Origin of the sequence: Streptomyces sp. NPDC059201 (assembly GCF_042754585.1) — a bacterium.
In the GTDB taxonomy this organism is placed as follows: domain Bacteria; phylum Actinomycetota; class Actinomycetes; order Streptomycetales; family Streptomycetaceae; genus Streptomyces.
The window spans coordinates 689478-745610 of sequence record NZ_JBHZBB010000002.1; the positions used below are offsets into that span (position 1 = coordinate 689478).

53 protein-coding genes and 2 riboswitches (1 of these 55 cut by a window edge) are annotated in these 56133 nt (G+C 73.4%); of the genes, 28 read left to right on the forward strand and 25 right to left on the reverse strand.

The window, feature by feature from the left end; genetic code table 11:
• Together trpD and ACFXMG_RS08950 are read left to right on the forward strand one after the other, a co-directional pair.
• Positions 1-664, forward strand: partial view of an anthranilate phosphoribosyltransferase gene (gene trpD / locus ACFXMG_RS08945; RefSeq protein ID WP_383823264.1) — the 3' portion only. The gene continues 401 nt to the left of window position 1, outside the view; only the last 664 of its 1065 coding nucleotides appear in the window; the start codon falls outside the window, past its left edge; it ends in the stop codon at positions 662-664.
• 85 nt (positions 665-749) lie between these two features.
• Positions 750-866: riboswitch (SAM riboswitch) on the forward strand.
• A 203-nt stretch (positions 867-1069) separates the two neighbouring features.
• A complete protein-coding gene (locus ACFXMG_RS08950; RefSeq protein WP_383823267.1) occupies positions 1070-2485 on the forward strand; it encodes an aminotransferase class V-fold PLP-dependent enzyme in 1416 nt (471 codons plus the stop codon).
• A 10-nt stretch (positions 2486-2495) separates the two neighbouring features.
• Here ACFXMG_RS08950 and ACFXMG_RS08955 read toward each other — a convergent pair whose 3' ends face one another.
• From ACFXMG_RS08955 to ACFXMG_RS08985, 7 genes are all read right to left on the reverse strand, one after another.
• A complete protein-coding gene (locus ACFXMG_RS08955; RefSeq protein ID WP_383823269.1) occupies positions 2496-3647 on the reverse strand; it encodes a glycerate kinase in 1152 nt (383 codons plus the stop codon).
• A complete protein-coding gene (locus ACFXMG_RS08960; protein ID WP_383823271.1) occupies positions 3644-5074 on the reverse strand; it encodes an SLC13 family permease in 1431 nt (476 codons plus the stop codon). The genes ACFXMG_RS08955 and ACFXMG_RS08960 overlap by 4 nt, the downstream gene beginning before the upstream one ends.
• A gap of 107 nt (positions 5075-5181) precedes the next feature.
• Positions 5182-5841, reverse strand: coding sequence for a response regulator transcription factor (locus ACFXMG_RS08965; protein ID WP_383823274.1), 660 nt, complete (start codon positions 5839-5841; stop codon positions 5182-5184).
• Positions 5842-5866: 25 nt separating this feature from the next.
• Positions 5867-7219 carry a sensor histidine kinase gene (locus tag ACFXMG_RS08970; protein ID WP_383823376.1) on the reverse strand — a complete coding sequence of 451 codons (1353 nt, stop codon included), beginning with the start codon at positions 7217-7219 and terminating at the stop codon, positions 5867-5869.
• A gap of 59 nt (positions 7220-7278) precedes the next feature.
• Entirely contained in the window at positions 7279-7557 is a 279-nt protein-coding gene (locus ACFXMG_RS08975; RefSeq protein WP_383823277.1) for a small hydrophilic protein, read from the reverse strand.
• 148 nt (positions 7558-7705) lie between these two features.
• Complete coding sequence (locus tag ACFXMG_RS08980; protein WP_383823279.1) at positions 7706-7987, reverse strand: Lrp/AsnC family transcriptional regulator; 282 nt, start codon at positions 7985-7987, stop codon at positions 7706-7708.
• Positions 7984-8718, reverse strand: coding sequence for a rhomboid family intramembrane serine protease (locus ACFXMG_RS08985; protein WP_383823282.1), 735 nt, complete (start codon positions 8716-8718; stop codon positions 7984-7986). Before ACFXMG_RS08985 ends, ACFXMG_RS08980 begins: the two co-directional genes overlap by 4 nt.
• A 161-nt stretch (positions 8719-8879) precedes the next feature.
• On the opposite strand from ACFXMG_RS08985, the gene ACFXMG_RS08990 reads away from it, so the two are divergent.
• The 5 genes from ACFXMG_RS08990 (at position 8880) to ACFXMG_RS09010 (ending at position 14352) form a co-directional block, all read left to right on the forward strand.
• A complete protein-coding gene (locus tag ACFXMG_RS08990) occupies positions 8880-9122 on the forward strand; it encodes a hypothetical protein (protein WP_031006997.1) in 243 nt (80 codons plus the stop codon).
• 34 nt (positions 9123-9156) lie between these two features.
• The gene (locus ACFXMG_RS08995; protein ID WP_383823286.1) at positions 9157-10521 is read left to right on the forward strand and encodes an NYN domain-containing protein; all 1365 of its coding nucleotides are present in this window, start codon (positions 9157-9159) and stop codon (positions 10519-10521) included.
• Positions 10522-10787: 266 nt separating this feature from the next.
• Positions 10788-11834 (forward strand): NlpC/P60 family protein, encoded by a 1047-nt coding sequence (locus tag ACFXMG_RS09000; RefSeq protein WP_383823288.1) that lies wholly within the window; start codon positions 10788-10790, stop codon positions 11832-11834.
• 185 nt (positions 11835-12019) lie between these two features.
• On the forward strand, positions 12020-13045 hold the full coding sequence (locus ACFXMG_RS09005; RefSeq protein ID WP_383823291.1) for an NlpC/P60 family protein: 1026 nt from the start codon (positions 12020-12022) through the stop codon (positions 13043-13045).
• 83 nt (positions 13046-13128) lie between these two features.
• Positions 13129-14352 carry a hypothetical protein gene (locus tag ACFXMG_RS09010; RefSeq protein ID WP_383823294.1) on the forward strand — a complete coding sequence of 408 codons (1224 nt, stop codon included), beginning with the start codon at positions 13129-13131 and terminating at the stop codon, positions 14350-14352.
• Between the two features lie 22 nt (positions 14353-14374).
• Here the strand turns inward: ACFXMG_RS09010 and ACFXMG_RS09015 are convergent, their stop codons facing one another.
• Positions 14375-15652: a glycosyltransferase 87 family protein gene (locus ACFXMG_RS09015; RefSeq protein ID WP_383823297.1), complete on the reverse strand. Its 1278-nt coding sequence runs from the start codon at positions 15650-15652 to the stop codon at positions 14375-14377.
• 96 nt (positions 15653-15748) lie between these two features.
• Here ACFXMG_RS09015 and ACFXMG_RS09020 point away from each other — a divergent pair, with 96 nt between their 5' ends.
• A complete protein-coding gene (locus tag ACFXMG_RS09020; protein WP_383823300.1) occupies positions 15749-16891 on the forward strand; it encodes a glycosyltransferase family 4 protein in 1143 nt (380 codons plus the stop codon).
• 53 nt (positions 16892-16944) lie between these two features.
• Here ACFXMG_RS09020 and ACFXMG_RS09025 read toward each other — a convergent pair whose 3' ends face one another.
• Positions 16945-18741, reverse strand: a complete 1797-nt coding sequence (locus ACFXMG_RS09025; RefSeq protein ID WP_383823302.1) for an AMP-dependent synthetase/ligase — start codon at positions 18739-18741, stop codon at positions 16945-16947.
• A 258-nt stretch (positions 18742-18999) separates the two neighbouring features.
• Between ACFXMG_RS09025 and ACFXMG_RS09030 the strand changes: the two genes are divergently transcribed.
• The 6 genes from ACFXMG_RS09030 to ACFXMG_RS09055 all read left to right on the forward strand — a co-directional run bounded on the left by ACFXMG_RS09030 (position 19000) and on the right by ACFXMG_RS09055 (position 24007).
• The gene (locus ACFXMG_RS09030; protein ID WP_383823304.1) at positions 19000-19806 is read left to right on the forward strand and encodes a metallophosphoesterase; all 807 of its coding nucleotides are present in this window, start codon (positions 19000-19002) and stop codon (positions 19804-19806) included.
• 91 nt (positions 19807-19897) lie between these two features.
• A complete protein-coding gene (locus ACFXMG_RS09035) occupies positions 19898-20338 on the forward strand; it encodes an SRPBCC family protein (RefSeq protein WP_383823305.1) in 441 nt (146 codons plus the stop codon).
• 60 nt (positions 20339-20398) lie between these two features.
• On the forward strand, positions 20399-21577 hold the full coding sequence (locus ACFXMG_RS09040) for an ArsA family ATPase (RefSeq protein WP_383823307.1): 1179 nt from the start codon (positions 20399-20401) through the stop codon (positions 21575-21577).
• Positions 21578-21631: 54 nt separating this feature from the next.
• Entirely contained in the window at positions 21632-22159 is a 528-nt protein-coding gene (locus ACFXMG_RS09045; RefSeq protein WP_383823309.1) for a DUF5304 domain-containing protein, read from the forward strand.
• 66 nt (positions 22160-22225) lie between these two features.
• On the forward strand, positions 22226-23167 hold the full coding sequence (locus ACFXMG_RS09050) for an ROK family glucokinase (protein ID WP_383823312.1): 942 nt from the start codon (positions 22226-22228) through the stop codon (positions 23165-23167).
• Between the two features lie 84 nt (positions 23168-23251).
• Positions 23252-24007, forward strand: coding sequence for an endonuclease/exonuclease/phosphatase family protein (locus tag ACFXMG_RS09055; protein WP_383823315.1), 756 nt, complete (start codon positions 23252-23254; stop codon positions 24005-24007).
• Between the two features lie 30 nt (positions 24008-24037).
• On the opposite strand, the gene ACFXMG_RS09060 is transcribed toward ACFXMG_RS09055, so the two are convergent.
• Positions 24038-24745, reverse strand: a complete 708-nt coding sequence (locus ACFXMG_RS09060) for a hypothetical protein (protein ID WP_383823317.1) — start codon at positions 24743-24745, stop codon at positions 24038-24040.
• The gene (locus tag ACFXMG_RS09065) at positions 24738-25520 is read right to left on the reverse strand and encodes an alpha/beta hydrolase (protein WP_383823320.1); all 783 of its coding nucleotides are present in this window, start codon (positions 25518-25520) and stop codon (positions 24738-24740) included. The genes ACFXMG_RS09060 and ACFXMG_RS09065 overlap by 8 nt, the downstream gene beginning before the upstream one ends.
• Positions 25521-25710: 190 nt before the next feature.
• Here ACFXMG_RS09065 and ACFXMG_RS09070 point away from each other — a divergent pair, with 190 nt between their 5' ends.
• From ACFXMG_RS09070 to ACFXMG_RS09085, 4 genes are all read left to right on the forward strand, one after another.
• Positions 25711-26442, forward strand: coding sequence for a 1-acyl-sn-glycerol-3-phosphate acyltransferase (locus ACFXMG_RS09070; protein WP_189945126.1), 732 nt, complete (start codon positions 25711-25713; stop codon positions 26440-26442).
• Between the two features lie 36 nt (positions 26443-26478).
• Positions 26479-27708 carry a MacS family sensor histidine kinase gene (gene macS / locus ACFXMG_RS09075; RefSeq protein ID WP_383823323.1) on the forward strand — a complete coding sequence of 410 codons (1230 nt, stop codon included), beginning with the start codon at positions 26479-26481 and terminating at the stop codon, positions 27706-27708.
• A gap of 44 nt (positions 27709-27752) precedes the next feature.
• The gene (locus ACFXMG_RS09080) at positions 27753-28400 is read left to right on the forward strand and encodes a response regulator (RefSeq protein WP_383823379.1); all 648 of its coding nucleotides are present in this window, start codon (positions 27753-27755) and stop codon (positions 28398-28400) included.
• Between the two features lie 93 nt (positions 28401-28493).
• A complete protein-coding gene (locus tag ACFXMG_RS09085; RefSeq protein WP_383823325.1) occupies positions 28494-29495 on the forward strand; it encodes a 2-hydroxyacid dehydrogenase in 1002 nt (333 codons plus the stop codon).
• 34 nt (positions 29496-29529) lie between these two features.
• On the opposite strand, the gene ACFXMG_RS09090 is transcribed toward ACFXMG_RS09085, so the two are convergent.
• Both ACFXMG_RS09090 and ACFXMG_RS09095 read right to left on the reverse strand, forming a co-directional pair.
• Positions 29530-31407, reverse strand: coding sequence for an anthranilate synthase family protein (locus tag ACFXMG_RS09090; protein ID WP_383823328.1), 1878 nt, complete (start codon positions 31405-31407; stop codon positions 29530-29532).
• 249 nt (positions 31408-31656) lie between these two features.
• Positions 31657-34500 (reverse strand): N-acetylmuramoyl-L-alanine amidase, encoded by a 2844-nt coding sequence (locus ACFXMG_RS09095; RefSeq protein ID WP_383823331.1) that lies wholly within the window; start codon positions 34498-34500, stop codon positions 31657-31659.
• 184 nt (positions 34501-34684) lie between these two features.
• On the opposite strand from ACFXMG_RS09095, the gene ACFXMG_RS09100 reads away from it, so the two are divergent.
• A complete protein-coding gene (locus ACFXMG_RS09100; RefSeq protein ID WP_383823334.1) occupies positions 34685-36037 on the forward strand; it encodes a class II 3-deoxy-7-phosphoheptulonate synthase in 1353 nt (450 codons plus the stop codon).
• 148 nt (positions 36038-36185) lie between these two features.
• Positions 36186-36446, forward strand: coding sequence for a bacterioferritin-associated ferredoxin (locus ACFXMG_RS09105; protein ID WP_383823336.1), 261 nt, complete (start codon positions 36186-36188; stop codon positions 36444-36446).
• Between the two features lie 19 nt (positions 36447-36465).
• Here ACFXMG_RS09105 and bfr read toward each other — a convergent pair whose 3' ends face one another.
• Positions 36466-36942, reverse strand: a complete 477-nt coding sequence (gene bfr, locus ACFXMG_RS09110) for a bacterioferritin (protein WP_030314454.1) — start codon at positions 36940-36942, stop codon at positions 36466-36468.
• 181 nt (positions 36943-37123) lie between these two features.
• On the opposite strand from bfr, the gene ACFXMG_RS09115 reads away from it, so the two are divergent.
• Entirely contained in the window at positions 37124-37768 is a 645-nt protein-coding gene (locus tag ACFXMG_RS09115) for a sulfite oxidase-like oxidoreductase (protein ID WP_383823338.1), read from the forward strand.
• A 33-nt stretch (positions 37769-37801) separates the two neighbouring features.
• Here ACFXMG_RS09115 and ACFXMG_RS09120 read toward each other — a convergent pair whose 3' ends face one another.
• From ACFXMG_RS09120 to thiO, 6 genes are all read right to left on the reverse strand, one after another.
• On the reverse strand, positions 37802-38362 hold the full coding sequence (locus tag ACFXMG_RS09120; RefSeq protein WP_383823341.1) for a DUF4396 domain-containing protein: 561 nt from the start codon (positions 38360-38362) through the stop codon (positions 37802-37804).
• 83 nt (positions 38363-38445) lie between these two features.
• Complete coding sequence (locus tag ACFXMG_RS09125; RefSeq protein ID WP_383823344.1) at positions 38446-39294, reverse strand: deoxyribonuclease IV; 849 nt, start codon at positions 39292-39294, stop codon at positions 38446-38448.
• Positions 39295-39299: 5 nt separating this feature from the next.
• Entirely contained in the window at positions 39300-41222 is a 1923-nt protein-coding gene (pknB, locus tag ACFXMG_RS09130; protein ID WP_383823347.1) for a Stk1 family PASTA domain-containing Ser/Thr kinase, read from the reverse strand.
• Between the two features lie 110 nt (positions 41223-41332).
• Positions 41333-42127: a thiazole synthase gene (locus ACFXMG_RS09135; RefSeq protein ID WP_383823350.1), complete on the reverse strand. Its 795-nt coding sequence runs from the start codon at positions 42125-42127 to the stop codon at positions 41333-41335.
• A 5-nt stretch (positions 42128-42132) separates the two neighbouring features.
• The gene (gene thiS, locus ACFXMG_RS09140) at positions 42133-42333 is read right to left on the reverse strand and encodes a sulfur carrier protein ThiS (RefSeq protein WP_383823353.1); all 201 of its coding nucleotides are present in this window, start codon (positions 42331-42333) and stop codon (positions 42133-42135) included.
• A complete protein-coding gene (thiO, locus tag ACFXMG_RS09145) occupies positions 42330-43514 on the reverse strand; it encodes a glycine oxidase ThiO (protein ID WP_383823355.1) in 1185 nt (394 codons plus the stop codon). Before thiO ends, thiS begins: the two co-directional genes overlap by 4 nt.
• Positions 43512-43624: riboswitch (TPP riboswitch) on the reverse strand. Its footprint overlaps the gene before it by 3 nt.
• 83 nt (positions 43625-43707) lie before the next feature.
• On the opposite strand from thiO, the gene ACFXMG_RS09150 reads away from it, so the two are divergent.
• The 5 genes from ACFXMG_RS09150 (at position 43708) to ACFXMG_RS09170 (ending at position 48243) form a co-directional block, all read left to right on the forward strand.
• Positions 43708-44931 carry an NAD(P)/FAD-dependent oxidoreductase gene (locus ACFXMG_RS09150; RefSeq protein ID WP_383823358.1) on the forward strand — a complete coding sequence of 408 codons (1224 nt, stop codon included), beginning with the start codon at positions 43708-43710 and terminating at the stop codon, positions 44929-44931.
• A gap of 114 nt (positions 44932-45045) precedes the next feature.
• Entirely contained in the window at positions 45046-45411 is a 366-nt protein-coding gene (locus ACFXMG_RS09155; RefSeq protein ID WP_383823360.1) for an Rv2175c family DNA-binding protein, read from the forward strand.
• A 73-nt stretch (positions 45412-45484) separates the two neighbouring features.
• Complete coding sequence (thiE, locus tag ACFXMG_RS09160; RefSeq protein WP_383823363.1) at positions 45485-46138, forward strand: thiamine phosphate synthase; 654 nt, start codon at positions 45485-45487, stop codon at positions 46136-46138.
• 215 nt (positions 46139-46353) lie between these two features.
• Entirely contained in the window at positions 46354-47268 is a 915-nt protein-coding gene (gene metF / locus ACFXMG_RS09165) for a methylenetetrahydrofolate reductase [NAD(P)H] (RefSeq protein ID WP_383823366.1), read from the forward strand.
• Between the two features lie 54 nt (positions 47269-47322).
• On the forward strand, positions 47323-48243 hold the full coding sequence (locus ACFXMG_RS09170; protein ID WP_383823369.1) for a hypothetical protein: 921 nt from the start codon (positions 47323-47325) through the stop codon (positions 48241-48243).
• 100 nt (positions 48244-48343) lie between these two features.
• On the opposite strand, the gene ACFXMG_RS09175 is transcribed toward ACFXMG_RS09170, so the two are convergent.
• The 5 genes from ACFXMG_RS09175 to ACFXMG_RS09195 all read right to left on the reverse strand — a co-directional run bounded on the left by ACFXMG_RS09175 (position 48344) and on the right by ACFXMG_RS09195 (position 54472).
• Entirely contained in the window at positions 48344-49777 is a 1434-nt protein-coding gene (locus ACFXMG_RS09175; protein WP_383823371.1) for a phytoene desaturase family protein, read from the reverse strand.
• A 10-nt stretch (positions 49778-49787) separates the two neighbouring features.
• A complete protein-coding gene (locus ACFXMG_RS09180) occupies positions 49788-50426 on the reverse strand; it encodes a DUF4126 domain-containing protein (protein ID WP_383823373.1) in 639 nt (212 codons plus the stop codon).
• A 443-nt stretch (positions 50427-50869) separates the two neighbouring features.
• Entirely contained in the window at positions 50870-51481 is a 612-nt protein-coding gene (locus ACFXMG_RS09185) for a TetR/AcrR family transcriptional regulator (protein WP_384119971.1), read from the reverse strand.
• Positions 51482-51510: 29 nt separating this feature from the next.
• A complete protein-coding gene (locus ACFXMG_RS09190) occupies positions 51511-53682 on the reverse strand; it encodes a YhgE/Pip family protein (RefSeq protein WP_383830331.1) in 2172 nt (723 codons plus the stop codon).
• A complete protein-coding gene (locus ACFXMG_RS09195; protein ID WP_383830328.1) occupies positions 53654-54472 on the reverse strand; it encodes an ATP-binding cassette domain-containing protein in 819 nt (272 codons plus the stop codon). The genes ACFXMG_RS09190 and ACFXMG_RS09195 overlap by 29 nt, the downstream gene beginning before the upstream one ends.
• A gap of 164 nt (positions 54473-54636) precedes the next feature.
• Between ACFXMG_RS09195 and ACFXMG_RS09200 the strand changes: the two genes are divergently transcribed.
• Complete coding sequence (locus tag ACFXMG_RS09200; protein ID WP_383830325.1) at positions 54637-55110, forward strand: SAV_6107 family HEPN domain-containing protein; 474 nt, start codon at positions 54637-54639, stop codon at positions 55108-55110.
• A gap of 66 nt (positions 55111-55176) precedes the next feature.
• Positions 55177-55965 carry a class I SAM-dependent methyltransferase gene (locus ACFXMG_RS09205; protein WP_383830322.1) on the forward strand — a complete coding sequence of 263 codons (789 nt, stop codon included), beginning with the start codon at positions 55177-55179 and terminating at the stop codon, positions 55963-55965.
• Positions 55966-56133: the final 168 nt, after the last annotated feature.

The following is a 56133-nucleotide window of genomic DNA, read 5'->3' on the forward strand; positions in this document are numbered from 1 at the left end:
CTCCGACGTCCTGGAGAAGCTCGGCATCAACCTCGGCCTCACCCCCCAGCGGGTGGCCGAGGTCGCCGAGGAGGCCGGCATCACCATCTGCTTCGCGGTGAAGTTCCACCCCTCGCTGCGGCACGTGGCCGCGGCCCGCGGCCAGCTCGGCATCCGCACCACCTTCAACGTGCTGGGCCCGCTCACCAACCCCGCCCGGGTGAAGGCCCAGGCGGTCGGTGTCGCCGACCCGCGGATGGCGCCGATCGTCGCCGGCGTCTTCGCCGAGCGCGGCAACTCGGCGCTGGTCTTCCGCGGCGACGACGGCCTGGACGAGCTGACCATCACCGGCACCTCCCGGGTGTGGGTGGTCCGCGACGGCTCCGTCCGCGAGGAGGTCTTCGACCCGAAGGACGTGGGCCTCGCCTACGCGCCCCTGGAGGCGCTGCGCGGCGCCGACGCCTCGTACAACGCCGACGTCGCCCGCCGGCTCCTCGCCGGGGAGACGGGGCCGGTACGGGACGCGGTGCTGCTCAACGCGGCGGCGGCGCTCACCGCGCTGGAGCCCGGCGAGGGGACCCTCGCGGAGCAGCTGCGGGCCGGGATGGCGCGGGCCGCCGAGTCGATCGACTCCGGCTCCGCCCGCGCGGCCCTGGACCGCTGGATCTCCGCCAGCAACGCCTGATTCCCGCCGCGCGGACCGCGCGGCCCCGTTCCGGAATGCGGACGGGGTTGCGCGGACCGCGAGCGGTGGCATACGTTCGGCGACAGGTCATGAGTGACAGCCCTCAAGCCCCGGCTGGCTGTCCGGCAACCCTCCGTCCGTGGCGGGGTGCCCCGGGTGAAGACCAGGCCGTGGACAGCAAGGTCCTCGGCAAGCGCGGACCCCTGCGCCATCCCTGGGGTCCTGGTCCTCTTGGGAGCGGTCTCGTGAGCAAGCGAATGCGATAGGGCCTCCGGCCCCTTCTCCACCCCTCCGTGCGGCCCCGTTCTTGCCGCGCGTCGAGGCAACACCCGTACGTGGCACGCCTGTTCGCGCTGCCCTGCGGGCCCTTCACGCCACTCGCCTGTCCCGCCGGGAGATACCGCCATGTCCGCACGCCCGAACGCCGCCGCCCTCAACTCCTCCGCCGCCTCCGCCGTCGCCTCCGAAGAGTCCGCCGACGCCTGCTGCACCGGCCCGCTGCCCGTCCTCGGGCGTGACGTCACCGTCCCGCTCGTCACCGGCGGCGAGGTGAGCTACGCGGCCCTCGACTACGCGGCCAGCGCCCCCGCCCTCCAGCGCGTCTGGGACGACGTCGCCGCCTACGCCCCGTACTACGGCAGCGTCCACCGCGGCGCCGGCTACCTCTCCCAGCTCTCCACCGACCTCTTCGAGCAGAGCCGCGTCACCGTCGCCGAGTTCCTCGACTGCCGCGAGGGCGACCAGGTCGTCTTCACCCGCTCCACCACCGACTCGCTCAACCTGCTCGCCCAGGTGGTCCCCGCCGACTGCCAGGTCTTCGTCTTCGAGACCGAGCACCACGCCTCGCTGCTGCCGTGGCGCGACGCCCAGGTCACCTACCTCAACGCGCCGCGCACCCCCGCCCAGGCCGTCGAGACCCTGGAGCGCGCCCTCGCCGACCGCGACCCCTACGGCCCGGCCCTGGTCTGCGTCACCGGCGCCTCCAACGTGACCGGCGAGCTGTGGCCGGTGCGCGAACTCGCCGCCGCCGCCCACGCGCACGGCGCCCGGATCGTCCTCGACGCCGCGCAGCTCGCCCCCCACCACCCGGTCTCCGTGCGCGACCTGGACGTGGACTGGGTCGCCTTCTCCGGGCACAAGCTGTACGCGCCCTTCGGCTCCGGCGTCCTCGCGGGCCGCGCCGACTGGCTCCAGGCGGCCGAGCCCTACCTGGCCGGCGGCGGCGCCTCCCGTACCGTCGCCCGCCGCGCCGACGGTGGCGTGGACGTCGAGTGGCACACCACCGCGGCCCGCCACGAGGCCGGTTCCCCGAACGTCATCGGCGTCTACTCCATCGCCTCCGCCTGCAAGGCGCTGACCGAGGCCGGCTTCGACACCCTCGTCGCCCGCGAGCAGCGGCTCATCGACACCGTCCGCGCCGGGCTCGCCGAGGTCCCCGAGGTCCGCGTCCTCTCCCTCTTCGGCGACGACGCCCCGCGCGTCGGCGTCATCTCCTTCGTCGTCGACGGCTGGAACAGCTCGCACTTCGCCGCCGCCCTCTCCGCCGAGTACGGCATCGGCGTCCGCGACGGCCTCTTCTGCGCCCACCCGCTCGTCCGCACCCTCCTCGGCTCCGACGCCCAGGACCCGGGCGAGTGCGGCGCGCCCGAGCCTGCGGCCCCCGGCGAGCGGTCCCTCAACGCCATCCGAGTGAGCTTCGGCGCCGGTACGCCGGACGAGCACGTCGAGCGGTTCGTCGGCGCCGTGAAGGAGCTCGTCCGCGACGGCGCCCAGTGGAAGTACCGCACCGAGGACGGCCGCTGCGTGCCCGACCGCGGCTGAGAGCCCGGCCTCAGGCCGCGAGCCGGGTGCCCAACAGGACCATCCGCAGGGCCCGTTCGGCCGCGTCCGCGAGGAACTCGGCGCCCCGGTCGAGGGCTTCGGGCAGCGCCACCGGTGCGGGCAGGATCGAGCCGTAGGCGTCGACCCCGACCGCCCGCACCTCGTGGGCGCCCTGCCCGAGCGTCCCGGCCAGGGCGAGCACCGGCACCCCGTGGGCCTTGGCCCGGCGCGCCACCTCCGCCGGGACCTTGCCCCGCACGGTCTGCCCGTCCAGGGCGCCCTCCGCGGTGATCACCAGATCGGCGCGGGCCAGCCGGGCGTCCAGGTCCACATGGTCGAGCAGCACCTCGAAGCGGGGGAGCAGCCGGGCCTCGAGCGCCGCCAGCCCGGCGCCGAGCCCGCCCGAGGCGCCCGACCCCGGAGCCGTACCGATCGCGGGCGGCGCGCCCAGGTCCCGTACGAGCAGAGCGGCCCAGCGGTCCAGGGCCGCCGCCAGCTCCTCGACCCGCTCCGGGCGCGCGCCCTTCTGCGGGCCGAAGACCCGGGCGACGCCCCGCTCGCCGCAGAGCACGTTGTACGGATTGCAGGCCACGAGCAGCTCGGCCGCCGCCAGGCGGGGGTCGAGACCGGCCGGGTCGATCCGGTCCAGCCGCGTCAACGCGGCACCCCCCAGGGGGAGTTCGACTCCCTCGGCGTCCAGGAGCCGGGCGCCGAGGGCCTGGAGCGCACCCGCTCCGCCGTCCGAGGTGCCGGAGTCGCCGCAGCCGACGAGGATGCGGCGGGCTCCGGCGTCGAGCGCGGCCCGGATCAGTTCGCCCACGCCGTACGTGGTGGTGGCGCCCGGGTCGCGCCGGCCGGCCGGCACCAGGGAGAGGCCCGCCACGGCCGCCATCTCGACCACCGCGGAGGAGCGGTCGAGCAGCGCGAAGTGGGTCCTCACCGGGAGGCCGAGGGGGCCGGCCGCGACCCGGGGCAGCAGCCTGCCCCCGGTCGCGGCGGCCAGCGCCTGCGCGGTGCCCTCCCCGCCGTCGACCAGCGGGATCAGGTCGACGACGGCGTCCGGGCGGACCCGGCGCAGCCCCTCGGCGATGGCCTCTGCGGCCTCGGGCGCGGACAGGGACTCCTTGAAACCGCTGGGGGCGACGGCGATGTGAAGGCTCACGGCTGGGACTCCAGGAGGACGGGCACGCCGAGCAGCGGCCAGACGGCGAGGGCGAAGAGCAGCACCAGGGCGGCGCTGAGAGGTGCGAGCACGGCGGAGAGCCGCAGCAGGTCGCGCGGGGTGAAGGTGGGCACGCCGTCCGGTGGTTCGGCGAAGAGCGCGACCGGTTTCGCGGAGGCGGGCAGCGTCTGGCAGAACCCGGCGGCGGCCGTGGAGGCGAGCGCGGCGGCCACCGGGTTGATCCCGGCGCCGGCCGCCGCGGCCACCACCAGCGGCACGAGGACCGAGGAGCGGGCGGAGCGGGACTGGAGCACCAGATGGGCGGCGGTGCTCACGGCGACGACGACGGCGAGGAAGGCCCACGGGGGCACCCCGCCCGGCAGCCCGCCGACCAGCCATCCGGCCGCGCCGGACTCGACCAGGGCCACGCCCATCGCGGTCGTCGCCGCCATGAAGAGCAGCATCGGCCAGGGCACCGACGTCAGCCCGTCCTTCATCCGGACGGTGCCGAGGGCGGGGGAGGAGGCCACCACCGCGCCGATCAGCGCGACCACCGCGGGCGAGACCCCGTGCAGCGGCTCGGCGCACCAGAGCGCCACCACCGTGCAGAGCAGCAGCAGGCAGCGCTGCTCGGGCGGGGAGAGGGGGCCCGACACCGGGGTGGGGGAGTGCTCCTGGATCGCGGCCGGGGTGATCCGGACGGGTCCCGTCCGGTCCTCGCGGCGGGTGGTGGTGAGCAGGACCGCCTCCGCCGCCAGATGGGAGGAGACCACCGCGAGCGGCAGGCCGAGGACCAGCCAGCGCGCGAAGCCGATGCCCTCGCCCGTCTGCTCCAGGAGCACCCCGACCGTGATGAGGTGGGCGCCCGCGCCGATCAGGGTGGCGACCGCCGACAGCAGGATCACGGTGGGGAAGAGCAGGGCCAGCATCACCACGAGCCGGCGCCGTCCGGCGAGCGCGTGGGCGAGGGCGAGGAAGACCGGCAGGGCCAGCGCGGCCCGCCCGGAGGTGGCCGGGACGGCGAAGGCGGTGACGACAAGCGCGGCGGTGGTGACGTGGACCAACTGGCGTACGGACCGGGCCCCGGTGACCAGGAAGGCGGCCGCGCGGCCGGCGAGCCCGGTCCTGGTCACGGCCGCCGCGAGGACGAAGGCGCAGATCAGCAGCCAGACGGTGGCGTCGCCGAGGGTGGCGAAGAGGGTGTCGGCGCTGATCACTCCGGTGACGGTGAGGGCGAGCCCGGCGCCGAGCGCGATGTAGGTGTCGTCGACCGGGGCGGCGATCCAGGCGCAGGTCGCGAGGGCGAAGACGGCCAGGGTCAGCCGGGCCTCGCCGCCGAGACCGGGGGCGGTGCCGGGGACGGCGAGCACCGCGCAGGCGCTGAGCGCGAGGCAGAGCCAGACCGTCTGGCGGAGGGAGAGGTTCACGGGATCCACCCTCCGGGCGGCCGGTGAGTCGCCGATGAGCCCTCCATGAAGGAAGGTTCACGCAGCCCCCTTCACGCACCCCCGGTCGCGCGCCCCGCCTGTGCATGTCACGGCATCCGGTACCCCATGCCCCGTACCGTCTCCAGCCGCTCCGCGCCCAGCTTCTTCCGCAGCGCCCGGACGTAGACGTCCACGATGTTGGAGCCGGGATCGAAGTCGTACCCCCACACGTGGGAGAGGATCTGCTCCCGCGAGAGCACCTGCCCCGGGTGGCGCAGGAACAGCTCCAGGAGGACGAACTCACGGGCGGTCAGGTCCACCGTCCGGTCCCCGGAGCGGGCCCGCCGGGTGCGCAGGTCCAGGCCGAGGTCGCCGCTGCGCAGCACCGTGACCTCGGGGGCGCGGGCGGCGGTGCGCAGCCGCAGCCGGATCCGGGCGAGCAGCTCCTCGAAGCGGAAGGGCTTGGTCATCCAGTCGTCGGCGCCGCCCTCCAGGCCGGCCACCGTGTCGCGTACGGAGTCACGGGCCGTCAGGACCAGGACGGGGAGGGTCACCCGGGCCTCGCGCAGCTCGCGCAGGACGGTGAAGCCGTCCCGGCCGGGCAGGCCGATGTCGAGGACCATCAGGTCGAAGGCCCCGGTGAGCGCCAGGGCGAGCGCGGTGTCGCCGTCGGCGGCCACGGTGGTGGTGAAGCCGTTGGCGCGGAGCCCCTTCTCGACGAAGGAGGCGATGCGCTCCTCGTCCTCGGCGATCAGGACGCGGTTCATGGTCTCTCCTCTGCGCACCGAGGATTCACTCCTCGAAGACAAGTACGAAAGTGGCGCCGCCGCCCTCGGTCGGACGCAGCTCGACGGAGCCGCCCCGGTGCCCCTCGGCGATGGCCCGGACGATGGCGAGTCCGAGCCCGGCCCCGCTGGTGCGGGCGCCGCGCCGGGCGGTGCCGCGGCGGAAGCGCTCGAAGATCACCTCGGCGTCCGCCTCCTGCACGCCGGGGCCCCGGTCCGCCACGTACAGCTCGATCCGTCCGGCGGCGGCCCGGGAACCGATCGCGATCCGGGCGCCCGGCACGGTGTGCTGGACCGCGTTCTGCGCCAGTTGCACCATCGCCTGGGTGATCCGCTGGGCGTCGAGCGACGCCTCCCGGTCGGCCACCCCGTCGAGCACCCAGTCGCGGTCGCCCAGCGCCCTGGCCTTCACGAAGACGTCGGCGGTCAGCTCGCCCAGCTGCACCGGGCCGGTCCGCACGAAGTCCGGCCGCTCGGCCTTGGCGAGCAGCAGCAGGTCCTCCACGATCCGGCTCATCCGGTCCAGTTCGTCGGTGACGAGGCGGACGGTCTCCGCCCGCTCGGCCGGGTCGTCGCCCATCAGCTCCAGATGCCCGCGGACGATGGTGATCGGGGTCCGCAGCTCGTGCCCCGCGTCGTCCACGAACTGCCGCTGGCCCGCGAAGGCCCGCTCCAGCCGGTCCAGCATCGCGTTGAAGGTCTCGGCGAGCGCCGCGATGTCGTCCTTGCCCTGGACGGGGATCCGCTGGGTGAGGTCCCGCTCGGTCAGCTCGGCGGCGGTCGTCCGCACCACGCGTACGGGGGCGAGGATGCGGCCCGCGACCACCCAGCCGATGCCGGTGGTCAGTAGCAGAGCCACCCCGGATATGGCGAGCAGGATGCGGAACGCCTCGTCGGCGATGGCCTGCTGCCGGTCGGCGTGGAAGGCGACGACGAAGGCGGGACCAGGGCCGCCGGTCTCGATCGGCACCTTCGCCCACCGCACCTCGCCCTGCTTCCGGTCGATCCGCCCCGAGGACTCCGGCGCGGCGGCGATGGCGTCGAGCGCGGGCCGGTCGAGGTGGAGCGGCAGCGCGCTCGGTATGTCGCGGGACTGCCGGACGACCCGCGGCCCCGGCCCGCCGGTGCCGACCAGGCCGAGCAGCTCCTCGTCCGGGTCGGAGTACTGCCGGTGGAGGAAGACCCGCAGCAGCGCCTCGGGTTCGGTGAAGCCGCGGCCGGTCTCCGGGTCGACGCCCTGGGTCACGAAGGTGGCGAACTCCCCGGTCTCCTGGGTGAGCAGTTGGTTGATGCGGTGGTCGGCGTCCCGCAGCAGCAGGGTGCGGGTCACCACGGCGACCGCGGCGAGCGCGACGGCCATGACGAGCAGCAGCCAGAGCAGGATGCGGACGCGGGCGGAGAGACGGTGTTCGGTGCGCTTCACTCGTGATCGTCATCGTCGTCGTCGCCCGTGGTGGAGGGCCCGGGCACGACGGAGTCGGAGGGCGGGGGCGCCGAGGACGGGGAGCCGGTCGGCGACGGCGTGGCGGACCCGGTGGGCTTCGTGGGGGTCGGCGGGGTCGGCACGGTGGAGAGGTGCACGGCGGGCGGGACCCGGGGCGCCTCCGGCCGGTCGGTCAGCGCGTAGCTGGTCGCGGCGATGCCGAGCGGGACGGCCACGACGGCGACGAGGCCGGCCATGCGGTGGGTGAAGGACATGGCGCCAGGGTGGGGCGCGGAGGCGCGCCCCAGGATGAAGCCCGGATGAGGATTCCTTCATCCGGGCGCCACGACGACACGGGGCCGGGGCCAGGGTCGGTGCCGGGGTCGGTGCCGGAGCCGGGGCCAGGGCCGGCGGGGTCCCGGCTCAGGACTCCAGGCCGATGGCGAAGGCCGCCTCCAGGTCGTGCTGCGAGTACGTGCGGAAGGCGACGTGCGTGTCGGTGCCCTCGACGCCCGGGATCTTGCTGATCCGGCCGGGGATGATCTCGGCCAGGTCGTCGTGGCGGGGCACCCGGACCATCGCGATGAGGTCGTACGTACCCGTCACCGAGAAGACCTCGCTGACGTTGTCGAGCGCGGCGATGGACTCCGCGATCTCGGGGATGCGGTCCACGCTGGTCTTGATGAGGACGATCGCGGTGATCACGGCTGGCTGTCTCCCTCGGTCGCCGCTGCTGGGGTTTTCACTCTATCCCCACCTCGGAACCGCACCCAGGCGTAGAGGAAGCCGAGCGAGAACCCCACGACGTGCGCCAGATAGGCGACCCCGGGCCCCGCGCCCGCCGCCCGCGCCGCCAGCCACTGGAGCGTGAACCAGAACACGAGCACCGCCCAGGCCGGGAAGCGCAGCGGCAGGAAGAAGAGGAAGGGGAAGAGGCTGGTGACCCGGGAGCGCGGGAAGAGGAAGAGGAAGGCGCCGAGCACCGCCGAGATCGCCCCCGACGCCCCGACCAGCGTCTGCTCGCTGTCGGCGTGCGCGACCGCGTAGCCCAGCAGGGCGAGATAGCCGGTGCCCAGATAGAAGAGGGCGAACTCCGCGTGCCCCATCCGCTCCTCCGCCATCGCCCCGAAGACCCAGAGGAAGAGCATGTTGCCGAGCAGGTGGAGCCATCCGCCGTGCACGAAGAGGGCGGTGAAGGGGGTGAGCAGCGCGCCCGGATCGCCGCGCGTCAGCTCGGCCGGCACCACGCCCCACTTCCGGAAGTACGCGCTCTGCGCCGCGAGCACCTCGTCCCCGGTCCCGTACGACGGGTTCAGCCCGGAGACCGGGCTGACAATGAAGAGGAGACAGCAGGCGGCGATCAGTCCGTAGGTCACCGCGGGTCCGGTACGGACGCCCCGATAGGCGCCCAGGGCCGTGCCTCGCCAGTCGATCATGGACAGATCATGACCCAAGAGGGACGAAGTGGACAGAGTGCCTCGCCGGGCCGGGCGCCGTCCGGTGAGGCCGTAGGGTTACGGGATCGAGCACCGCAGTCCGACGGCGCACCGCGGCTCCGCACCTGGTACCACCACGAACAGGAAGAAGGACGGCGACCATGACGACGGTTCCCCTGCCGACCGACGAGACCCGCTGGCGCTGCACCCTGTGCGGCAATCTGACCCGCTTCGACGTGACGCGTTCGTCCAAGGTCGTCGAGTACGTCCATCTGGACCTGGCCGGGGAGCCGAAGGTCGAGGAGCGCGAGGTGCTCAGTGAGACCATCGAGTCGGTCCGCTGCCGCTGGTGCAACGCGGTGGACCAGATCGAACTGGTGGACAAGCCGGGCGTCGAGTCCTGACGGACGGCGCCGACGACAGTAGGGGTGACGGATCGTGGAGCAGCCCGCGCACGGTGACGAACCGGCCGGCGCGGCAGGTGACGCTGCCGAGACGCTCGACCATCCTCTGCCGGAGGGGGTACGGCGGCGGGTGATCGCGCTGGTCGCCGACGCCTTCGGCGGCCTGACCGTCGCCGAGCTGCCCGCCCCGCTGCGCCAGTACGCCCGCTTCACCGCGAGCCGCCGCGCCAAGTTCGCCGGCAACGCGATGGCCGCCGCCCTGGAGGGCGACACGCTCTTCCGGCAGCGGATCGGCGAACGGTTCAAGCAGTCCCAGCCGGAGCTGGCCGGAGCCGTGGAGACCGGCACCCCGCCCGCCGCCGCCGACCCCGTCGACGTGGCCGCGGCGGCGTACGTGCTCCGCCCGCCGGGCTGGGCCAAGCTGGTGGCCGCCGCCGGCGAGGAGGTCCAGCGCGCCGACGCCGAGCGCGCCGACGAGGCGGGCCGGCGCGAACTGGAGCGGCTCCGCGAGGAGCTGGCCGGCGCCCGCGACCGCACCAGGGGCGAGACCGAGCAGCTCCGGCACGACCTGGAGGCCGCCCGAAAGGAAGCGGAATCGCTTCACCGCAAGCTGCGCAGCGCGCAGAGCGACGTGAAGCGCGGCGAGGCGGCGCTGCGCCGGGCCCAGGCCGAGATGGAGGCCGCCCGCGCCGAGTCCGCCGCCCAGGTCTCCGCCGCCGAGAGCGAGTCGCGGCGGCTCAAGGCCCGGCTCGGCGAGGCCGAGGCGGCCCTGGAGGCGAGCCGCCGGGCCGCCCGCGAGGGGCGTTCGGTGGAGGACATGCGGCTGCGGCTGCTGCTCGACACCGTCCTCGACGCGGCCCAGGGGCTGCGGCGCGAACTCGCCCTGCCGCCCGTGTCGGTGCACCCGGCGGACACCGTGGACGCCGTGGAGCCGGGGCGGATGTCCCCGAAGGACATCGCGGCCCGCGCCCTGTCGGAGACCGATCCGGCCCTGCTCGACCAGTTGTTGGAGCTGCCGCAGACCCATCTGGTCGTCGACGGCTACAACGTCACCAAGACCGGCTACCCGACGATGCCGCTGGAGAAGCAGCGGCTGCGGCTGCTCGGCGGGCTCTCCGCCCTCGCGGCCCGCTCGGGCGCCGAGGTCACCTGCGTCTTCGACGGGGCGGAGCTGGCCGCGCCGGTGCTCCTCGCGCCGCCGCGCGGGGTGCGGGTGCTCTTCTCCAAGCCCGGTGTCACGGCCGACGAGTTGATCCGCCAGCTGGTGCGGGCGGAGCCGCCGGGCCGGCCGGTCGTCGTGGTCTCCACCGACCGCGAGGTGGCGGACGGCGTCGCGAAGGCCGGAGCGCGCCCGGTGGCGTCGGCTCTGCTCCTCAAGCGCCTTTCGCGGCTCTCGTAACGACTCACCCGGCTTGCAACTCTTGGGGTTTATGCCCGAATTCTGGAGGGCAGACGGTCAAGTGGCCGTCACGCGCCGTGTGATGCGTGTAAATAAAGTGGTGTGTGAGCGAGTTTTTTGCCATCGGGATTTGAACTGATCACAACTTGGTCACTAGGGTCGGGGCTCGAACCTTCGCGCGGTTGATCACCCATCAGGGCGGTCCGTGGAGGAACCGCCTGCCCCTGACCGGCCGGGCGGCTCTGAGGAAGAAGGAGCTCGCCTTCGTGGCGTCCCACCGTCGACCCAAGCAGCCGAGCCGCACCCGTGTGACCGTGCTCACCGCGACCGCGGCCGCCGCCGTCGCGTTCTCCGCCCAGACCGGTGCCCAGGCGGCCCCCAAGCCGAAGATCGACGAGGTCAAGTCGAAGGTCGACAAGCTGTACCACGAGGCCGAGGAGGCCACGGAGCAGCACAGCCTGGCCGAGGAGCGCCGCGGCAAGCTCCAGAAGGAGATCGGCCAGATCCAGGACCGGGTGGCGCGTGGTCAGCAGGAGCTGAACACCCTCCGGGACCAGATCGGTTCGGTCGCCAGCGCCCAGTACCGCTCCGGCGGCATCGACCCGGCGCTCCAGCTCTTCCTCTCGGCGAACCCGGACGACTACCTGGACAAGGCGTCCGCCATCGGCCGGGTCACCGACCAGCAGGCCGACGTCCTCGCCACCATCCAGGACAAGCAGCGCACCCTCGCCCAGCAGCGCGCCGAGGCCACTTCCAAGCTCGCCGACCTCGAAGAGGTCCGCAAGACGCTGGCCGAGAAGAAGCGCAAGGTCCAGGGCAAGCTCGCCGACGCCCGCGAGGTCCTCAACACCCTCACCGCCGAGGAGCGCGCCCGCATCCAGCAGGAGGAGCAGGAGAAGGCCGAGCGCGCCAGCCGCGCCGCCTCCGACCGCGTCGAGCTCGGCAACGAGGTCCCGGCCAGCGGCCTGGGCGCCGCCGCCCTCGCCAACGCCGCCACCCAGGTCGGCAAGCCGTACCAGTCCGGCGCCGAGGGCCCGTACGCCTACGACTGCTCCGGCCTGACGATGTGGGCCTACGGCAAGGCCGGCGCCCGCCTCACCCGCACCACGTACACCCAGCAGAACGACGGCACCAAGATCGGCCGCAGCCAGCTCCGCCCCGGCGACCTGGTCTTCTTCAACGGCCTGTCGCACGTCGGCCTGTACGCGGGCAACAACACGATCCTGCACGCCCCCAAGCCGGGCGCCAGCGTCCGCTACGAGTCGATGAACTACATGGGCACGTTCCAGTTCGGTGTCCGCATCGGCGGCTGACCCGCCCGGCATGCCGCCCGAACGGGTGGTTCGCCGCACGCTGAGCTGACCTGACGCCCCGCCGGTGACCTTGTGATCTCCGGCGGGGCGTCATTTTGTGTGCCCGGCGGCTTCGTTGGACGAGGGACGGGGAACGGCTACTGTCTGCCGCGCCAAGTCCGCACGAGCCGAACGGAGCGCGAGCCGTGGCCTCCCACCGCCGACCCGCCCGGGTCACCGTCCTGACCGCAGCCGCCGCGGCCACCGCGGCGGCCTCCCTCGGCGCCGTCCCCGCGACCGCCGACCCGGGCGCCGGCACCGAGGCCACCCGCGCCAAGGTCGACCGCCTCTACGAGGAGGCCGAGCGGGCCGCCGAGGGCTACAACCAGGCGGACGAGAAGGCGGACGCGCTGCGGCGCAAGGTCGCCCAGGCCCAGGACAGCCTCGCCCGCGGCCAGGAGCGCATCAACCGGATGCGGGGCGCGCTCGGCGCGCTCGCCGGCGCCCAGTACCGCTCCGGCGGCCTCGACCCGGCCCTGGTCCTGCTGCTCTCCTCCGACCCGGACAGCTACCTCGACCGCGCCTCCGCCCTCGACCGGGTCACCGCCCGGCAGACCGCCGCCCTCACCGAGCTCCAGCGCGAGCGCCGCCGGCTCGACCAGGAGCGCGCCGAGGCCCGGACCGCCCTCGGCGAGTTGGAGCGGAGCCGCGCGGAGGTGGCCCGCCACAAGCGGTCGGTCGAGGGGAAGCTCGCCGAGGCCCGCCGGGTCCTCGCCTCCCTCACCGCCGCCGAGCGCGCCGACTACGAGCGGGCCTCCCGCTCCGGCGGACGCTCCGGCGGCCCGGCCGAGGAGCTGCCGCCGCAGGCCGACCTCGGCCCCGCCGACTCGCGGGCCGCCGCCGCGGTGCTCGCCGCCCGCAGCGCCGTCGGCAAGCCGTACGTCTGGGGCTCGACCGGCCCCACGGGCTTCGACTGCTCGGGGCTGATGGTCTGGTCGTACCGGCAGGCCGGGATGAGCCTGCCGCGCACCTCGGCCGCCCAGCGGCACGCGGGCCGGCAGGTGCCGCTCTCCCAGGCGCAGCCCGGGGACCTCGTCACGTACCGCGGCGATGCCAGCCACGTCGCCATCTACGCCGGGAACGGCCAGGTCATCCACGCCCCCTACCCCGGCGCCCGGGTCCGCTACGACCCGGTGAACATGATGTCCCACGTGACCGTCACCCGCCCCTGAGACCCCGCTCCGGGGCGGGGTCCAGGAGCTCCGCCGCGGCTCCGGGAGGCGCGACCCCGTCACCCTTCCGTACGATCTGAGGCGTGGTGGAACAGGGGTGCGGCGCGCGACGGCCGGGGGGAGCGCTGCTCGCCCTGCTCCTCGCGCTCGCCGCGCTCGTCGGCTGCGGCACCGCCGCCCGGCCCGCCGACCCGGCCCTTCGCGAGGTGCAGGCCCTCCTGGACCGGCACGCCGAGGCCCTCCTCGACCGGGACGAGACCGCCTGGCTCGCCGCCGCCGATCCCTCCCACCGGGCCGCCGCGCGGAGCGAGTACCGCAGGCTCGCCCAGGTCCCGCTCGCCGGGTGGAGCTACCGCGTCACCTCCGTCGACCGGACCGGCGAGGGCCGCCTCACCGCCCGCGTCGAACGCGGCCACCGGGTCGAGGGGTACGACCCCGGCCCCCTCGCGAGCGAGCGGGTCATGGACCTCGCCGAGCGGGACGGACGCTGGTACGTGACCGGCGAGCGGCCAGCCGAGGGCGCCCCGGTACGGCTCTGGGAGCAGGGCGAGGTCACCGCGGTGCGCGGCGCCCGCTCGCTCGTCCTCGGCGTCGGCCAGGACCGGGAGCGGCTGGCCGAGATCGCCCGGCTCGCCGACCGGGCCGTGCCCGCCGTCGACGCGGTCTGGAGCGAGGACTGGGCCCGCCGGGTGCTGGTCCTCGTCCCCGCCTCCCTCGACGGCATGGGCGGTCTGCTCGCGGTGGACGGCTCGCAGTACCGGGGGATCGCGGCGGTCACCACCGGGGAGACCACGCGGCGCGCCGACGCGCCCGCGGACCGGGTGATCGTCAACCCGGAGGCGTACGGGGTGCTCGGCGCCTTCGGCCGGGAGGTGATCCTCACCCACGAGACCGTCCACGTCGCGACCCGCGCCCACACCTCGGCGTCCACCCCGGTCTGGCTCTCCGAGGGCTTCGCCGACTGGGCCGCCTACCGGGGCGGCGACCGCACCCCCGCCCAGGCCGCCCCCGAGCTGCGGCGGGCCGTCCGGGCCGGCGACCTGCCCGCCGCCCTCCCCGAGGACGCCGACTTCGGCTTCGAGGGCGACGGCGAGGCCCTGGCCCGCGCCTACGAGAGCGGCTGGCTGGCCTGCGCGATGATCGCCGACCGCTGGGGCGAGGACCGCCTGACCGCCTTCTACCGCGAGATCGGCGCCCACCCCGGCCGCGACGGCGCCCTGGAGAACGCCCTCCGGAAGGTGCTGGACACGACCCCGGAGCAGTTCACGGCGGACTGGCGGACGTACCTCAAGGAGAAGCTGGCCTAGGGCCTGGCCCCGCCCGCGCGGCTCAGGCCGAGCGGGTGAGGACCTTCTCGGGTTCCGGCTGGTCCGAGGGGACCGGGATGACCGTGCCGGCCTCGGTGACCGTGTGCTTCCAGAGGATCCGGCAGGCCATCAGGGTCGCCGCGATCAGCAGGCCGTTGCGCAGGAACAGCACGCCGATGCCCAGCCAGTCGCTCTGCGTCACGTGGGAGAACCAGACCGGGAACTCGAACTGCGTCACCGCGGTCGCCCACAGGATCAGGTACGCGGGCGTCCGCATCCGGCTCGACCGGTACACGAGGCAGACGGCCGCGACCCCGACCAGCCAGATCATGTACTGGGGGGAGATCACCCGGCTCGTCGCGGTGAAGAGCAGGACCGCCACGAAGGCCGCGTCCGCCACCGTCGAGGAGGTGAAGCGGCGCGCCTTGAAGCGCCACAGCAGCAGCCAGCCGAAGGCGGCCACGGTCAGCGCCATCGCGCCCTTCGACACCCAGGAGACGTACGGGCCGAGGAACTCGATCGAGCCGTAGTTCATCCGCGCCTCGCCGTCCCAGCCGAAGTGCCGGGCGATGTGGAAGACCATCGCGCCCAGCGACTCGACCTCGGTGCCCCGCTCGCTCTGGAAGGAGAGGAAGGCAAGGCCGCCCGGCATCCAGGCCATGCACAGCGCCAGCACGCCCGCCGCCGTCCCGGCCGCCACCGGCCAGGAGCGCCAGGTCGCCCGGCCCTTCGGGGTGCCCGCCAGGATCAGCGCCGGCCACACCTTCAGCACCGCGCCGAAACCGGCCATCGCGCCCAGCACCCGCGGGCTGCGGATCGCGGCGAGCAGACCCGCCACGGCGACCGCGGTGACCATGATGTCGTAGCGGGCGTACGCGGTCGGGCCCATCAGCGGCACCGCCGCCAGCCACAGCCACGCGCCCCGCATCGTCCGGCCCGGCCGGCCGCCCGTGTGCACCAGGAGCCCGAAGACGAAGGCGTCGCAGAGCAGGGCCAGCAGGAAGAACGCGGCAGAGTAGCCGAGGAAGGGCACCAGGGCGGGGGAGAGGATCGCGAGGGCGGCCGCCGGCGGGTACTGCCAGGTGACGTCGTCCTGCGGGTACGTGCCGGTCTTCAGGACCTCGTACCAGCTCTGGTAGATCTGCTCCACGTCGCTGGTCACGTCCGGGCCGGGTACGACCACGATCTTGAAGACGCACACCAGCAGGATGATTCTGGTCAGCGCCCACAGCCCGAGCGGCAGACGCAACTCCCGCAGCCGTGCAGCCGTGCGTGAGCCGATCTCCACTGCGCCCGTCATACCTGTCCTGTTCCTGTCCTGTCGGTCCGCTCGCGCGGAAGGGGGTGGTGCCGGGCGAAGGGTGCGATCGCGTGCCATCACGTACTGTCTGTCACGATGCACAAGACCCTGATCGTAACGAACGACTTCCCGCCGCGTCCCGGCGGAATCCAGGCGTTCCTGCACAACATGGCGTTGCGACTGGACCCTGACCGGCTCGTGGTCTACGCCTCCACGTGGAAGCGAGGCCGCGAAGGGGCGGAGGCCACCGCACTGTTCGACGCTGAACAGCCTTTCACGGTTGTCCGGGACCGCACCACCATGCTGTTGCCTACGCCACGTGTGACCGCCAGGGCGACCGCGCTGCTGCGCGAACACGGCTGTGAATCGGTCTGGTTCGGCGCCGCCGCGCCGCTCGGCCTGATGGCGCCCGCGCTGCGCCGGGCCGGCGCGAAGCGGCTGGTGGCCACCACCCACGGGCACGAGGCCGGCTGGGCGCAGCTGCCCGCCGCCCGGCAGCTGCTGCGGCGGATCGGCGAGGGCACCGACACGATCACGTACCTCGGGGAGTACACCCGCTCCCGGATCGCCTCGGCCCTCACCCCGGCCGCCGCGGGCCGCATGGTGCAGCTGCCGCCCGGCGTCGACGAGAAGACCTTCCACCCCGGCTCCGGCGGCGACGAGGTCCGGGCCCGGCTCGGCCTCACCGACCGCCCGGTCGTGGTCTGCGTCTCCCGTCTCGTCCCGCGCAAGGGCCAGGACACCCTGATCCGCGCCCTGCCGCGGATCCTGCGGCGGGTGCCGGACGCGGTCCTGCTGATCGTCGGCGGCGGCCCGTACGAGAAGGACCTGCGGAGGCTCGCCGCCGAGACGGGCGTCGCCGCCTCCGTCCGCTTCACCGGCGCCGTCCCCTGGTCGGAGCTCCCCGCCCACTACGGCGCGGGCGACGTCTTCGCCATGCCCTGCCGCACCCGGCGCGGCGGTCTCGACGTCGAGGGCCTCGGCATCGTCTACCTGGAGGCGTCGGCGACCGGTCTCCCGGTCGTCGCCGGCGACTCCGGCGGCGCCCCCGACGCCGTCCTCGACGGCGAGACCGGCTGGGTCGTCCGGGGCGAGTCCGCGGAGGAGACCGCCGACCGCGTCACCGCCCTCCTCCTCGACCCGGAGCTCCGCGCCCGCATGGGCGAGCGGGGCCGCGCCTGGGTGGAGGAGAAGTGGCGTTGGGACCTGCTGGCGGAGCGGCTCAGAGAGCTGCTGTGAGACAGGCATGAGGGAGGCGCCCGGCGCACGCGCCGGGCCCCTCCCTCATGGCCTCACTTGCTGTAGAGCGCCTCGATCTCGTCGGCGAAGTCCTTCGCCACCACGTTCCGCTTCAGCTTCAGCGACGGGGTGATGTGGCCCGCCTCCTCGGTGAACTGGGACGCCAGGACGCGGAACTTGCGGACCGACTCCGCCTTGGAGACCGCCGCGTTGCCGTCGTCGATCGCCCGCTGGACCTCGGCGATGAGCTCCGGGTCGTCCCGCAGGGTGGCGGCGGTGACGCCGGCCGGCTTGCCGTGCTCGCTCGCCCAGCGGCCCAGGAACTCCTCGTCGAGGGTGACCAGCGCGCCGACGAACGGGCGCCCGTCGCCGACCACCATGCACTCCGCGACCAGCGCGTGCGCGCGGATCCGGTCCTCGATGACCGCCGGGGCGACGTTCTTGCCGCCCGCCGTCACCAGGATCTCCTTCTTGCGGCCGGTGATCGCGAGGTAGCCGTCCTCGTCGAGGGTGCCGATGTCCCCGGTGTGGAACCAGCCGTCGGCCAGCGCCTCGGCCGTCGCCGCCTCGTTGTTCCAGTACCCCGTGAAGATGTGCTCGCCGTGCAGCAGCACCTCGCCGTCGTCCGCGATCCGCACCACGGAGCCCGGCAGCGGCTGGCCCACCGTGCCGATCTTCGGGCGGTCCCACGGGTTGAAGGCGGTCGCCGCGCAGGACTCCGTCAGGCCGTAGCCCTCCAGGACGGTGAAGCCGATGCCGCGGAAGAAGTGGCCGAGCCGCTCGCCCAGCGGTGCGCCGCCGGAGATCGCGTACTCGCCCCGCCCGCCGAGGACCGCGCGCAGCTTCGCGTACACGAGCTTGTCGAAGACCTTGTGCTTGAGCCGCAGGCCGAGGGACGGGCCGCGCGGGGTGGCGAGGGCGCGGCTGTAGGCGATGGCCGTGTGCGCGGCCTTGTCGAAGATCCTGCCCTTGCCGTCGGCCTGCGCCTTGGCCCGCGCCGAGTTGTAGACCTTCTCGAAGACGCGCGGGACGCCCAGGATCAGCGTCGGGCGGAAGGAGGCCAGCTCGTCCGTGAGGGTCTTGATGTCCGGGAGGCAGCCCAGGCGGATCGGGGCCATCACCGAGGCCACCTCGATCAGCCGGCCGAAGACGTGCGCGGCGGGGAGGAAGAGGAGCACCGAGGACTCGCCGGTACGGAAGAGCGGCTTCAGGCGCTCCACCACGTTGCCGCACTCGGCGAAGAACGCCCGGTGCGTCAGCACACAGCCCTTGGGGCGGCCCGTCGTGCCCGAGGTGTAGACGATCGTCGCCGGGTCGTCCGCGTTCGCCGCCGACATCCGCGCGTCCAGCGTCGCGTCCGCGACCTCCGCGCCGGCGGCGGTCAGCGCGGCGATCGCGCCGTCCTCGATCTGCCACAGCCCCTTGAGGGCCGGCAGCCCGTCCCGTACGGACTCCACCGACGCCTGGTGCGCCGCGGACTCCACGACGGCCACCGAGGCGCCCGAGTCGCCGAGGATCCACTGGATCTGCTCCGGCGAGCTGGTCTCGTACACCGGCACGGTCACCGCGCCCGCGCTCCAGATCGCGAAGTCGAGCAGCACCCACTCGTAGCGGGTGCGGGAGAGCAGCGCGACGCGGTCGCCGACCCCGACCCCGGCGGCGATCAGGCCCTTGGCGGCCCCGCGGACCTCGGCGAGGAACTCCTTGGCGGTGACGTCCGTCCACCCGCCGTCGACCTTGCGGCCCATCACGGCGACGTCTGGGTGCTGGGAGGCGTTGCGGCGGATGAGATCCGTCAGGTTGCCGTCCGAAGGGACCTCGTACAGGGCCGGAAGGCTGAACTCGCGCAAGACTGCTGCTCCTCATCGGGCTCCGGTGCCACGGCTCTGTGTGACGCACCGGTGCGGTCCATGATCGGGCAGGTGCTCGGTGGGGGTGAGCACGACTGTGGACTGCCCGGACGTTACCCACCAGTACGTGGTTCCCGATAGGGGGTCCCGGCCAGATGTTCCGTGCGTCACACCAGCGTGACGCCACTCTCCGCACAGTAATCCACAGCTTTCCCGACTCCCAAGTAACCGCAGGTCCGACGGCCTAAGGTGGGGCACATGCGAGTCCACGTGGTCAGCGACGTGCACGGCAACACCGACGCCCTCGCCCGGGCGGGGGACGGTGCCGACGCCCTCATATGCCTCGGCGACCTGGTCCTCTTCCTCGACTACGCCGACCACAGCCGGGGCATCTTCCCCGACCTCTTCGGCGTGGCGAACGCCGACCGGCTCGTCGAGCTGCGCACCGCCCGCCGCTTCGACGAGGCCCGTGACCTGGGCCGCAGCCTCTGGGCCGGACTCGCCGTCGACCGCGAGACCGCCATCGAGTCCGCCGTCCGCCGCCAGTACGCCGAACTCTTCGCCGCCCTCCCCACCCCCACGTACGCCACCTACGGCAACGTCGACATCCCCACCCTCTGGTCCGAGTACGCCGGTCCCGGCACCACCGTCCTCGACGGACAGCGGATCGAGCTCGGCGGCCTCGTCTTCGGCTTCGTCGGCGGCGGCCTGCGTACCCCCATGCTCCCCCGAGCTCTCAACTCCGTTCGAGCAGGGGGGACCCCCATCCCGTACGAGATCCCGGACGAGGAGTACGCCGCCAAGGTCGAGGCCCTCGGCGAGGTCGACGTCCTCTGCTCCCACATCCCGCCGGACGTCCCCGAGCTCACCTACGACACCGTCGCCCGCCGCTTCGAGCGCGGCAGCCGCGCCCTCCTCGACGCCCTCCACCGCACCCGCCCCCGCTACTCCCTCTTCGGCCACGTCCACCAGCCGCTGGCCCGCCGGATGCGGATCGGCGCCACCGAGTGCGTGAACGTCGGGCACTTCGCCGCGACCGGCCGCCCCTTCGCCCTGGAGTGGTGACGGGGCCGGCACGGGGGCGCGATAGCCTTCCCCCGGCACGTGTCCGTGCCGCTTGACTTCCGCCGGACCGCACAGTGGAGGAGCCACCGCGATGGCCGAACACACCAGCTCGAGCATCACCATCGAGGCGGCGCCGGCCGACGTCATGGGTGTGATCGCCGACTTCGCCCGCTACCCCGACTGGACCGGCGAGGTCACCCAGGCCGAGGTCCTCGCGACCGACGACACCGGCCGCGCCGAGAAGGTCCGGCTCGTTCTCGACGCCGGCGCCATCAAGGACGACCACACCCTCGCGTACACCTGGACCGGCTCCGACGAGGTCAGCTGGACCCTGGTGAAGTCCCAGATGCTCCGCTCCCTCGACGGCTCCTACCGGCTCACCCCGCTCGCCGGCGACCGCACCCAGGTCACCTACCAGCTCACCGTCGACGTCAAGATCCCCATGCTCGGCATGATCAAGCGCAAGGCCGAGAAGGTCATCATCGACCGCGCCCTCGCCGGCCTGAAGAAGCGCGTGGAGTCCCAGGTCTGAGCCCCGGGCACCGGGAGACCGGCCCCCGGCCCCCGGCGGGCCCGCGATAGCGTCACCCGCATGCGGATCATCCTCGTCACCGGAGCCGGCGGCGCCGGGCGCACCACGGTCGCCACCGCGACCGCCCTCGCCGAGGCCCACGCGGGCCACCGCGTCCTCCTCGTCCCCGGCGACACGGACCCGGCGGGGGGATCAGAGGAAGCCGGGCCCGCCGAGGACGCCGCCCGCGCCGCCGGACCCGGCACGCTCACCGTCCTGCGGCCCGACCCCGCCGGGGACTTCCGGCGCGAGTTCCTCGCCCTCCAGGCCCGCTCCGGGACCGTCCTCGACCTCCTCGGGGCCGCGCCGTTCGAGGACGCCGAACTCACCGAACTCCCCGGCAGCCGCCAGTTCGCCCTGCTCCGGGCGGTGCGCGAGGCCGCCGCCGGCGACCACGACCTCGCCGTCGTCGACCTCCCGCCGCTCCGCGAGGCGCTGACCGTCCTCGCCCTCCCCGAGCAGCTCCGCCGCTACCTCCGCCGCCTCCTGCCGCCCGAGCGGCAGGCCGCCCGCGCGCTGCGCCCGATGCTCGCCCAGCTCGCCGGCGTCCCCATGCCCGCCCAGTGGCTGTACGAGACCACCGCCCGCTGGGAGCGCGAGCTCGCCGCCGTCCAGGCGGTCGTCGAGGCCCCGGACACCACCGTCCGCCTCGTCCTCGAACCCGGCCCGGCCGCCGCCGCCACCCTCCGCGACGCCCGCCTCGGCCTCGCCGTCCAGGGCCTCGCCCTCGACGCCGTCGTCGTCAACCGGCTCCTGCCCGCAGCCTCCGAGGACCCCTGGCTCGCCGCCCTCACCGCCCAGCAGCACCGGCACCTGGAGACCCTCCGCGCCGACGCCGGGGACCTCCTGCACGAGCTGCCGCACCTCGGCCGCGACCCGCGCGGCCCCGAGGACCTCGCCCTGCTCGCCGCCGCCCGGCCCGGCCCGCCGCCCGCCGCCGCACCCGCGCCGACCGTCGAGGACCGGCGCGCGGAGGACGGCGTCCTCGTCTGGCACCTGCCGCTGCCCGGCGCCGTCAAGCAGGACCTCTCGCTCGTCCGCAGGGGCGACGAGCTGCTCCTCGGCGCCGGCCCCTTCCGCCGCACCCTGCCCCTCCCGCCCGCCCTGCGCCGCTGCACCGTCACCGGCGCCGGGCTCGTCGACGGCGACCTCGCGATCCGCTTCGCCCCCGACCCGGGACTGTGGCCCAAGCCCTCCTGACCACCGCCCCGGGCGTGTACCGTCGAAGGCAGGGAAGCGACGGAGGAGTACGCCATGAGCAGCGATCCGGACCCCTGGGCCGACGCGTGTGCCGAGGACCTGGAGGCGGAGAAGGCCCGCCGCCGTGCGCGGCACGGGGCGGAACCCGGCTCGCCCGCCGAGGAGTTCCGCAAGCTCTTCGAGGCCGTCACCGAGAAGCTCGGCGGCGGACTCGGCGCCGCGGCCCCGCTGTTCGGCGGGCACGGTGCCGCCGGAGCGGCCGCCCAGGCCGCCGAGACGGTCATGGGACTCGTCAACCAGGCGAAGGCCGCCGTCGAGCCGGTCATCGAGCGCAACCCGCAGGTCTTCGACCACCTCGCCGCCGCCGGGAGCGAACTCCTCGCCGCCTACCGCTCGGCCGTCGAGGGCCACGAGACCCGCTGGACCCGCGGCCCCGGCCTCTCCGAGGACGACCCCCGCCGCACCGCCGACACCGGTCGCGCGCCGGACGGCGACGCCGGGGACGTCGGCGAGGACCGTCCGGACGACCGCCGGGACGGCGAGGACGGGCCCACCACGGGCCGTCCCATCGACCTGGACTGATCAGTACGGCGCCTCCCCTCGGGTACGGTGGGCCCTAGCGGGGCTCGACCGAAAACTGAGGGACTCATGGGACTCACCATCGGCGTCGACATCGGCGGCACCAAGATCGCGGCCGGCGTGGTCGACGAGGAGGGCAGCATCCTCGGGACGCACACGGTGCCCACCCCGCCGACCCCCGAAGGCATCGTCGACGCCATCTGCGCCGCCGTCTCCGAGGCGGGCAAGGGCCACCAGATCGAGGCCGTCGGCATCGGCGCCGCCGGCTACGTCGACGACAAGCGGGCCACCGTCCTCTTCGCGCCGAACATCGACTGGCGGCACGAGCCGCTGAAGGACAAGGTCGAACAGCGCGTCGGCCTGCCCGTCGTCGTGGAGAACGACGCCAACGCCGCGGCCTGGGGCGAGTACCGCTTCGGCGCCGGCCAGGGCCACGAGGACGTCATCTGCATCACCCTCGGCACCGGCCTCGGCGGCGGCATCATCATCGGCAACAAGCTGCGCCGCGGACGCTTCGGCGTCGCCGCCGAGTTCGGCCACATCCGGGTCGTCCCGGACGGCCTGCTCTGCGGCTGCGGCAGCCAGGGCTGCTGGGAGCAGTACGCCTCCGGCCGCGCCCTCGTCCGGTACGCCCGGCAGCGCGCCGCCGCCACCCCCGAGCACGCCGGGGTCCTCCTGGGGCTCGGCGACGGCACCCCCGAGGGCATCCAGGGCAAGCACGTCAGCGAGGCCGCCCGCGCGGGCGACGCGGTCGCCATCGACTCCTTCCGCGAGCTGGCCCGCTGGGCCGGCGCCGGACTCGCCGACCTCGCCTCGCTCTTCGACCCCTCCGCCTTCATCGTCGGCGGCGGCGTCTCGGACGAGGGCGAGCTCGTCCTCGACCCGATCCGGAAGTCCTTCCGGCGCTGGCTGATCGGCGGCAGCCACCGCCCGCACGCCCAGGTGCTCGCCGCCCAGCTCGGCAACAAGGCCGGCCTCGTCGGCGCCGCGGACCTGGCCCGCCAGGGCTGACCCCGGCCCCCGGGCCCGTCGTATCCGGTCGATGCCCGTCGCGCCCCCCGGGGGCGGGGCGGGCATCCGCCCTATCGTGGGCCCATGGCCCTCGACGCGACCGGCGCGCTGCCCGCCTCCCGTACCGAGCCCGACGGCTCGGCCGTGGTACGGATCCTCAGCTACAACATCCGCTCGATGCGCGACGACGAGGACGCCCTCGCCCGGGTGATCCGGGCCTGCGCCCCCGACGTCGTCCTCGTCCAGGAGGCCCCGCGCTTCTTCCGCTGGCGCAAGCACGCGGCCCGGCTGGCCGCCAAGAGCGAACTGGTCGTCCTCTCCGGCGGGGCCACCGCCGCGGGACCGCTGCTGCTCTGCTCGCTGCGCGCCACCGTCGAGCGGACCGAGGACGTCCTGCTGCCGCTCACCCCCGGACTGCACCGGCGCGGCCTCGCCACCGCCGTCGTCCGCTTCGGGGCCGCCCGGCTGGGCCTGATCAGCTGCCACCTGAGCCTGCGGAAGGACGAGCGGTACGCCCAGGCAGGGCTGGTCCTCGACCGGGTCGCCGCGCTGGGGACCCCGTACACGATCGTCGCCGGCGACCTCAACGAGCCGGCCGGCGGCCCGGCGCACACCCGGCTCACGGGGACGCTCCGGGACGGCTGGGAGGCCAGGCCCCGGGGAGCCGAGCACACCTACCCCCCGGCCGAGCCGCGCCGGCGCATCGACGCGATCCTCGCGACGGACGGCGTCGAGTTCCTCGGCTGCGGCGTCCCCACCCACCTGGACCACGCCGACCTGACCGCCGCCACCGATCACCTGCCGGTGCTGGCGGCGGTCAGGCTCCGGGCGCCCGCCTGAGCGCGCGCCCGAGGTCCGGCCGAGGGGCTGTCAGACCACCGCGCCGCGGCCCGGGTCGTCGTAGCCGTCGTCGTCCTCGTCGTCGCCCTTCATCCGGGCCACCAGGGTCACGAAACCGCCCAGGAAGCCGCCCACGCACAGGGTCGTGAGCCACCAGGTCATGTCCCACTGGAGCATGACCGCGAGCAGCATCAGGACCGGCCCGCCGACCACCCCGAGCCACGCGAACTTGGTGGTGGTGTCCGCCTCCGGCAGCGGCGGCGGCTCCGGCGGCACGAAGTGCCCCTCCTCCGAGACGCCCCCGGCGCCCTCCTCCGGCTCCGCCAGGCTGTAGTCGCGCGGGCCGCCGCTCGGGCGCACCCCGGGCGCGAAGGTGATCGAGCTGCCGAGGGCCGGCTTCCCGTCCTCCTCGTCGCCCGAGTCGGGACCCGGCTCCGGCTCCGGCACCAGCGGCGACGGCGCCGCCGGCGTCGGCTGCTCCCGCTTCGGCTGCTCCGGCTTCCGCTGCTCCGGCTTCGGCTTGTCCGGCTTCGGCACGTCACTGCCCGAGGCGGCCCGGGCCTCGCGGGCCTCCAGCTCCTCCGGCTCCGGCAGCCTCAGGTTCTCGATCGGCCGGTAGGGCCGCGCCCCCGGAGGGTCCGCGGGCTCCTCGCCGTACCCCGCGACGATCGCGGCCCACGCCGCCTCCTCGTCGATGGGCTGCGGCTCCCGCTCGCCGCCGTCCTGCTGGTCAGTCACCGCTCCTGCTCCCCTTCCCGCCCACGAGTCCCGGGGCGAGACGCTCGACGAACGCCAGACTCTCCTCGAAGATCCTCTCCGCGTCATGGTCCAACGTCGCCACGTGGTAGCTCTGTTCCAGGAGGATCTCCCGGACGTCCGTGGAGGACACCCGGCTCAGCACGCGGGCCGAGTCGACGGGCGGCACCACGTGGTCCTGGGGGCTGTGCAGCAGCAGGAGCGGCTGCGTGACCTGCGGCAGCTCGCCGTCGAGCAGCCGGAAGAACCGGCGCAGCGAGTGCGCCGCGTGCAGCGGGACCCGGTCGTACCCGACCTCGGTCACGCCCTCCTTCGCGATGTCGTTGGAGACGCCCTTCGTCGTCGGGACGAGGTGCCGCACGACCGGCAGGGCGTGCGCGGCGAGGCCGTGCACCTTGTTGCCCGGGTTGACGAGCACGACGCCCCTGACCGCGTCGCCGTGCTTCGCGGCGAGCCGCAGGGTCAGCGCCCCGCCCATGGAGAGGCCGAAGACGAAGACGGTGGAGCAGCGGGCGGTCAGCTCGCGCAGCGCCCGGTCCACCTCCGCGTACCAGTCGTGCCAGGTGGTGAGCTGCATGTCCTGCCAGCGCGTGCCGTGCCCGGGCAGCAGCGGCACCGACACCGTCAGACCGCGGCCCGCGAGGTACTCGGCCCACGGGCGCATCGACTGCGGGGAACCGGTGAATCCGTGACAGAGAAGGACGCCGACCTCTCCGCCCTCATGGCGGTACGGCTCGGCTCCGGGAAGGACCGGCACCGGGGTCTCCTGTTCGGTTTGCGGCTCAGGCGCGTCGGGGGCGCCGGAGTCGTACGTCGATGGGGGAAGGACCTTCACGGTACGCGACCGGACCGACACCGACCAGGGCCGCAGCGGGGGCGGCGCGCGGGTACGGGATAAAGTCGGGGCGACGGCACACGGAAGGCTTGGCGAGTTGATCTACGGCGCAATGAAGTTCTCCATCGGCGGGTCCCTGAAGCTCGCCTTCCGGCCCTGGGTGGAGGGCCTGGAGAACGTGCCCGCCGAGGGGCCCGCGATCCTTGCCAGCAACCACCTGTCCTTCTCGGACTCCTTCTTCCTGCCCGCGGTCCTGGACCGCAAGGTCACCTTCATCGCCAAGGCGGAGTACTTCACCACGCCCGGTCTGAAGGGCCGGCTGACCGCCGCCTTCTTCAAGGGCGTCGGCCAGCTCCCGGTCGACCGCTCGGGCGCCCGCGGCGCCGGCGAGGCGGCGATCAAGGCCGGCATCGAGGTCATCGAGGGCGGCGGCCTCTTCGGCATCTACCCCGAGGGCACCCGCTCGCCCGACGGGCGTCTCTACCGCGGCAAGCCCGGCGGGCTCGCCCGGGTGGCGCTGGCCACCGGCGCCCCGGTGATCCCCGTCGCCATGATCGACACCGAGAAGATCCAGCCGCCCGGCAAGGTCGTCCCGAAGCTGATGCGCCCGGGGATCCGGATCGGCAAGCCGCTGGACTTCTCCCGCTACCACGGCATGGACGGCGACCGCTTCATCCTGCGCTCGGTGACCGACGAGGTCATGTACGAGATCATGAAGCTCTCCGGGCAGGAGTACGTCGACATCTACGCGACCGCCGCCAAGCGGCAGATCGCGGAGGCCGAGAAGGCCGCCAAGGAGGCCGTGAAGGCCGAGATCGCCGCACGGGAAGAGTCCGGCGCCTGACGCTCCCGACAGGGGCGCGCCGGTGGGGGTGGGGAGATGGCCAAGCGCGAGCGTGTCGTGCGCATGTCGGTCGAGCAGCCGTTGTGGCGGGCGCTGACCGGATACCGCGTCCTGACGATGGTCTACGCGGTGCTGATCTTCGCCACCGGCCGGGACCGCTACGAGCGGCCCTGGATCGGCGTCGCCTACCTGGCGGTGCTGTGCGTCTGGACCCTCGCCACCCTCCCCAGGGTGGCGAACGCGGCCAGCTGCACCAAGCGCTTCCTCGCCGCCGACCTCACCCTCGCCCTCACCGGCATCCTCCTCACCCCGCTCGCCGACGCCCACGCCCAGTCCGTGGACGGCCCCACGCTGCCGTCCATATGGACGGCCGGCTCGGTCCTCGCCTTCGCCATCAAGGGCGGCTGGCGCTGGGCGGGCCTCGCCTCCTCCCTCGTCGCCGTCGCCAACATCATCGAGCGCGCCCACCCCAGCCGGGACACCGTCCACAACGTGGTCCTGGTCTGGGTGGCCTCCATCGCCATCGGATACGTCGTCGAGGTCGCCCGCGCCTCCGAGCGCACCCTCGCGCGTGCCCTGGAGATCGAGGCCGCCACCCGCGAGCGCGAGCGGCTCGCCCGCGACATCCACGACAGCGTCCTCCAGGTCCTCGCCATGGTGCAGCGGCGCGGCACCGCCCTCGGCGGGGAGGCCGCCGAGCTGGGCCGGATGGCGGGCGAGCAGGAGGTCGCCCTGCGGACCCTGGTGGCCGGCGGTCTCACCCGTACCAGTCATGTCTCCGAGGACGAGTCCGAGGGGGCGGTCGTCCGGGTCGTCGAGGTCGACGACGAGCCCGCCGACGACACCCCGGTCGACCTGCGCACCCTGCTCGCCCCGCGGGCCGGCGCCAAGGTCACCCTCTCCGACCCCGGCGTGCCCGTGCCGCTGCCCTCCGCCGCCGCGCGCGAGCTGGCGTCCGCCGTCGGCGCCGCCCTGGACAATGTGCGGGTGCACGCGGGCGCGGACGCGCGCGCGTGGATCCTGGTCGAGGACTGGGACGACGAGGTCATCGTCACCGTCAGGGACGACGGGCCCGGCATCCCGGAGGGCCGCCTCGCCGAGGCGGAGGGCGAGGGCCGGATGGGCGTCGCGCTCTCCATCCGGGGGCGCCTGCGCGACCTGGGCGGCACGGCCGAGCTGATCTCGGTCCCCGGCCAGGGCACCGAAGTCGAACTGAAGGTCCCGCGACCGGCGCGGGGCGCACGGGGGAAGGCAGGAGAGAAGTGAACGAGGCACACAGCGGGGCGGAGCAGGGGCGGCCCATCAAGGTGATGGTCGTCGACGACCACCCGATGTGGCGGGACGCCGTCGCCCGCGACCTGGCCGAATCGGGCTTCGACGTGGTCGCCACCGCGGGCGACGGCGAGCAGGCCGTCCGCCGGGCCCCGGCCGCCGCCCCCGACGTCCTCGTCCTGGACCTGAACCTGCCGGCCAAGCCGGGCGTCCAGGTCTGCAAGGAGCTGGTCGGGACGCTGCCCGGGCTGCGGGTCCTGGTCCTCTCGGCGAGCGGCGAGCACGCCGACGTCCTGGAGGCCGTGAAGTCCGGCGCCACCGGCTACCTGCTGAAGTCGGCCAGCACCGAGGAGCTGACCGACGCGGTCCGCCGCACCGCCGCGGGCGACCCCGTCTTCACCCCGGGCCTGGCCGGCCTGGTCCTCGGCGAGTACCGCCGCCTCGCCTCCGAGCCCGCCCCCTCCGGCGGCGCCGGGGAGCCCGAGGCGCCGCGCCTGACCGACCGTGAGACCGAGGTCCTGCGGCTCGTCGCCAAGGGCCTGAGCTACAAGCAGATCGCCGAGCGGCTGGTCATCTCGCACCGCACCGTGCAGAACCACGTCCAGAACACCCTGGGCAAGCTCCAGCTGCACAACCGCGTCGAGCTCGTCCGGTACGCGATCGAGCGCGGCCTCGACGAGGGCTGACCGGCCGGGGCACCGGGCGCGGGGCCGGACAGGGCCGTATATTCGCGGTGGTACGGGCGAAAACGCCCCAATCGCACCGAGGGGACGGTCGTCGTGGAGATCCTGGCATTCGGCGTGCAGGCGGACGAGAAGCCGATGATCGAGAAGGCGTTCGCGGGCCACCACGACGTCCGCTGCCTCGACGTCTTCCTCACCGAGGACACCGCGCCCATCGCGGCCGGCTACGAGGTCATCTCCACCAGCGTCAACGCCAGCCTCGACCACCGGGTCCTCCAGACCCTGGCGGCCGGCGGGACCCAGATGATCGCCCAGCGCTCCACCGGCTTCAACAACATCGACCTGGAGGTCGCCGAGCGCCTCGGCCTCACCGTCGCCCGGGTCTCGTACTACTCGCCCTACTCCGTCGCCGAGTTCGCCTGGACCCTCGCGATGGCGGTCAACCGGCGGATCGTCCGCGCCTCCAACCGCACCCGCGACTTCGACTTCCGCCTCGACGGGCTGATGGGCCGCGACATGCGGGGCCGTACCGCGGGCGTCCTCGGCACCGGCAAGATCGGCGAGGCGTTCGCCCGGATCGCCCACGGCTTCGGCATGCGGCTCCTCGGCTGGGACGTCGCCGAGAACCCCGCCTGCGCCGCACTCGGCATGGAGTACGTCGACAAGGACCGGCTCCTCGCCGAGTCCGACCTCGTCAGCCTCCACGTGCCGCTGCTGCCCGCCACCCACCACATCATCGACGCCGCAGCGCTCGCGTCCATGAAGGACGACGCGATCCTGGTCAACTCCAGCCGCGGCGGGCTCGTCGACACCGAGGCCCTCGTCACCGAACTGCGCGCCGGCCGCTTCGCCGGCGTCGGCCTCGACGTCTACGAGGCGGAGGCCGGCCTCTTCTTCCTCGACAAGTCCCTCGCCGGCGTCGAGGACGACACCCTGGCCCGCCTGGTGACCTTCCCGAACGTGGTCGTGACGAGCCACCAGGCGTACTACACCGTCGACGCGGTCGGCCAGATCATCGACACCACGGTCCAGAACGTCCTCGACTACACCGCCGGCAAGCGCGGCGAGAACGTCCTGGTCCCGCGTCTGTCCTCCTGAGGCCCTTTCTTCCGGGGCCGCCTCCTCCTGACCGCTAGACCAGGACCCCGGCCAGCAGCGAGGCCGTCACCGCCGCGCCCTCCAGCGTCAGCACCGACTCCGGGTGGAACTGGACGCCCGCGAAGCCCGGCCCGCGCAGCGCGTGCACCTCGCCCGTCTCCGCGTCCCGGCTCACCTCGATCCGGTGCAGCGCCAGCTCCGTCGCCTCCCGCTCGTCGCAGCGCGCCGTGAAGCTGTTGTAGAAGCCGACGACGCGCTCCTGGCCGAACAGGTCGATGCGGACCTGGGCGCCCTGGAAGGGGGTGCGCTTGCGGACGATGTCCAGGCCCAGCTCGGCGGCGATCAGCTCATGGCCCAGGCACACCCCCAGCAGGCCGTACCGGTGCCCGCGCAGCAGCTCGGCGGCGAGCCCGCGCAGGAACCGCATCTTCGGGTCCGCCGCGTCCGACGGGTCGCCGGGCCCGGGGCCCAGCACCACCGGGCCCTCGTGGGCGAGCGCCAGCTCCCGCAGCCCCGGCTCGTCGTAGCGCAGCACCGACACCTCCAGGCCCGAGGAGCGCAGCAGGTGCGCCAGCATCGCCGTGAAGGTGTCCTCCCCGTCGACGACCAGCGCGTGGCCCGTCAGCTCCGCCGACCCCATCTGCATCCGCAGCCAGAACGGCGCCAGGTCCGCCCGCCGGGCGTCCAGCGCGGCCCGCACCCGCGGATCGTCCGCCAGCCGCGGCCGCGCCGGCGCGTCCTCCGCCGCCGGGCGCCCCTCCCGCACCCCGAGCGCCGCCAGCACGCCCGCCGCCTTCGCGTGGGTCTCCGCGACCTCGCCCGCCGGGTCCGAGTGGCGCACCAGGGTCGCCCCCACCCCCACCCGGAGGCGTCCGTCGGCCGCGATGTCGGCGGTACGGATGAGGATGGGGGAGTCCAGCGTCTGCGCCCCGACCTCGTCCGTGCCGAGCAGCGCGAGCGCGCCCGCGTAGTAGCCGCGCCCGCCCGCCTCGTGACGTTCGATCACCCGGCAGGCGTTCTGGACCGGCGAGCCCGTCACGGTCGCGGCGAACATGGTCTCCCGCAGCACCTCCCGCACGTCCAGCGAGGACCGCCCGCGCAACTCGTACTCGGTGTGGGCGAGATGGGCCATCTCCTTCAGCCGGGGTCCGATCACCACGCCGCCCATGTCCCCGACCGTGCACATCATCTTCAGCTCCTCGTCGACCACCATGGAGAGCTCCTCGGTCTCCTTGCGGTCGGCGAGGAAGGTGAGCAGCCCCTCGGGGGTCGGCGCCTCCCCGTCCGGGTAGCGGTACGTGCCGCTGATCGGGTTCATGACGACGGTGCCGCCCGCCATCCGCACGTGCACCTCGGGGCTGGCGCCGACCAGGACCCGCTCCCCGGTGTGCACGACGAAGGTCCAGTACGCGCCCCGCTCGGCCCTGAGCAGCCGCCGGAAGAGGGCCAGCGCGTCGGCCCGCCCGAAGCCGGGGATCTCGCCGGTGTACGTCCTCCGGATGACGAAGTTGGCGCCCTCGCCGGCGCCGATCTCCTCCTCGATCACGCGCCGCACGGTGGCGGCGTACTCCTCGTCGGAGACGTCGAAGCCTCCGCCGGTCACGGCGACGGGGTGCGCGGGCAGCGCGTCCAGCGCCTCGCCGAGCGGGAGTTCGTACGTCTCCTCGGCGACGAGCACCGACAGCGGCGTCCCGTCGTCGCGCACGTCGAAGCCGCGCTCCCGGATCTGACGGAACGGCACCAGCGCGAGCGACGGCCGCTCGCCGACCGGCAGTTCGGCGAGCCGCTCGGCCTCGTGGACGGCGCCGATCAGGACCTCGACGGTGTCGTGGTCACGGCCGGGGGTGCGGCGGCGGAGCAGGGCGAAGGGCGGTGCGGAGTCGTCGAGGAGACGGGAGAGGTCGAAGTCCATGGGAGTGGGTTCCTTCCGGTCGAGTACGGAGAGGAACGGCCTCGCGGGTACGAGAAAGGCCGCCCCTCGGGCGGCCTTCGCGTGGTCTTCGGTACGCGTGATCAGCAGGCCGCCGGAGGGACGGTCCACCACCAGTTCTGGTCGGGAGTCGCGTACATGCGAGCACTGTAACCCAGCCGGCGACGCGGGCGGGGCCCGTTCCGCACCGTGGACGGCGCGGAACAGGCCCCGGACGGGACGCTCACCCGATCAGACGATCAGGTTGTAGACCCCCCAGCCGCCGCCGACGCGGACGCGCGCGGCGTACGGGTTCGGGTAGCCGCTGCTGTTCTTGTACGACCACAGGACGCCGGTCCTGTCGCGGGCGATCAGGTCCGGCTTGCCGTCCCGGTCCAGGTCACCGGGGCCGACCATGAGGTCGTAGGTGCCCCAGCCGCCGCCGACCTTGGCGCGCGCGGCGTACGGGTTCGGGGAGGCGCCGGTGTTCCGGTACATCCACAGGTAGCCGGTCTTGTCGCGGGCGATCAGGTCGGGCTTGCCGTCGGCGTTCATGTCGCCGGTGCTGATCAGCTCGTTGTAGACGTGCCAGCCGCCGCCGACGCGGACCCGGGTCGCGAAGGGGTTCGGGGTGGCGCCGGTGTTCCTGTACAGCCAGAGCACGCCGGTCCTGTCGCGGGCGATCAGGTCCGCCCGGCCGTCGCCGTTCATGTCGCCGACGCCGAGGATCTTGTCGTAGACGTTCCAGCCGGCGCCGACCCTCAGCCGCGTCTTGAACGGGACGGAGGGGTTGCCGGTGCCCTTGTAGTACCAGAGCACCCCCTCCTTGTCCCGCGCGACGAGGTCACCCGCGCCGTCGGCACGGAGCGTCGTCATCGGCGAGACCGTGTTGTACACCTGCCACCCCGGCCCGACCCGGTACTTCGTCAGGAACGGCGCGGCCCCCCCACTGCCGGTCCCCTGGTACTGCCAGAGCACACCGGCGGCGTCACGGGCGATGATGTTGTTGCGGTTGCTGGTGGTGACGGGCGCGGTGGCGTTGACCACCTTGACGTCCTTGGACTGCACCCACGCGATGCGGTGGTTGTAGTGGATCGGGATGAACCGCGTCGTCCCGTGGACGCGGATCCCGTCCTTGTTGTAGGCGCTGTAGTAGTAGTCGCCCGCGACCTCGGCGCCCGCGGCGATGTACGCCTGGCCCGCCGGGATCGTGTACTTGGTCAGCGGGTCCTCGTTCTTGAAGCGGCCCGCGCTGTCGTCCTGGATCGGGACGCCCGTGCCCGCGTAGTCCGCGCGGGCGGGGTAGGCGCGGCCGTAGACCTTGACCGCCGCCGTGCCGGCCGGCTTCACCACGGTCTTCGCGGTGTTCACCAGGGACGTGTACTGCCCGCCGGGGTTGTGGAACCACGCCTTCTGGCCGCCGTACCAGATGGCGGTCCAGTTGGTCGCGGTGCCCGCGACGACGTACTGGCCGCCGGCGACGACCTTGTTGCCCCAGTTGTCGCCGCTGTTCCACACGGCCCCGGAGATGTAGGGGTCCTTGACGGTGGCGGACGAGGTGCTCGGCTGCGTGTAGAGGTACCCGAAGTTCGTCGGCTGCGCGGGGGCGGTCTTCCGCCTCACGACGCCGTCGCTGCCCTTCTCCGTGTACGTCAGCGGGGGCTGGTTCGCCGAGGTGAACGGCGGGACCACGCGGACCGTCTGACCGGTCTGGAGCAGACCGCCGGCGCCGTCGGAGCCGATCGGGGAGCCGATCTTGGTCATGAAGCGGTTCCAGTCCCAGAACGGACCCGGATCCCAGTGGACGCCCGAGGCGAGGGGATCGGCCACGCCCGGGATCTCGTCGTGGCCGATGATGTGCTCACGGGTCAGCGGGACCTTGTACTTGGTCGCCAGGTACTTCACCAGCTCCGCGGTGGTGTCGTACTGCGACTCCTTGTACCAGTTGCTGCCGCCCTTGATGGCGTAGCCCTCGTGCTCGATGCCGATCGAGTGCATGTTGAGGGTCTTGTTGCCGGCGTGGAACGCCTCGTTCTTGGTCTCGACCATCTGCGTGACCTTGCCGGTGGCGTCCACGATGTAGTGGGCGCTGGCCCACCGCTCCGGGTCCTTGAAGGTGGCCACGGCTCCGGCGAGGGTTCCCTCGACGTCGTGGATCACGATCTGCCGGATGTCGAAGCCGCCCTGGCCGTACGGCACGCGGCTCGCGATGTTGAAGTTGCCCTTGTTCTGGACGTACGCGGCCGAGTTGTACGAGCAGGCCAGACCGGACGGGCACTCGGGCGTCGTGGCCGTGGTGGCTGCGGACGTCGCGGCGAGCGGCACGTTCGACGGCTTGACCGGTTCGACCGCCGGGTCGGCCGGCAGGACGACCTGCTCGCCGTCCGCGGTGATCTCCGCCTCGCCCGTCTTGATCGACTCGAAGACGCGCTTGGCGAACTGGTCGGCACCCTTGCGGTCCGAGGACTGGCTGTAGCGCGCCACGGCGGGGTACCAGTCGCCCGGCTCCCGCGACAGCTCGGCGCCCGCCTGCTTCTGGTACTCGGCGAGCAGTGCCGCGCCGGCCCGGATGGAGGCGTTGGGGTCGTTCTGGACGGTGTCCGTCGGGCTGTCGATCAGCTCGGCGGCCTTGTCCAGGGTGTGCAGCTTCGGGTCGTCGGTGTCGACGTCCTGCTTCGGCAGCGGCGCCAGCATCTTCTTCTTGTCGATCTTCTTGTCGATCGACGGGTCGCCGGTACCGTTGACGAGGTGCTCGATGTGCTCTTCCGAGTCCTCGAGGTCCTCCGGGTCGACCTTCGTCAGACCCATGACGTTGTAGTCACCGGTGACGCTCGGCTGCCCGTCGTGCGACTCCCAGCGCGTCTGGCGGTACGAGACCGCCATCAGGACGCTCTGCGGTACGTCGAACTCCTGCGCCGCCGCCGCGAACTGCTCCTGGAGGGTGGACGCGTCGGCGGGCTTCGCGTCGTCGGCCGTGCCGAGGAGGCCCGGCGAGGCGACCGCGAGGGTCCCGATCGTGGCGGTCGCGACGACCGCGGCGGCCGCTCCGTACAAGAGTCGTTTCTTCTTGCGATCCCTGCGGTGCCTCTGGGTCACGCCCACCCCTGTGTCGTCAGCTATGTATGTGTATGCCTGTGCAGGCAGGTTTGCTCGTTTGCTAAACGCGGGTGAGGGTAACATCACTCGATGGCGTGAAGATCGCCCACGGACATAACGGGCGCGCGTCTCAGTCACTGGGCACGGGACAGGACAGGACGAAGAACCCCGTAGTGTTGTCCGCGTGACCGTGAACGCTGAATCCCACGCCGTCGCCAAGGCGACCTGGCGAGACCTGCCCGCGGCGCAGCAGCCCGAGTACCCCGATGCCGAGGCTCTGCGCGATGTGATCGCGGACCTCGAGTCGTATCCTCCGCTCGTCTTCGCCGGCGAGTGCGACCAGCTGCGCGCCCGGATGGGAGCCGTCGCCCGTGGCGAGGCGTTCCTGCTCCAGGGCGGCGACTGTGCCGAGGCTTTCGACGCGGTGTCGGCGGACCACATCCGGGCCAAGCTGAAGACCCTGCTCCAGATGAGCGCCGTCCTGACGTACGCCGCCTCCGTGCCCGTCGTCAAGGTCGGCCGCATCGCCGGGCAGTACTCCAAGCCCCGCTCCAAGGGCACCGAGACCCGTGACGGGGTGACGCTCCCCACCTACCGGGGCGACTCCGTCAACGGCTTCGACTTCAACGAGAAGGCCCGCGTCCCGGACCCCGAGCGCCTCAAGCGGATGTACAACGCCTCCGCCTCCACGCTCAACCTGGTCCGCGCCTTCACCACCGGTGGCTACGCCGACCTGCGCCAGGTGCACGCCTGGAACCAGGACTTCGTGAAGTCGTCCCCGTCGGGCCAGCGCTACGAGCAGCTCGCCCGCGAGATCGACAACGCGCTGAACTTCATGAAGGCGTGCGGCACCGACCCGGCCGAGTTCAAGGCCGTCGAGTTCTACGCCTCCCACGAGGCGCTGCTGCTCGACTACGAGGGCGCCCTGACCCGTACCGACTCGCGCACCGGCAAGCTGTACGACACCTCCGGCCACATGGTCTGGATCGGTGAGCGCACCCGCCAGCTGGACCACGCCCACATCGAGTTCGCCGCGCAGATCGCGAACCCGATCGGCATCAAGCTGGGCCCGACGACCACGCCGGAGGAGGCGCTGACGTACATCGAGCGCCTCGACCCGGAGCGCGAGCCGGGCCGGCTGACCTTCATCGTCCGCATGGGCGCCGACAAGGTCCGGGACAAGCTCCCGGAGCTGGTCGAGAAGGTCACAGCCTCGGGCGCCACCGTCGCCTGGGTGACCGACCCGATGCACGGCAACACCTTCGAGGCGGCCTCGGGCCACAAGACCCGCCGCTTCGACGACGTGCTCGACGAGGTCAAGGGCTTCTTCGAGGTCCACAAGGCGCTGGGCACCCACCCGGGCGGCATCCACGTCGAGCTCACCGGTGACGACGTCACCGAGTGCGTGGGCGGCGGCGACGAGATCTTCGTCGACGACCTGCACCAGCGCTACGAGACGGCCTGCGACCCGCGCCTCAACCGGAGCCAGTCGCTCGACCTCGCGTTCCTCGTGGCCGAGATGTACCGCGATCAGTAAGTAGATAGATACTCCCCCAGCGCTGCCGCTGGGAGGTGCCCCCAGGGGCGCGGATCCTTGTGATCCGCGCCCCATCGTCGTATCGAAGGCTTTTACGCTCCCCGGCTGCCGGGTAAGGTTAGGTAAACCTAATCGATCTCGGCGGGAGGTGAACCGCGTGTACGTCTGCTCATGCTTCGGTGTCACGGAGAAGCAGGTCAAGGAGCACGCGGAGGCCGGCGCCTGCACGCCCCGCCAGATCGCCTCCGCCTGCAAGGCGGGCACGGACTGCGGTTCGTGCGTGCGCCGTATCCAGGCGCTGCTCGGGCGGGGCAACTGCCCGCGCCGCGAGCTGCTGGACCAGGGCGTCCCCGCCCTCTCGGCCGAGGTCTCCGACGCGGAGGTCGTCGACCTTCCCGAGGCCGCCTAGCCCGGCTGCCGCCCGGCCGCTAGCTCGGCTGCTCGATGAGCGTCGAGATGTAGAGCGCCTCGCCCAGCGACTCGATCAGCTCCAGCTGCGTGTCCAGGTAGTCGATGTGGTGCTCCTCGTCCGCGAGGATCTCCTCGAAGAGGTTGGCCGAGGTGATGTCGCCCTTGGCGCGCATGACCTCGATGCCGCGCTTGAGGCGGTCGATCGCCTCCACCTCGACCTGGCGGTCCGCCTGGAACATCTCGGTGAGGGTCTGGCCGACGCGCACGTGGAACAGCCGCTGGTAGTTGGGCAGGCCGTCGAGCATCAGGATGCGCTCGGTCAGCTTGTCCGCGTGCTTCATCTCGTCGATGGACTCTTCGCGGGTGTACTTCGCGAGCTTCGTCCAGCCCTTGTTGTCCTGGATGCGGTAGTGCAGCCAGTACTGGTTGATGGCCGTCAGCTCGCCGGTCAGCTGCTCGTTCAGAAACTCCAGGACCTCGGGGTCGCCCTGCATCGCTCCAGGTTCCTTCCATCACGGGGTGTATCCACCCCGTCACGGGGCAGGATGGCCGCATCCTCGCACTCCGAATGGGGGGCGTCCAGTAAGTGCAGGCTTAGTAGGACTTGCCCGAATGGCTGCGTCCGGGTGGGTGGCTGGTCATGACCACCCCTCGCCGTCTGTCACCATGGAGGACATGGGTCAGCCGGAGAGCGGAGTACACCGGGAAGTGGGGACGCCGGAGATTTCGCCCGAGCTCCCGCCGGGGCAGCGGCTCCAGCGCGGCTGGCCGGTCACCCATTACGGCCCCGTGCCCAAGTTCAAACCGGAGCGCTGGGAGTTCCGCGTCTTCGGCGCGACCGCCGACGGCGACAAGCGCTGCTGGGACCACGAGGAGTTCTCGGCCCTGCCGTTCTCCACGGTCGTGGCCGATCTGCACTGCGTCACCAAATTCAGCATGCTCGGAGCCGAATGGGGCGGGGTTGCCGCCCGTACGATCCTGGAGCTCGCGCCGCCCGCGCCGCATGTCACGCACGTGATGGTCTGGGCCGAGTACGGCTACAGCGCCAACATGCGGCTCGCGGACTTCGCCGCCGAGGGCACGATCTTCGCCACCCACAAGGACGGCGAGCTGCTCACCGCCGAGCACGGCTTCCCGCTGCGCCTCGTCGTGCCGCACCTGTACGCCTGGAAGGGCCCGAAGTGGGTCCGGGGCGTGGAGTACATGACGGCCGACCGCCGGGGCTTCTGGGAGGAGCGCGGCTACCACAACCTCGGCGACCCGTGGAACGAGCAGCGCTACTCGTACCAGGAGGAACCGGGCGACGGCCCGGAGCTGTAGTACGCCCCGGGCCCGTCGTTCCGTACGGCTCTCTCAGTGGTGGTACTGGTGCACCACCGCGTGGCCCTTGCCGCGTCCGATCAGCCACTTGTTCACCGGTGTGGTGACCACGAAGGCGACGAGGAAGGCGAAGGCGAGCGCGCCCCAGAAGAACGGCGCGTCCAGGTGGGCGTCCATGGCGCCCGGGACGAGCAGCAGCACGCCGTTGTCGACGATCTCCATGACGGCGATCGAGAGGGTGTCGGCGGCGAGCGCGACCTTGATGGCGGCCTTGAGGTCCAGGCCGGCGGCGAGGACGCCGCGCAGCGTGAGCGCGTAGCCGAAGAAGAACGCCAGCGCGATCGCGAGGACCATGGTCTGCGCGTTGCCCCAGCCGAGTGCCGTACCGATGATCATGCCGAGGACCTCGCCGATGGCGCAGCCGGTGAGGCAGTGGAGGGTGGCCTTCGCCGCCATGCTCCAGGACGCCCCGCCGGCGTGGCCGGCGTGGTCGGTGTGGCTGGTGTGACCAGCGTGCTCCGCGTGACCGGCGTGACCGGCGTGGCTGGTGTGGTCGGCGTGGCCTGTGTGGTGGTCGTGCGCTTCGTGCTCCATGAGGGTGCCCCCAACCTCGGGTAGCGGTTCCTGCCTACACAGGAACCGTATACCCCCATGGGGTATTCCTCAACGCGGTTTCCTCACCGCAGCTTCTTCAGCAGCTCGATGTCGGCGACGTGCCCCTCCTTGCCGCCGGGGGTCTCGATGATCAGCGGGACGCCCTCGGTGGCCGGGTGGCGCAGGAGCTGCCGGAAGGGCTCCTGGCCGATGTGGCCGACGCCGATGTTGGCGTGCCGGTCCTTGTGCGCGCCGACGACGTCCTTCGAGTCGTTGGCGTGGATCAGCCGCAGCCGGCCCTCGCCGACCGTGGCGACCAGCTCGTCCAGGGTCCGTACCGCCCCGCCCGGCTCCGCCAGGTCGTGGCCGGCCGCGAAGATGTGGCAGGTGTCCAGGCAGATCCCCAGCTTGGGGTGGTGGTCGAGCGCGTCGAAGTACGGGCCGAAGTCCTCCGCCTTGGAGCAGAGCGAGAAGCCCTGGCCCGCCGTGGACTCCAGGAGCAGGTACGGGTCGTCCTCGTGGGTCAGCTCGTCGAGCAGCGGCAGCATCCGCTCCCGCACCTGCGCCAGGGCCTCCTCGCGGGGGCGGCCGCCGGTCGCCGAGCCGGTGTGGACGACGACGCCCTGCGCGCCGATCTCCCGGCCGCGCCGCAGCGAGTGGCGCAGCGACTCCACCGACTTCTCGACGGTGGCTTCCGTGTGGGAGCCGAAGTTGATCAGGTACGGGGCGTGCACCCAGGCCGAGATCGACTCGGCGGCGCACTCCTCCCGGAACCGCTCGTCCTGGGCGGGGTTGCCGGTCGGGGTGGCCCAGCCGCGCGGGTTGGCGACGAAGACCTGGACGGTCTCGGCGCCCAGCTCGCGGGCGTAGCCGAGGCCGGTGGTGGCGAGACCGCCGGCCACGGGGACGTGGCCGCCGACGGGGTTGCGCATGGTTCTCAGATTCCCTTGATGGTGATGGCGACGGTGGAGCCCTCCGGGGCGGTCCCGCCGCCCTCGACGGACTGGCCCGTGACCTCGTCCCCGAGGAAGGGGAAGGACTTCTCCACCTTCGCCTCGAAGCCCGCGGCCTCCAGCTCCTCGACGGCCTCGTCGGTCGTCATGCCGACGACGTCCGGGACCTCGATCTGGCGCGGCCCCTTCGACACCGTCAGGGTGACCGCGTCGCCCTTCGCGGCCCGGCTGCCCTCGGCGAGGGACTGGGCGGCGACGGATCCGGCGTCCTCGGGGGAGTGCACCCGCTCCGGCGCGACGGAGACCTTGAGGCCGGCCTCCTGGAGGGTGGCGGTGGCGTCGGCGACGGTCTCGCCGGTCACGTCCGGGACGTCGACCGGGGCGCCCTTGCTGACCAGCAGCGCGACGGCCGAGTCCGGGGCCCGCTCGGTGCCCGGCTCCGGGTCGGTGCTGATGACCGCGCCCTGGGCGACGGAGGCGTCGAAGGCGGTGGAGACCACGCCGGGGGCGAGGCCCTGCTCCGTCAGGATCCGTTTGGCCTCGTCCAGCGGCTTGTTCTTCAGGTTGGGGACCTTCACGATCTCCGGGCCCCGGGAGAGGGTGAGGGTGACGGTGACGTGGCTGCGGACCCGCTCGCCGGGTGCCGGGTCGACGCCCATCACCGTGCCGCGCTCGTACACGTCGCTGAAGGCGCGCTTCGTCGTGCCCAGCTCAAGCCCGGCGTCGGTGAGCCGCTGAGTGGCCGCCTGCTCGGTCTGGCCGAGGACGGCGGGGACGCGGGTGAACTGGCCGGCGTTGATGTACCAGACGCCGGCGCCGACGCCGAGCGCGAGCAGGACGCCGAGGACGAGCAGGAGCGGGCCGCGCGGTGCCGGACGGCGGGCGCGGCGCGGGCGGGCGGCCGGCGGGGCCTCGGGGGTCGCGAGGCGGCTGGTGTGCTGCACGGCGTGCGGGTCGGTGGTCTCCGCCGGGGGCACCGGGCGGGCGATCACGCTGGTGCGGTCCTCGCCGGTGTCCCGCTGCTCGGTCCGCGCGCGCGGCGGCAGCGCGTCCAGCTGGCCGTCGGTGAGCGGGGCGCGCGCCTCGCGGAGCAGGGCGAGGAGCTCCACGGCGTCGTGCGGGCGGACCTCGGGGTTGCGGGCGGTCGCGGCGGCGACCAGCTCGTCCAGCTCAAGCGGCAGCCCGGGGACGGCGGCGGACGGGGCCGGCACGTCGGTGTTCAGGTGCTGGTAGAGGACCTGGGCGGGGGTGTCGCCCGCGTGCGGCTTGCCGCCCGTCAGCATCTCGTACAGGACGACCCCGCAGGCGTACACGTCCGCCCGGGTGTCGGCGGTGCCGTGCTCGATCTGCTCGGGGGCGAGGTACGAGACGGTGCCGAGGACCGCGCCGGTGGTGGCGGTCGCCGAGCCGACGGACCGGACGAGGCCGAAGTCGGCGACCTTGACCCGCCCGTCGTCCCCTATCAGCACGTTCTCCGGCTTCATGTCCCGGTGGACGAACCCGGCCCGGTGCGCGGCGCCGAGCGCGGCGAGCACCGGCTCCAGGATGTCCAGGGCGGCGCGGGGCTGGAGGGCGCCGCGCTCGCGGAGCACGTCGCGCAGGGTGCAGCCGGAGACGTACTCCATCGCCAGGTAGACGTACGCGCCCTCGGCGCCCTGGTCGAAGACGGCGACGACGTTCGGGTGCGCGAGGCGGGCCACGGACTTCGCCTCGCGGATGAACCGCTCGACGAAGACGGCGTCCGCCGCCAGGGCCGGGTGCATCACCTTGAGCGCGAGGACGCGGTCGAGGCGGGTGTCGACGGCCCGGTAGACCGTGGCCATCCCGCCGACGGCGATGCGCGCGTCGACGCGGTAGCGGCCGTCGAGCAGCCGCCCGACGAGGGGGTCGTGAAGGGTCGTGTCCACGGCGTCGAGTCTACGAGCCGGTACGGACACCCCCCGCCCCACGGGCCCCGACCGCAGCACGCTTGTGACGTACCCCGCCCCCAGGGGGGCGGGGGGACGGTGGCGCCGGGTCAGAAGGCGGGGCGTTCCGGGTCCAGCCGGGCGCGGCCCTCGGTGGGGGAGGACGCCTCCGCGAAGTGGCGGCGCGGGATGCGGCCCGCGCGGTGGGCCAGCCGGCCCGCCTCGACCGCGTGGCGCATCGCCGAGGCCATCAGGACCGGCTCCTGCGCGCGGGTCACCGCCGAGGCGAGCATCACCGCCGCGCAGCCCAGTTCCATCGCGAGTGCCGCGTCCGAGGCGGTGCCCGCCCCGGCGTCCAGGATCACCGGGACGCCGGCCCGCTCCACGATCAGCTCGAAGTTGTGCGGGTTGCGGATGCCGAGACCGGAGCCGATGGGGGAGCCGAGCGGCATGATCGCCGCGCAGCCGACGTCCTCCAGCTTCCGGGCCAGGACCGGGTCGTCGTTGGTGTACGGGAGGACGGTGAAGCCGTCGTCGACCAGGGTCTCGGCGGCGTCCAGGAGCTCGACCCCGTCCGGCAGGAGGGTCCGCTCGTCGGCGACCACCTCCAGCTTGATCCAGTCGGTGCCCAGCGCCTCCCGGGCGAGCCGGGCGGTCAGGACGGCCTCGCCCGCCGTGTAGCAGCCCGCCGTGTTCGGCAGCACGCGGATGCCGAGCCGGTCCAGGACGGAGAGGACCGAGCCCTGCACGGTGGGGTCCAGGCGGCGCATGGCGACCGTGGTGAGCTCGGTGCCGCTCGCCACCAGGGAGCGCTCCAGGACGTCCAGGCTGGGGGCGCCGCCGGTGCCCATGATGAGACGGGAGGAGAACTCCGTACCGCCGAGGACGAAGGTGTCGTCGGACATCGCGCTCAGCCCCCCTGCACCGCGGTCAGGACCTCGACCCGGTCGCCGTCGGCGAGCAGCGTCGCGGCCCACTCGCCGCGCGGCACCACCGTCTCGTTGACGGCGGCGGCGACCCCGGAGGGCGCGGTGGTGAGGTCGGCGACCAGGGTGGCCAGGGAGACGGGGCCGGCGAGCGCGCGCGGCTCGCCGTTCACGGACACGTTCATACGGGCTGCTCCTGACGTACGGAGAGAGCGGTGGGGAAGCGGCGGGGGGAGAAGGGGCGCGCCTCGTCGGGCAGGAGGCCGGTGGTGAGCACCTCCGCCATGACGTCGCCGGTGACGGGGGTGAGGAGGACCCCGTTGCGGTAGTGGCCGGTGGCCAGGTGGAGGCCCGGGAGGGCGCTCGGGCCGAGCAGCGGCGCGTTGTCGGGGGAGCCGGGGCGCAGTCCGGCGAGGGTCTCGGTGAGCGGCAGCTCGGTCAGGCCCGGGACCAGCTCGTGGGCGTCGCGCAGCAGCTCGTACACCCCGCCCGCGGTCACCGTGGTGTCCCAGCCCAGCTCCTCGCTGGTGGCGCCGACGACCAGCTCGCCGTTCTCGCGCGGCACCAGGTAGACGTGGCTGCCGCGGACCACGGCCCGGACGGTGCGGGAGAGGAAGGGGGCGTACGGGGCGGGGATCCGCAGCCGCAGGGCCTGGCCCTTCACCGGGCGGACCGGCGGCAGGACGGCCGGCGGCACGCCCGCGAGGCGGCCGCTGAGGCTGCCCGCCGCGAGGACGGTCTGGCCCGCGGCGAGCTCGGTGCCGTCGGCGAGGACGACCCCGCGGGCCCGGTCGCCGGTCACGACGAGCCGCTCCGCGATGGCCCGGTGGAAGGCCACTCCGGCCCGCTCGCAGGCGGTGAGCAGCGCGGTGGCCAGCCGGCGCGGGTCGACCTGGTGGTCGCCGTCCACCCGCAGCCCGCCGCGCACGCCGGGCGCCAGCATGGGTTCGAGGCGGCGGCACTCGCGCCCGCTCAGCCATTCGGAGGCGAGCCCGCAGCGGGTCTGGAGGGCGTGCAGTTCGCGCAGGTGGGCCCGGTCGTCGGCGTCGAGCGCGACGGCGAGGGTGCCGCAGGCGCGGTAGCCGACGTCGAGGCCGGTGGCCTCCTCCAGCTCGGCGACGAACGCGGGGTAGCGCGCGGCGGAGGCGAGGTTGAGCCCGAGCAGGGTCTCCTCGCCGTAGTGCAGTTCGGTGACGGCGGCGAGCATGCCCGCCGCGACCCGGGCGGCGCCGCCGCCCGGGTCGGGGTCGACGACCGCGACGCTCAGCCCGCGCCGGGCCGCCCGCCAGGCCGTGACGAGGCCGATGATGCCCCCGCCGACCACGAGGACGTCGGTGCTCTGGAGCTTTCCTTCGGAAGAACGCATGGGCGTTCCGCCCCTCCCTTCGCCGGCATGACCCGGATCAGGTTCGTACGGTCGGAGGCCGGCCAGCCTCCCTCTCAGCCCGGTGCGTCCGGGCTCCCGCGAGTGGTGTGTGCCCGCCACCCTAGCCCCCGTCCGCGGAGCGCCACAGGGCACCTCTCTTTCTGACGGCACGTCAGATGCGTAAGGTGGACGGGTGAGCGAGCAGAAGCAGACCCAGCGGCACGTCGTGATCGTCGGCGCGGGCATGGCGGGCGTCCAGACCGCCGTCGCCCTGCGCGAGCAGGGCTTCGAGGGCCCCGTCACCCTCATCGGCGGCGAACCCCACCAGCCCTACGACCGGCCCCCGCTCTCCAAGGCCGTCCTCCTCGGCAAGGCCGAGCACTCCGCCTTCGACGTCGACTTCGAGTCCCTCGGCGTCGACCTCCGCCTCGGCCTCGACGTCACCGGACTGCGCCCCGCCGACCACGAGCTCGACACCGAGGCGGGCCCCGTCCCGTACGACACCCTCGTCCTCGCCACCGGCGCCCACCCGCTCACCCTCCCCGGCAGCGACGGCGTCCCCGGCGTCCACCTGCTGCGCACCCTCGACGACGCCGTCCGCCTCGGCCCCGTCCTGGCCGGCCGCGGAAGCGTCGTCGTGGTCGGCGCCGGCTGGATCGGCGCCGAGTTCGCCACCGCCGCCCGCGAGGCCGGCTGCGCCGTCACCGTCGTCGAGGCCGCCGCCCTCCCGCTCGCCGGAGCCCTGCCCGCCGAGGTCACCACCGCCATGGCCGGCTGGTACGCCGAGAGCGGCGCCGAACTCCTCACGCACGCGCGCGTGGCCACCGTCCGGCCCGGCACCGTCGTCCTCGCCGACGGCCGCGAACTGCCCGCCGACGCCGTCGTCGTCGGCATCGGCGCCCGCCCCGCCACCGACTGGCTCGCCGGCTCCGGCATCGCCCTCGACCCGAGCGGCGCCGTCACCGCCGACGACCGGCTGCGCACCTCCCTGCCCGACGTGTACGCCGTCGGCGACTGCGCCTCCTTCCCGTCCGCCCGCTACGACGAGCGGCTCCTCGTCCACCACTGGGACAACGCCCTCCAGGGCCCCCGCACGGTCGCCGCGGGCATCACCGGCGCCGACGGCGCGGCCCCGGAGCCGTACGACCCCGTCCCGTACTTCTGGTCCGAGCAGTTCGGCCGCTTCGTCCAGTACGCGGGCCACCACGCGGGCGCCGACGCGCTGGTGCGGCGCGGCGACCCGGCCGGCGCCTCCTGGTCGGTGCTCTGGCTGCGCGACGGCGCGCCGGTCGCGCTGCTCGCCGTCGGCCGCCCCCGCGACCTCGCCCAGGGGCGCAAGCTCATCGAGGCCGGCACGCCCCTCGACCCCGACCGCGCCGCCGACCCGACCGTCCCGCTGAAGTCGGCGGTCCGGTAGCACCGGCAGCACGGGCAGCACCGGGGCACGGGCGGCGCCGGTAGCACCCCCGGACGGAGGCGGGTCGCACGGGTCCGACTACCGACTGTCGGTCCCGGATGGCAGGCTTGTCCCGTGACCGAGATTGACGCAAACATCGATGCTCTCGTCCCCGCCTGGCTCTACCTCCCCGACATCGCGGAGATGCTCGACGTCGAGGTGACGCGGGTGCGACAGCTGGTGAAGGAGGGCCAGCTGATCGCCGTCCGCCGCGGGGAGAACAACGCCCTCCAGGTGCCCGCCGCCTTCATCCAGGAGGACAAGGTCGTCAAGGGCCTCGCCGGCACCCTGACGCTCCTGCGGGACGACGGCTTCTCCGACGAGGAGATGCTGGAGTGGCTCTTCACCGCGGACCCGACCCTGCCCGGCACCCCCGCGCAGGCCCTCGGCGAGAATCGCGGCACGGAGGTGAAGCGCCGCGCCCAGGCGCTCGCCCTCTGAGACACCGGACCACCACCGCCGGTGCCGCGGCCCCGCGCCGCGGCACCGGCGCCACCCGACGGGGGGAACCACCATGCCCACGCCTCGTGAGCGGCTCGCCGACGCCCGGCTCTACCTGTGCACCGACGCCCGGAAGCGCCAGGGCGACCTGCCCGCCTTCCTCGACGCCGTCCTGTCCTCCGGCGTGGACATCGTGCAGCTCCGCGACAAGGGCATGGAGGCCGGCGAGGAGCTGGAGCACCTCGCCGTCCTCGCCGAGGCCGCCCGCCGGCACGGCAAGCTCGTCGCCGTGAACGACCGGGCCGACGTCGCCCACGCCCTCGGCTCCGACGTCCTCCACCTCGGCCAGGGCGACCTGCCCGTCCCCGCCGCCCGCGCGATCCTCGGCGACGAGGTGCTGATCGGCCGTTCCTGCCACGCCGAGTCCGAGGTGGCCGCGGCCGCCGCCGAGCCCGGCGTCGACTACTTCTGCACCGGCCCCTGCTGGCCCACCCCCACCAAGCCCGGACGGTACGCCCCCGGCCTCGACCTCGTGCGGTACGCGGCCGGCCTCGCCCAGGACCGCCCCTGGTTCGCCATCGGCGGCATCGACGCGTCCAACCTGGACGAGGTCCTGGACGCCGGAGCCCGCCGTATCGTCGTCGTCCGCGCCCTCACCGAGGCCGACGACCCCGCCGAGGCCGCCGCCTCGCTGGCCAAGCGCGTCCGCGAGCGGGCCGACGCCTGACACCCGGGTACCGACGGCCGGACCCGCCCGTCCGCCCGAGCGCGGACCCCGACCCGGATCCGAGTGCGGTACGACCCGGATCCGAGGCCGATCCGGCCCGGATCCGAGGGGACGCCGCCGTTCCGGCGCCCCCGGGGCCGTACCGGTGTCCGAAAAGGTGTCCAGAAGGCGGACGCGGTTTCCGCGCTCACCTGGACCCCGTCTAACCTGCCCGTATGGCCCTTGGAACCGCTTCCGTCCGTACGGACCGCGCCCGCACGGTCCGCGAGATCCTCGCCTCCGGCACGTCGTACTCCTTCGAGTTCTACGCACCCCGGACGGCGAAGGGCGAGAAGGTCCTCTGGAACGCGATGCGCCGCGTCGAGGCGGTCGGTCCCAGCTTCGTCTCCGTGACCTACGGAGCCGGCGGCTCCACCCGCGGCGGCACCGTCAAGGCCACCCAGAAGATCGCCTCGGACACCACCCTCACGCCGGTCGCCCACCTCACCGCCGTCGACCACTCGGTCGCCGAGCTGCGCAACGTCCTCGGGCAGTACGCCGACGCGGGCATCCGCAACATGCTGGCGCTGCGCGGCGACCCGCCGGGCGACCCGCTGGGCGACTGGATCGAGCACCCCGAGGGCGTCCGCTACGCCGCCGACCTGGTGCGGCTCATCAAGGAGTCCGGCGACTTCTGCGTGGGCGTCGCCGCCTTCCCCGAGATGCACCCCCGGTCCGCCGACTGGGACACCGACATCCGCCACTTCGTCGACAAGTGCCGGGCCGGCGCCGACTACGCGGTCACCCAGATGTTCTTCGACCCGGAGAACTACCTGCGGCTCCGCGACAGCGTCGAGAAGGCGGGCTGCGAGACCCCGATCATCCCCGAGGTCATGCCCGTCGTGAACGTGAAGACGCTCGACCGGCTTCCCCAGCTCAGCAACGCCGCCTTCCCCGCGGACGTGAAAGAACGCATCCTCGCGGTCAAGGACGACCCGGCCGCTGTACGCTCCATCGGTATCGAGTTCGCGACGGAGTTCTGCGCGCGTCTGCTGGACGAGGGTGTCCCGGGACTGCACTTCATCACGCTCAACAGCTCCACCGCGACGCTCGAGATCTACGAGAATCTCGGACTGCACCAGCAGTCCTGACCGGTCGTACCCGCCCCGACCCGCGGCGGTGGCCGTAGAGAGGGGCTGCGGGGCATGGGGTGGACGACGGTCCTCTACATCGCGTTCGGTCTGGTGGCGCTCTGGCTGCTGGGCGAGGTGCTCCTCCAGTACAAGGCCCGGCTGCGCTGGCGGATCCTCGCCTTCTGCGGCTTCCTCGGCGTGGTCGCCGGCGTGCTGCTGTCGTCGACGCTGGTGATCATCGCCGGCGCGATCGCCTTCGCCGTCGGCCAGACCTTCGTGACTCTCTCCTTCCGGCGCGGCTTCTCCACCGGCTGGGCGATCGGCGGCAACCCCGGCGCCAGCCGCCGCCGCAAGGCGGGCCAGGCCCCCGAGGCGGGCCCCACCCTGGAGGTCTCCGGCCTCTCCTACGAGGACGCCGCCGCGGCCCACACGCCCGGCCCCGAGGCCGAGGAGCTGCGCGCCGGGGACGAGCGGACCTCCGTCTACGAGCCGCAGCCCCTGCCCGAGGACACCGGCCAGTACGGCGTCTACGGCGGCGGCGAGCACGACCAGGCCCCGCAGACCCCCGCGTACGGCGGCTACGACACCGGTGCCTACGACACGGGCGCGTACGACACCGCCGGTTACGGCACCGGGGGCTACCCGCCCGCCGGGCAGGAGGCGCCCGCGGCGCCCGCGTACGACACCTACGCCGCCGCCGGATACGACCAGCAGCAGCCCGCCTACGACTACGGCACCACCGGGGCCCCGCAGCAGTACGCCGCCTACTCCGACCCGTACATCGGCCCCGGCACGGACGGCCAGCAGTACACCTCGTACTACGGCGACTCCTACGCCGCCCCCTCGTACAGCTACGACACCCCGCCCGGCGGCGTCTGGGTCCCGCAGCAGCGCGACACCGACGAGCAGCCGCCCCAGGCCCCCCAGGCGCACACCCCGGGGCAGTACGGCTACGACCAGCACCCCGACGAGCAGTCCCAGTACCGCTACTGAGGCCCCGTCCGGATCCTCGGCCGATCCCGGCCGGGCCCGGTTCGGCCGGGCCCGGTTCGGTCGGGCCCGGTTCGGTCGGGCCCGGTTCGGCCGGGTCAGGTCACTGCGAGCCGCGGAACTCCGCGCCCTCCACGATCAGCCCGGCCACCAGCGCGCCCGACATGCCCGCGTGGGCGAGCCCGCCGCCCGGATGCGACCAGCCGCCCGCGAAGTAGAGGCCGGGCACGGGGGAGAGGTTGGGCGCCGGGAGCCACTCCCCACGGGCGTCCGCCAGCGCGGGGCCCGGCACCTCGGCCGTCCCCGTCGCCGCCCGTACGTCCTCCGGGGTGCGGACCTCCTGCCAGAGCAGCCGCTCGGCCAGGCCCGGCACCGCGCGCGCGGCGGCCTCGACCATCCGCTCGGCGAGCTCCGCCGGGTCCTCCTCCGGCACCAGGTCGACCATGGTGGAGACCGTCACCGCCTCGTGGTCCGCGTCGGGCCGCAGGGCGGGATCGTCGGGCCGCAGGACCGTCACCGCCGGCCGCTCGCCGTCGCTGTGCACCACCGTGCGGTGCACGGCCCCCTCCTCGCGGGCGCCGCGGAGGGCCAGCAGGACGGTCAGCCGGCCGGTGCCGTGCCGCTGGAAGGCAGGCCACTCGTCGCCGCGCTCCCAGGGGACGGTCTGCTCGCCGTAGAGCGCGGGCACGGGCGCGCCCGCGACCACGTGGTCCGCCTTCACCGACGCGCCGGACTCCAGCCGAACGCCGACGGCCCGGCCGCCTTCGGTCAGCACCTCGTCGACGGGTGCGTCGAAGACGAACTCCACCCGCCGCTCCCGGCAGCGCTCGTACACCGCGTCGGCGAGCGCCCGGATGCCGCCGGCCACGTACCAGCTGCCGAAGGTCTGTTCCATGTACGGCAGGACGGCGGCGGACGCCGGGGCGCCCGGCGCCGGGAAGCCGTACGCCTGCGCGTAGGAGTCCAGGAGCGCGATCAGCCGGGGGTCCCGCAGCTCCCGCTCGCCGACCTGGGCGAGCGTCCGCGTCGGGCGGCGCAGCAGCCCGGCCTTGAGCGCCGGGTACGGCTCGCGGGCCAGGGCCTTCGGGTCGGCGGGCTGCGGCTCCTCCAGGAGCGGGCGGCGGGTCCGGTCCCACGCCTCGCGGGCCCGCACCAGGAAGTCCCCCCAGCGCTCGCCCGCGCCCGCGCCGAGCGCCGCGTCCAGGGCGGCGACGGTGCCGGCCCGGGAGGCGTTCGGCAGGTCCACGCGCGTGCCGTCCGCGAAGAGGTGCCGGGCGGCCGGATCGACCTGGCTCAGCCCGACGCACTCCTCCAGCGGCTTCTTGCCCGTCTTCACGAACAGATCGCGGTAGACCGCCGGCAGGTGCAGCAGCCCGGGGCCCGTGTCGAAGGCGAAGCCGTCCCGCTCGAAGCGGCCCACCGCGCCGCCGTACGTCGACGTCCGCTCGTACACCGTCACCGTGTGCCCGGCGACCGCGAGCCGTGCCGCCGCCGCCATGGCGCCGAGACCCGCGCCGATCACCACAATCCGTCCCATGTCAGGGACCCTATCGGCCCCCACCGACAGAGCGGTCCGCAGGTGGGCCGCCCTCGGCCGCCGCCAGTCTGCGCTCCTCGCGGCGCTGGGCCCGGCGGCGCAGGAAGCGCCGGATCCGGGCGGCCAGGAAGACCAGCAGCCACACGCCGAGCGCCAGCAGCACGGCGGCGATCACCGCGGCCGCGACGGGGTTGAACATCGCGAAAGTGATGACCCCGGCGACCGCGAGGTCCTCGCCCGTGCTCAGCGCGATGTTGGAGAACGGCTCGGGCGATGTGTTCACCGCCATCCGGGTCCCCGCCTTGACCAGATGGCTCATCAGCGCCGTCGAACCGCCGACCGCGCCGGCGGCGAGCTCCGGCAGCGAACCGCTCTCACCGGCGAGCAGGGCCGCCACGACGGCGCCGGCGACCGGCCGGATCACTGTGTGGACGGAGTCCCACAGGTTGTCCACGTACGGGATCTTGTCCGCGACCGCCTCGCACAGGAACAGCACGCCGGCCACGATCAGGACGTCCGTGCGCTGGAGCGCCTCGGGCACCTCGTCGGTGAGCCCGGTCGCGCCGAAGAGGCCGAGGAGCAGGACCACGGCGTAGGCGTTGATCCCGCTCGCCCAGCCGCTGGTGAAGACCAGGGGGAGTACGGACACGCTCGCGATCGTAACGAGACCGCGCCCGCCCGTCACCAGGACGCCGACCCGCCGACCGCCGACTGAGTATCCGTACCTAGACGCGGAGATGAGTACGCGCGCGGATGGGGGAAGGGCCGCCCGGAGGAGAGAGTGGAGCCCACGGAAGGGGCGCGGCTCCGGACCGCCGACACGGGGCGGCGGAACGGGGCCGCGCGCCTGCCGGCACGGGGGACGTGCACGGGGGTGTACGAAGGAAGCGCCGGTCCGGCGTGGCTCGGGGGGGATCGAGCTTCGCGGGACCGGCGCTTCTCGTTCGTTCGGATCCAACATCCGAGATCCTGGATCCGAAATCTTGGATCCAGGATCTCGGACATTGGATCCAGGACATTGGATCGGGGAGTTTGGATCCAGGATCCCGGATCCAATGTCCAGGATCTTGGATCCAAGATCCAAGATCCGACTCAGCAGCCCCCGCCCACCCGCCCGTGCAGCAGCAGCGACAGCGCCGCGTGCACGTCGTCGAGGGAGCGTTCGCTCTGGAACGCCTTCCAGTCCAGGGCGGCCACCAGGACCATGCCGACCAGGGCCGCCGCCGTCAGCTGGACGTCGATCTCCTCGCTCAGTTCGCCCGCCTCGACGCCCTCGCGCAGGACGCCCTCGACGACGGCGACCGCTTCCTGGCGGACCACCAGGAGCGTGGAGTTCCACGCGCGGTTGGTGCGCCAGAGCTCGGCCACGTACAGCTGGGTGAAGGCGGGGTAGCGGTCGATGAAGACGAGGCCCGCGCGGATCATCGCGTCCAGCGCGGCGACCCGGCTGCCGCCTGACGCCGCCGTCTCCTCGGCCGCCGTCCGCAGGGAGGCGGTGAGGAGGGAGACGCCGTGGCGCAGCAGCTCCTCGAAGAGCTCGGTCTTGCTCTTGAAGTTGTAGTAGACCGTGCCCTTGGCCACCCCGGCCCGCTCGGCGATCTCGTCGACCGTCGTGGCCGAGAAGCCCTGCTCGGCTATGAGGGTGACGGCCGCCTCGTAGAGCTTGGCGCGGGTGGCCCGGCGGCGGGTGCTGCTGCTGTCCATGGGGTCGATTCTCACAGAGGCGGTGCGGGTCACAGGGACAGTTCGGGGTGGAGCCGGTCCAGTGTCCACACCTGCTTGCGCCGTGCGGTGACCGCGGTCAGGGCGAGCGCGCCCAGGGTGAAGGCGGTCAGGACGGCGACGGCCTCCCAGACCGGGGCGAGGCCGCCGCCGGTGATGAGCCGGCGCAGCGCCTCGACCACGTGGGTCATCGGCAGGAAGGGGTGGACGGCGTTGAAGAAGCCCGGACTGGTCTGCACCGGGTAGGTGCCGCCCGCCGAGGTCAGCTGGACCATGAGCAGCGCGAGCACCAGGATCCGGCCGGCCGCGCCGAAGCGGGCGTTGAGCCACTGGATGATCGCGGCGAAGCAGCAGGTCACCAGGGCGAGGAAGCCGACCGTGCCGGCCGCCCTGGCCATCTCCAGGCCGAGCCCCCAGTGCAGGACGGACAGGAGCGCGCCGACCTGGAGGACGCCGATCGCCGCCACCGGGAACCAGCCCGCCAGCGCGATCCGCCAGGCGGAGGCGCCCGCGGCGAGGGCCCGCCGGTTCATCGGCTGGATGATCATGTACGCGACCATCGCGCCGACCCAGAGGGAGAGCGGGATGAAGTACGGGGCGAAGCCCGTGCCGTAGTTCGGCGCCTTGTGCAGCGACTGGGCGGCGAGCTGCACCGGGTCGGCCATGACCTCGGTACGCCGGTCGCGCTCGTCCTTGTCGTAGTCCGGGATCTGGTCGACGCCGTCCTTGAGACCGGTCGCGAGTGAGCCGGAGCCGTCGGCCAGCTTGAACAGACCGCCGTCGAGATCGCCGGCGCCCTTCTTCAGCTTGCCGACGCCGCTGTCCAGGCTGACCGAGCCCGCGCGGGCGCCGGTGACGCCGGTGTGCAGCTGCTCGGCGCCGTCGGCGACCTTCTGCGCGCCCTTGTTGAGCTCGTTGATCTTCCGGATGGCGCCCTCGACGTCCTCGTCCAGGTGCGGGGCGCGGGCGGCCAGCTCGTCGGCCTCCTTCTTCAGCTTCTTCAGGCGCGCGTCCAGCGTCTTCAGGTCGCCCTTGCTGTCCTTGGTCAGCGTGTGCACGTCGTCCGCGATGGTCGCCACGTCCCCGGCGGTGGTCGACGCCTCCTTCAGGGCCGCGCACACCTCCTTGGAGTCGGGGACCGTGACGCCCGGGGGAAGCGTGACGCCCTCGGGGAGGGTGACGCCCTCCGGCAGCTCGGCCGGCGGGGCCGAGGGGGTGGCGGCGGGCTTCTCGCAGGACTCGCGGTGCAGCCGGCCGAGCGTGTCGTCCGCCTTGTGGGCGGCGGTGCGCAGCAGCGGGGCGCGGCGGACCAGGTCCTCCAGGTCGTTGCGGGCGGCGGTGGCCGAGTCGGAGACCAGCTTGGCGGTGTCGCGGATCGAGGTGCCGTTGTTCGCCAGGTACGGGCGGACCTTGTCCGCGGTGCCGTTCACCTTGTCGGCGAGCGCCTGGGTGCCGTTCGCGACCTTGCGCGTACCGGTCTGGACGTCCTTGGATCCTTTATCCAGTCTCTTGAGTCCAGAGGCCAGGTCGCTGCTGCCGGCCTTGGCGTCGGTCAGGCCGTCGGAGAGGTTTTTGGATCCCTTCTTGGCCTTGTCCACGCCCTTCTTCAGGTCGGCGGCGCCCTTGGCCGCCTCGGCGGTGGCCTCGTGGATGTCGGAGAAGGAGATGAAGATCTTGTCGAGGAAGGTCCGGGAGGACTTGGTGGAGGCGGCGGTGCGCACCTCGGAGAAGACCGTCCGCGAGATCTGGCCGACGATGTAGTTGTTGGAGTCGTTCGTACGGACCTTCAGCGCGCCGGTCTCGGGGGAGTCCCCGGAGCTGGACGCGATCCGCCGGCTGAAGTCGCCGGGCACGGTCAGGGACAGGTAGTACGTGCCGTCCTCGACGCCCTTGCGCGCCTCGGCGTCGCTGACCTGGTGCCACTCGAAGGTCCTGCTCTCCAGCAGCCCCTCGGTGAGGTCCTCGCCCGCGGTGACCGGCTTGCCGTCGGCGGTGGCGCCGCGGTCCTCGTTGATGAGGGCCACGGGCAGCCGGTCGAGCTTGCTGTACGGGTCCCAGAACGAGTACAGGTACAGGGCGCCGTACAGCAGCGGCAGCAGCAGGACCGCGACGAGCGCGGCGCGCGGCAGCTTTCCCCTGCCGAAGCGCTTCAGCTCAAGCGCGGCCAGTTTCGGCGAGCGCATCGTCCGCCCCCTCCTCGGTGATGTCGTCTTCGGCGTCCGTGTCGGCGTCCGCCTCCGTGTCCTGCGCGGGCGTGCCGACCGTGGTGATCCGCAGGGCTCCGGCCGGGGCCTCGCTGCATACGGCGAGGACGGTCGTGCCGGTGTCGGCCACCGCGCGCAGCAGCGCCCATGCCTCGGCGCGGTCGGCGTCCGACAGCTTCAGGTCCGTGTCGTCCACGCCGAGCAGCCGGGGCCGGCCGATCAGGGCCAGCGCGATCGACAGCCGCAGCGCCTCCAGGCGCTCCAGATCCCGTACGGAGGTCCGCTCGCCCTTCGGCAGGGCGGCCAGGTCCAGCCCGGCGGCCGCCAGGGCCTCGCCGATCCGGGCCCGGGCCTCGGCGGCCCGGGTGCCGGGGCGGCGGAACAGGGCGCGGAACGAGCCGTCGAAGCGGCGCTGGAGCAGCGCCCGCTCGCGCAGGTGCTCGGCCACCGTCAGGGACGGGTCGAGCTCGCTCACGCCGGGCACGTGGCCGAGCGCGGCGATCCGGCGCACCGCGGCCATCCGGCGCGGCAGCGGCAGCCCGCCGACCTCGGCGTGGCCCTCCTTGGTCCGCATCCGCCCGGTGAGCGCGAGCAGCAGGCACGTGCGGCCGGTGCCGGACGGGCCTTCGAGCGCCACCAGGGACCCGGCCCCGGCGCGGAAGGACACCTCCCGGAAGGCCCAGCCGCGGGGGCCCTTGAGCCCCAGCCCCTCGACCACGAGCCCCGCACCGTCCGGAGACGGCCGTGCGGTCAGGTCGTCGGATCCCACGGATCCACCCCCCGCTTCCCCATTTTTGAACTGACTGGTCAGTCCAAAAGTTACTAGCGCGTCGCCTTACTGGCAAAAGCCCAGGTCAGAGCGATTGTCAGTGGGTGCCTTCACGATGGACACAGACGGCGACAAGGCCGTCACCCGACGACAGGAGGCTCGTTATGGCCAGTCCTTTCGCAGCAGCCGACGTCCACCCCGTGTCCCGCAGGAACAGCGCCCCGCCCGCCGCCCTCGACCTGCTCGCCAAGGCCCGCGCCGGGCTCGACGAGGCCGCCGCCCTCGACCGCCCCCACGAGAGGTACGCCACCGCGCACCTCGCCGCCCTGCGCGCCGCGGCCGCCGTCCTCGCCGCCCGCGCCCGCCCCGTCCCCCGCACCCGCCGGCGCCAGGCCATAAGGAGCGCCTGGGAGCTGCTGCCGCAGCTCGCGCCCGAGCTCACCGAGTGGAGCGCCCTCTTCGCCGCCGGGGCCCCGCGCCGGGCCCTCGCCGAGGCCGGGGTCGCCGCCGCCGCGACCCCGCGCGAGGCCGACGACCTGGTCAGGGACGCCGCCCACTTCCTGCGCCTGGTCGAGCGGCTGCTCGTGCTCCAGCCGGTGCTGCCCCGACAGCCCCCGGCGGATGGGGTCGCCGGTTGATCCGCCCGGCGGCCCCGAGGCCATAGGGTGGGGACGTCCGTACCCGTCACCGAGGAGTCAAGAGCCGTGCCGGACCCTTCCTCTGTCTTCGGCCGTGAGGCGTCGTCCCGACCGTCGCGCGCCTCCCTGCGTACCGCCGTCGTCTGGGACGTCCTCAAAGACGCCCTCGACCGCCGGGTCGGGAGCACCGGGAAGCCCGCCCTGGACGTGCTCGACACCGGTGGCGGCTCCGGCAACTTCGCGGTGCCGGTGGCCCGCCTCGGCCACCGCGTCACCGTCGTCGACCCCAGCCCCAACGCGCTCTTCGCGCTGGAGCGCCGCGCCGCCGAGGCCGGGGTCGCCGACCTGGTGACCGGCGTCCAGGGCGACGTCCGCGGCCTCTTCGACGTGGTCGAGCGCGGCGCCTACGACGCGGTGCTCTGCCACGGCGTGCTGGAGTACGTGGACGACCCGGCCGAAGGGGTACGGAACACGGTGGCCGCGCTCCGCTCCGGCGGCGCGCTCAGCCTCCTCGGGGCCGGGCTCGGCGGCGCGGTCCTCGCCCGCGCCCTCGCCGGACACTTCACCGAGGCCCGTACCGCGCTCACCGACCCCGACGGGCGCTGGGGCGCCGGCGACCCCGTGCCCCGGCGCTTCACCGCCGAACAGCTCACCGGACTGGCCGAGGAGGCGGGCCTCTCCGTGAGCGCCGTCCACGGCGTGCGGATCTTCGCCGACCTCGTGCCCGGCGTGCTCGTCGACACCGAGCCCGGTGCCGCCGAGGCGCTCCTGAAGCTGGAGGCGGCCGCCGCCGAACTGGCCGCGTTCCACGCCGTCGCCACCCAGCTCCACGTGCTCGCCGAGAAGCCCGCCTGATCCGGTGGAACTCCGGGGCCGCGCCACCCGTTCGGTGGTGCGGGCCCGGCTCTGCCACAGGCCGCCCCATATGCGGCTTCGCGCCGTATGATCGAGGGAAACCATCCGGCATGACGGGCGGACGGCTGGGGAATCAACGCCTCACCAACCGAACCGCGTGGCGGCCCG

Coding starts and splice junctions, on each gene's coding strand:
- ACFXMG_RS08975 (WP_383823277.1), bottom strand. CDS start 7,557: ATGTCCTTCACCCACCGCATGGCCGGCCTCGTCGCCGTCGTGGCCGTC.
- ACFXMG_RS09090 (WP_383823328.1), bottom strand. CDS start 31,407: ATGGACTTCGACCTCTCCCGTCTCCTCGACGACTCCGCACCGCCCTTC.
- thiS (WP_383823353.1), bottom strand. CDS start 42,333: ATGAACGTGTCCGTGAACGGCGAGCCGCGCGCGCTCGCCGGCCCCGTC.
- ACFXMG_RS09055 (WP_383823315.1), top strand. CDS start 23,252: ATGGCCCTCGACGCGACCGGCGCGCTGCCCGCCTCCCGTACCGAGCCC.
- ACFXMG_RS09045 (WP_383823309.1), top strand. CDS start 21,632: ATGAGCAGCGATCCGGACCCCTGGGCCGACGCGTGTGCCGAGGACCTG.
- ACFXMG_RS09050 (WP_383823312.1), top strand. CDS start 22,226: ATGGGACTCACCATCGGCGTCGACATCGGCGGCACCAAGATCGCGGCC.
- ACFXMG_RS09080 (WP_383823379.1), top strand. CDS start 27,753: ATGGTCGTCGACGACCACCCGATGTGGCGGGACGCCGTCGCCCGCGAC.
- ACFXMG_RS08950 (WP_383823267.1), top strand. CDS start 1,070: ATGTCCGCACGCCCGAACGCCGCCGCCCTCAACTCCTCCGCCGCCTCC.
- ACFXMG_RS09030 (WP_383823304.1), top strand. CDS start 19,000: ATGCGAGTCCACGTGGTCAGCGACGTGCACGGCAACACCGACGCCCTC.
- metF (WP_383823366.1), top strand. CDS start 46,354: ATGGCCCTTGGAACCGCTTCCGTCCGTACGGACCGCGCCCGCACGGTC.
- bfr (WP_030314454.1), bottom strand. CDS start 36,942: ATGCAGGGCGACCCCGAGGTCCTGGAGTTTCTGAACGAGCAGCTGACC.
- ACFXMG_RS08965 (WP_383823274.1), bottom strand. CDS start 5,841: ATGAACCGCGTCCTGATCGCCGAGGACGAGGAGCGCATCGCCTCCTTC.
- ACFXMG_RS09120 (WP_383823341.1), bottom strand. CDS start 38,362: ATGGAGCACGAAGCGCACGACCACCACACAGGCCACGCCGACCACACC.
- ACFXMG_RS09115 (WP_383823338.1), top strand. CDS start 37,124: ATGGGTCAGCCGGAGAGCGGAGTACACCGGGAAGTGGGGACGCCGGAG.
- ACFXMG_RS09170 (WP_383823369.1), top strand. CDS start 47,323: ATGGGGTGGACGACGGTCCTCTACATCGCGTTCGGTCTGGTGGCGCTC.
- ACFXMG_RS09185 (WP_384119971.1), bottom strand. CDS start 51,481: ATGGACAGCAGCAGCACCCGCCGCCGGGCCACCCGCGCCAAGCTCTAC.
- ACFXMG_RS08985 (WP_383823282.1), bottom strand. CDS start 8,718: ATGATCGACTGGCGAGGCACGGCCCTGGGCGCCTATCGGGGCGTCCGT.
- ACFXMG_RS09070 (WP_189945126.1), top strand. CDS start 25,711: ATGAAGTTCTCCATCGGCGGGTCCCTGAAGCTCGCCTTCCGGCCCTGG.
- ACFXMG_RS09035 (WP_383823305.1), top strand. CDS start 19,898: ATGGCCGAACACACCAGCTCGAGCATCACCATCGAGGCGGCGCCGGCC.
- ACFXMG_RS09020 (WP_383823300.1), top strand. CDS start 15,749: ATGCACAAGACCCTGATCGTAACGAACGACTTCCCGCCGCGTCCCGGC.
- thiE (WP_383823363.1), top strand. CDS start 45,485: ATGCCCACGCCTCGTGAGCGGCTCGCCGACGCCCGGCTCTACCTGTGC.
- macS (WP_383823323.1), top strand. CDS start 26,479: ATGGCCAAGCGCGAGCGTGTCGTGCGCATGTCGGTCGAGCAGCCGTTG.
- ACFXMG_RS09040 (WP_383823307.1), top strand. CDS start 20,399: ATGCGGATCATCCTCGTCACCGGAGCCGGCGGCGCCGGGCGCACCACG.
- ACFXMG_RS09125 (WP_383823344.1), bottom strand. CDS start 39,294: ATGCGCAACCCCGTCGGCGGCCACGTCCCCGTGGCCGGCGGTCTCGCC.
- ACFXMG_RS09200 (WP_383830325.1), top strand. CDS start 54,637: ATGGCCAGTCCTTTCGCAGCAGCCGACGTCCACCCCGTGTCCCGCAGG.
- ACFXMG_RS09190 (WP_383830331.1), bottom strand. CDS start 53,682: ATGCGCTCGCCGAAACTGGCCGCGCTTGAGCTGAAGCGCTTCGGCAGG.
- ACFXMG_RS08990 (WP_031006997.1), top strand. CDS start 8,880: ATGACGACGGTTCCCCTGCCGACCGACGAGACCCGCTGGCGCTGCACC.
- ACFXMG_RS09175 (WP_383823371.1), bottom strand. CDS start 49,777: ATGGGACGGATTGTGGTGATCGGCGCGGGTCTCGGCGCCATGGCGGCG.
- ACFXMG_RS09015 (WP_383823297.1), bottom strand. CDS start 15,652: ATGACGGGCGCAGTGGAGATCGGCTCACGCACGGCTGCACGGCTGCGG.
- thiO (WP_383823355.1), bottom strand. CDS start 43,514: ATGCGTTCTTCCGAAGGAAAGCTCCAGAGCACCGACGTCCTCGTGGTC.
- ACFXMG_RS08970 (WP_383823376.1), bottom strand. CDS start 7,219: ATGGCCGTCGCGCTCGCCGCGGTCGCCGTGGTGACCCGCACCCTGCTG.
- ACFXMG_RS09135 (WP_383823350.1), bottom strand. CDS start 42,127: ATGTCCGACGACACCTTCGTCCTCGGCGGTACGGAGTTCTCCTCCCGT.